At 69.7% G+C, this 52,629-nt stretch carries 50 protein-coding genes and 1 tRNA gene (1 of these 51 only partly in view); 33 read left to right on the top strand and 18 right to left on the bottom strand.

What is annotated here, in order from left to right:
* Positions 1 to 186: 186 nt before the first annotated feature.
* Genes rpmH through mnmE form a run of 5 tightly spaced genes read left to right on the top strand, consistent with a single transcriptional unit; the run spans position 187 to position 4,010 of the window.
* The gene (gene rpmH / locus Strain318_RS14935) at positions 187 to 351 is read left to right on the top strand and encodes a 50S ribosomal protein L34 (RefSeq protein WP_367886483.1); all 165 of its coding nucleotides are present in this window, start codon (positions 187 to 189) and stop codon (positions 349 to 351) included.
* 13 nt (positions 352 to 364) lie between these two features.
* Positions 365 to 727 (top strand): ribonuclease P protein component, encoded by a 363-nt coding sequence (locus tag Strain318_RS14930; protein ID WP_367886482.1) that lies wholly within the window; start codon positions 365 to 367, stop codon positions 725 to 727.
* Positions 724 to 969, top strand: a complete 246-nt coding sequence (gene yidD, locus Strain318_RS14925; protein WP_367886481.1) for a membrane protein insertion efficiency factor YidD — start codon at positions 724 to 726, stop codon at positions 967 to 969. The genes Strain318_RS14930 and yidD overlap by 4 nt, the downstream gene beginning before the upstream one ends.
* The gene (gene yidC / locus Strain318_RS14920) at positions 962 to 2,668 is read left to right on the top strand and encodes a membrane protein insertase YidC (RefSeq protein ID WP_367886480.1); all 1,707 of its coding nucleotides are present in this window, start codon (positions 962 to 964) and stop codon (positions 2,666 to 2,668) included. Before yidD ends, yidC begins: the two co-directional genes overlap by 8 nt.
* Positions 2,643 to 4,010: a tRNA uridine-5-carboxymethylaminomethyl(34) synthesis GTPase MnmE gene (gene mnmE, locus Strain318_RS14915; RefSeq protein WP_367886479.1), complete on the top strand. Its 1,368-nt coding sequence runs from the start codon at positions 2,643 to 2,645 to the stop codon at positions 4,008 to 4,010. Before yidC ends, mnmE begins: the two co-directional genes overlap by 26 nt.
* A gap of 70 nt (positions 4,011 to 4,080) precedes the next feature.
* Here mnmE and Strain318_RS14910 read toward each other — a convergent pair whose 3' ends face one another.
* Positions 4,081 to 5,019, bottom strand: a complete 939-nt coding sequence (locus tag Strain318_RS14910; protein ID WP_367886478.1) for a DUF2268 domain-containing putative Zn-dependent protease — start codon at positions 5,017 to 5,019, stop codon at positions 4,081 to 4,083.
* 170 nt (positions 5,020 to 5,189) lie between these two features.
* Positions 5,190 to 5,837 carry a uracil phosphoribosyltransferase gene (upp, locus tag Strain318_RS14905; protein ID WP_367886477.1) on the bottom strand — a complete coding sequence of 216 codons (648 nt, stop codon included), beginning with the start codon at positions 5,835 to 5,837 and terminating at the stop codon, positions 5,190 to 5,192.
* A 27-nt stretch (positions 5,838 to 5,864) separates the two neighbouring features.
* Here upp and Strain318_RS14900 point away from each other — a divergent pair, with 27 nt between their 5' ends.
* The 18 genes from Strain318_RS14900 to queF all read left to right on the top strand — a co-directional run bounded on the left by Strain318_RS14900 (position 5,865) and on the right by queF (position 22,702).
* Positions 5,865 to 6,038, top strand: coding sequence for a hypothetical protein (locus tag Strain318_RS14900; RefSeq protein ID WP_367886476.1), 174 nt, complete (start codon positions 5,865 to 5,867; stop codon positions 6,036 to 6,038).
* Positions 6,038 to 7,432 carry an MBL fold metallo-hydrolase RNA specificity domain-containing protein gene (locus tag Strain318_RS14895; protein ID WP_367886475.1) on the top strand — a complete coding sequence of 465 codons (1,395 nt, stop codon included), beginning with the start codon at positions 6,038 to 6,040 and terminating at the stop codon, positions 7,430 to 7,432. Before Strain318_RS14900 ends, Strain318_RS14895 begins: the two co-directional genes overlap by 1 nt.
* Positions 7,419 to 7,961, top strand: a complete 543-nt coding sequence (locus Strain318_RS14890) for a TetR/AcrR family transcriptional regulator (RefSeq protein WP_367886474.1) — start codon at positions 7,419 to 7,421, stop codon at positions 7,959 to 7,961. The genes Strain318_RS14895 and Strain318_RS14890 overlap by 14 nt, the downstream gene beginning before the upstream one ends.
* Positions 7,962 to 8,003: 42 nt before the next feature.
* On the top strand, positions 8,004 to 8,603 hold the full coding sequence (locus tag Strain318_RS14885; RefSeq protein WP_367886473.1) for a YdcF family protein: 600 nt from the start codon (positions 8,004 to 8,006) through the stop codon (positions 8,601 to 8,603).
* A 23-nt stretch (positions 8,604 to 8,626) separates the two neighbouring features.
* The gene (locus Strain318_RS14880) at positions 8,627 to 9,343 is read left to right on the top strand and encodes a class I SAM-dependent methyltransferase (RefSeq protein ID WP_367886472.1); all 717 of its coding nucleotides are present in this window, start codon (positions 8,627 to 8,629) and stop codon (positions 9,341 to 9,343) included.
* A complete protein-coding gene (locus Strain318_RS14875; RefSeq protein ID WP_367886471.1) occupies positions 9,336 to 10,634 on the top strand; it encodes a M16 family metallopeptidase in 1,299 nt (432 codons plus the stop codon). Before Strain318_RS14880 ends, Strain318_RS14875 begins: the two co-directional genes overlap by 8 nt.
* Positions 10,631 to 12,007 carry a M16 family metallopeptidase gene (locus tag Strain318_RS14870; RefSeq protein ID WP_367886470.1) on the top strand — a complete coding sequence of 459 codons (1,377 nt, stop codon included), beginning with the start codon at positions 10,631 to 10,633 and terminating at the stop codon, positions 12,005 to 12,007. The genes Strain318_RS14875 and Strain318_RS14870 overlap by 4 nt, the downstream gene beginning before the upstream one ends.
* Entirely contained in the window at positions 12,004 to 12,564 is a 561-nt protein-coding gene (locus Strain318_RS14865; RefSeq protein ID WP_367886469.1) for an NUDIX hydrolase, read from the top strand. Before Strain318_RS14870 ends, Strain318_RS14865 begins: the two co-directional genes overlap by 4 nt.
* Positions 12,565 to 12,717: 153 nt before the next feature.
* A complete protein-coding gene (locus Strain318_RS14860) occupies positions 12,718 to 13,356 on the top strand; it encodes a sigma-70 family RNA polymerase sigma factor (protein WP_367886468.1) in 639 nt (212 codons plus the stop codon).
* A 35-nt stretch (positions 13,357 to 13,391) separates the two neighbouring features.
* Positions 13,392 to 13,862 (top strand): anti-sigma factor family protein, encoded by a 471-nt coding sequence (locus Strain318_RS14855; RefSeq protein WP_367886467.1) that lies wholly within the window; start codon positions 13,392 to 13,394, stop codon positions 13,860 to 13,862.
* Positions 13,777 to 14,838 carry a DNA polymerase III subunit delta gene (gene holA, locus Strain318_RS14850; protein WP_367886466.1) on the top strand — a complete coding sequence of 354 codons (1,062 nt, stop codon included), beginning with the start codon at positions 13,777 to 13,779 and terminating at the stop codon, positions 14,836 to 14,838. Before Strain318_RS14855 ends, holA begins: the two co-directional genes overlap by 86 nt.
* Before the next feature lie 32 nt (positions 14,839 to 14,870).
* A complete protein-coding gene (locus Strain318_RS14845) occupies positions 14,871 to 15,611 on the top strand; it encodes a tetratricopeptide repeat protein (RefSeq protein WP_367886465.1) in 741 nt (246 codons plus the stop codon).
* Positions 15,608 to 18,298, top strand: a complete 2,691-nt coding sequence (gene mutS, locus Strain318_RS14840; protein WP_367886464.1) for a DNA mismatch repair protein MutS — start codon at positions 15,608 to 15,610, stop codon at positions 18,296 to 18,298. Before Strain318_RS14845 ends, mutS begins: the two co-directional genes overlap by 4 nt.
* Positions 18,299 to 18,359: 61 nt before the next feature.
* Complete coding sequence (locus Strain318_RS14835) at positions 18,360 to 19,760, top strand: cystathionine beta-synthase (protein WP_367886463.1); 1,401 nt, start codon at positions 18,360 to 18,362, stop codon at positions 19,758 to 19,760.
* Position 19,761: 1 nt separating this feature from the next.
* Positions 19,762 to 20,688 carry a D-alanine--D-alanine ligase gene (locus Strain318_RS14830; protein WP_367886462.1) on the top strand — a complete coding sequence of 309 codons (927 nt, stop codon included), beginning with the start codon at positions 19,762 to 19,764 and terminating at the stop codon, positions 20,686 to 20,688.
* Positions 20,689 to 20,700: 12 nt separating this feature from the next.
* Complete coding sequence (locus Strain318_RS14825) at positions 20,701 to 21,360, top strand: hypothetical protein (protein WP_367886461.1); 660 nt, start codon at positions 20,701 to 20,703, stop codon at positions 21,358 to 21,360.
* A gap of 10 nt (positions 21,361 to 21,370) precedes the next feature.
* Positions 21,371 to 22,300 carry a rhomboid family intramembrane serine protease gene (locus Strain318_RS14820; RefSeq protein ID WP_367886460.1) on the top strand — a complete coding sequence of 310 codons (930 nt, stop codon included), beginning with the start codon at positions 21,371 to 21,373 and terminating at the stop codon, positions 22,298 to 22,300.
* 6 nt (positions 22,301 to 22,306) lie between these two features.
* Entirely contained in the window at positions 22,307 to 22,702 is a 396-nt protein-coding gene (queF, locus tag Strain318_RS14815; protein WP_367886459.1) for a preQ(1) synthase, read from the top strand.
* A 19-nt stretch (positions 22,703 to 22,721) separates the two neighbouring features.
* On the opposite strand, the gene Strain318_RS14810 is transcribed toward queF, so the two are convergent.
* Genes Strain318_RS14810 through Strain318_RS14795 form a run of 4 tightly spaced genes read right to left on the bottom strand, consistent with a single transcriptional unit; the run spans position 22,722 to position 27,602 of the window.
* Positions 22,722 to 23,612, bottom strand: coding sequence for a prephenate dehydratase (locus Strain318_RS14810; RefSeq protein ID WP_367886458.1), 891 nt, complete (start codon positions 23,610 to 23,612; stop codon positions 22,722 to 22,724).
* Positions 23,609 to 25,057 (bottom strand): M16 family metallopeptidase, encoded by a 1,449-nt coding sequence (locus Strain318_RS14805; protein WP_367886457.1) that lies wholly within the window; start codon positions 25,055 to 25,057, stop codon positions 23,609 to 23,611. The genes Strain318_RS14810 and Strain318_RS14805 overlap by 4 nt, the downstream gene beginning before the upstream one ends.
* Positions 25,054 to 26,406: a M16 family metallopeptidase gene (locus Strain318_RS14800; RefSeq protein WP_367886456.1), complete on the bottom strand. Its 1,353-nt coding sequence runs from the start codon at positions 26,404 to 26,406 to the stop codon at positions 25,054 to 25,056. The genes Strain318_RS14805 and Strain318_RS14800 overlap by 4 nt, the downstream gene beginning before the upstream one ends.
* A 32-nt stretch (positions 26,407 to 26,438) precedes the next feature.
* Entirely contained in the window at positions 26,439 to 27,602 is a 1,164-nt protein-coding gene (locus Strain318_RS14795) for a M20/M25/M40 family metallo-hydrolase (protein ID WP_367886455.1), read from the bottom strand.
* Between the two features lie 124 nt (positions 27,603 to 27,726).
* Here Strain318_RS14795 and Strain318_RS14790 point away from each other — a divergent pair.
* A tRNA-Phe gene (locus Strain318_RS14790) sits at positions 27,727 to 27,799 on the top strand.
* A 61-nt stretch (positions 27,800 to 27,860) separates the two neighbouring features.
* Here the strand turns inward: Strain318_RS14790 and Strain318_RS14785 are convergent.
* The gene (locus tag Strain318_RS14785) at positions 27,861 to 28,337 is read right to left on the bottom strand and encodes a vitamin K epoxide reductase family protein (RefSeq protein WP_367886454.1); all 477 of its coding nucleotides are present in this window, start codon (positions 28,335 to 28,337) and stop codon (positions 27,861 to 27,863) included.
* A 78-nt stretch (positions 28,338 to 28,415) separates the two neighbouring features.
* Between Strain318_RS14785 and Strain318_RS14780 the strand changes: the two genes are divergently transcribed.
* Together Strain318_RS14780 and Strain318_RS14775 are read left to right on the top strand one after the other, a co-directional pair.
* Entirely contained in the window at positions 28,416 to 29,843 is a 1,428-nt protein-coding gene (locus Strain318_RS14780) for an amidohydrolase family protein (protein ID WP_367886453.1), read from the top strand.
* A 2-nt stretch (positions 29,844 to 29,845) separates the two neighbouring features.
* Positions 29,846 to 30,235, top strand: a complete 390-nt coding sequence (locus tag Strain318_RS14775; RefSeq protein ID WP_367886452.1) for a VOC family protein — start codon at positions 29,846 to 29,848, stop codon at positions 30,233 to 30,235.
* Positions 30,236 to 30,238: 3 nt separating this feature from the next.
* On the opposite strand, the gene Strain318_RS14770 is transcribed toward Strain318_RS14775, so the two are convergent.
* The 8 genes from Strain318_RS14770 to Strain318_RS14735 all read right to left on the bottom strand — a co-directional run bounded on the left by Strain318_RS14770 (position 30,239) and on the right by Strain318_RS14735 (position 41,910).
* Complete coding sequence (locus Strain318_RS14770; protein ID WP_367886451.1) at positions 30,239 to 31,546, bottom strand: hypothetical protein; 1,308 nt, start codon at positions 31,544 to 31,546, stop codon at positions 30,239 to 30,241.
* 87 nt (positions 31,547 to 31,633) lie between these two features.
* Positions 31,634 to 32,647, bottom strand: coding sequence for a D-alanine--D-alanine ligase family protein (locus tag Strain318_RS14765; RefSeq protein WP_367886450.1), 1,014 nt, complete (start codon positions 32,645 to 32,647; stop codon positions 31,634 to 31,636).
* Positions 32,644 to 33,669, bottom strand: a complete 1,026-nt coding sequence (locus Strain318_RS14760) for a putative zinc-binding metallopeptidase (protein ID WP_367886449.1) — start codon at positions 33,667 to 33,669, stop codon at positions 32,644 to 32,646. The genes Strain318_RS14765 and Strain318_RS14760 overlap by 4 nt, the downstream gene beginning before the upstream one ends.
* A gap of 44 nt (positions 33,670 to 33,713) precedes the next feature.
* Positions 33,714 to 35,135, bottom strand: coding sequence for a TldD/PmbA family protein (locus Strain318_RS14755; RefSeq protein ID WP_367886448.1), 1,422 nt, complete (start codon positions 35,133 to 35,135; stop codon positions 33,714 to 33,716).
* Positions 35,132 to 36,757, bottom strand: coding sequence for a TldD/PmbA family protein (locus Strain318_RS14750; RefSeq protein WP_367886447.1), 1,626 nt, complete (start codon positions 36,755 to 36,757; stop codon positions 35,132 to 35,134). The genes Strain318_RS14755 and Strain318_RS14750 overlap by 4 nt, the downstream gene beginning before the upstream one ends.
* A gap of 143 nt (positions 36,758 to 36,900) precedes the next feature.
* Complete coding sequence (locus Strain318_RS14745; RefSeq protein WP_367886446.1) at positions 36,901 to 37,911, bottom strand: YeiH family protein; 1,011 nt, start codon at positions 37,909 to 37,911, stop codon at positions 36,901 to 36,903.
* 33 nt (positions 37,912 to 37,944) lie between these two features.
* The gene (gene tkt, locus Strain318_RS14740) at positions 37,945 to 39,954 is read right to left on the bottom strand and encodes a transketolase (RefSeq protein ID WP_367886445.1); all 2,010 of its coding nucleotides are present in this window, start codon (positions 39,952 to 39,954) and stop codon (positions 37,945 to 37,947) included.
* Positions 39,955 to 39,996: 42 nt separating this feature from the next.
* Positions 39,997 to 41,910 carry a GMC family oxidoreductase N-terminal domain-containing protein gene (locus tag Strain318_RS14735; protein ID WP_367886444.1) on the bottom strand — a complete coding sequence of 638 codons (1,914 nt, stop codon included), beginning with the start codon at positions 41,908 to 41,910 and terminating at the stop codon, positions 39,997 to 39,999.
* A 93-nt stretch (positions 41,911 to 42,003) separates the two neighbouring features.
* Here Strain318_RS14735 and Strain318_RS14730 point away from each other — a divergent pair, with 93 nt between their 5' ends.
* From Strain318_RS14730 to Strain318_RS14705, 6 genes are all read left to right on the top strand, one after another.
* Positions 42,004 to 44,148 (top strand): hypothetical protein, encoded by a 2,145-nt coding sequence (locus Strain318_RS14730; protein WP_367886443.1) that lies wholly within the window; start codon positions 42,004 to 42,006, stop codon positions 44,146 to 44,148.
* Positions 44,145 to 45,293, top strand: coding sequence for an HD-GYP domain-containing protein (locus tag Strain318_RS14725; RefSeq protein ID WP_367886442.1), 1,149 nt, complete (start codon positions 44,145 to 44,147; stop codon positions 45,291 to 45,293). The genes Strain318_RS14730 and Strain318_RS14725 overlap by 4 nt, the downstream gene beginning before the upstream one ends.
* On the top strand, positions 45,290 to 46,174 hold the full coding sequence (locus Strain318_RS14720) for a sensor domain-containing diguanylate cyclase (RefSeq protein ID WP_367887967.1): 885 nt from the start codon (positions 45,290 to 45,292) through the stop codon (positions 46,172 to 46,174). Before Strain318_RS14725 ends, Strain318_RS14720 begins: the two co-directional genes overlap by 4 nt.
* A gap of 207 nt (positions 46,175 to 46,381) precedes the next feature.
* The gene (locus Strain318_RS14715; protein WP_367886440.1) at positions 46,382 to 48,445 is read left to right on the top strand and encodes a VIT domain-containing protein; all 2,064 of its coding nucleotides are present in this window, start codon (positions 46,382 to 46,384) and stop codon (positions 48,443 to 48,445) included.
* A 7-nt stretch (positions 48,446 to 48,452) separates the two neighbouring features.
* Positions 48,453 to 48,968 carry a sigma-70 family RNA polymerase sigma factor gene (locus Strain318_RS14710; protein WP_367886439.1) on the top strand — a complete coding sequence of 172 codons (516 nt, stop codon included), beginning with the start codon at positions 48,453 to 48,455 and terminating at the stop codon, positions 48,966 to 48,968.
* Entirely contained in the window at positions 48,955 to 49,905 is a 951-nt protein-coding gene (locus Strain318_RS14705) for an anti-sigma factor family protein (RefSeq protein ID WP_367886438.1), read from the top strand. Before Strain318_RS14710 ends, Strain318_RS14705 begins: the two co-directional genes overlap by 14 nt.
* A gap of 6 nt (positions 49,906 to 49,911) precedes the next feature.
* On the opposite strand, the gene Strain318_RS14700 is transcribed toward Strain318_RS14705, so the two are convergent.
* Genes Strain318_RS14700 through Strain318_RS14690 form a run of 3 tightly spaced genes read right to left on the bottom strand, consistent with a single transcriptional unit; the run spans position 49,912 to position 52,130 of the window.
* On the bottom strand, positions 49,912 to 50,784 hold the full coding sequence (locus Strain318_RS14700; RefSeq protein WP_367886437.1) for a ribonucleotide-diphosphate reductase subunit beta: 873 nt from the start codon (positions 50,782 to 50,784) through the stop codon (positions 49,912 to 49,914).
* A gap of 3 nt (positions 50,785 to 50,787) precedes the next feature.
* On the bottom strand, positions 50,788 to 51,207 hold the full coding sequence (locus tag Strain318_RS14695) for an SCP2 sterol-binding domain-containing protein (protein WP_367886436.1): 420 nt from the start codon (positions 51,205 to 51,207) through the stop codon (positions 50,788 to 50,790).
* A 5-nt stretch (positions 51,208 to 51,212) separates the two neighbouring features.
* Positions 51,213 to 52,130 carry an SMP-30/gluconolactonase/LRE family protein gene (locus tag Strain318_RS14690; protein ID WP_367886435.1) on the bottom strand — a complete coding sequence of 306 codons (918 nt, stop codon included), beginning with the start codon at positions 52,128 to 52,130 and terminating at the stop codon, positions 51,213 to 51,215.
* A 129-nt stretch (positions 52,131 to 52,259) separates the two neighbouring features.
* Between Strain318_RS14690 and Strain318_RS14685 the strand changes: the two genes are divergently transcribed.
* Positions 52,260 to 52,629 carry the 5' end (the start) of a WD40/YVTN/BNR-like repeat-containing protein gene (locus Strain318_RS14685; protein WP_367886434.1) on the top strand. It continues 2,879 nt past the right edge of the window, so the window shows 370 of its 3,249 coding nt (coding positions 1–370); it begins with the start codon at positions 52,260 to 52,262; its stop codon lies off the right edge, out of view.

The following is a 52,629-nucleotide window of genomic DNA, read 5'->3' as shown; positions in this document are numbered from 1 at the left end:
GCTGTTCGGGGGGTGCGAAATGTGGAAATCCGGGTGGGGTGGCGAACCTACCCCGCGCCTGTGGATAAGTCAACGCTCGTGTGTCCGAACAAGCGCACACACACAGCGCGCCCGTTGACGTAAACCCCAGAGCGGACTACGTTTAGCGGTCTGTCCGCGAAGTGATTTCAGTTACCTGGAGCAACGATGGGAAAGCCGACGTATCGCCCGCGCAACAAGCGTCGAATCAAGACGCATGGCTTCCGCGCGCGCATGGAGACCAAGTGGGGGCGTGAAGTGCTCAGCCGGCGCCGCAAGAAGGGGCGCAAGCGGCTGACGGTGAAGCTCCCGTCGAAGTACGCAGGCGTCTGAGGCGAGCCAGCACGTGGCGTCGCCGGATCGGCTGACGCGCACGGCTGACCTCACCTTGGTCCGCCGCGAAGGGAAGCGAGTCCGAACCGCGCTGCTCGAGGTTCGGGTACTCGCTTCCCTTTTGCACGCCGGTGCCACGCACCGCGTGGGCATCGTGGTGCCGAAGCATCGGCACACGGTCGTCGAGCGCAACCGACTCAAGCGCCGCCTGCGCGAACTCACGCGGGCGCAGTGGCCCGCGCTGTTCGATGCGATGCCGCCGCGCGATGTGGCGCTCTATGCGTTGCCGAGCGCGTATGATGCGCCGTTCGACGCGCTGCGCACGGATGTCGCGCGGCTCGGCGCGAAGGTCGCGGCGCTTCCGGTGGTGGCATGAGATACGTCTTCATCTTCGTGGTGCGTGCGTATCAGGTCGTGCTGTCGCCGCTGTTGCCGGCGGCGTGCCGCTATCATCCGACGTGTTCGCATTACGCCATCGAAGCGCTCGAGAAGCACGGCGCGCTGCGCGGCGGTTGGCTCGCGGTGAAGCGCATTGCGCGCTGCCATCCTTTCCGGCCCGGGGGATTCGATCCCGTGCCGGAGCCCGTTCCCCCCGACTCTTCCCGACGTGATGGATAAGCGTTTCTTCCTTGCGATTCTCCTGACCGGCGGCGTCGTGCTCCTGACGCCAGTGCTGTTCCCGCGTCCGGAGGTGCCGGTGCCTGCCACCGTCGCAGACAGCGGCATGGCCGCCGCCGTCGCGGCGACCGGCAGCACGACGCCGAGCGCGCCGCCGACCACGGGAGGAGTGCCGACCATGGCGGCCACGGCTCCCGCGCCGGTCGCCGCGGCGGTGCCGGCGCCTGCGGCGCCGATCGAGACGCTCACGGTCCGCAATGAGCTGGCGACGTTCGCCTTCTCGACGCAAGGCGCGCAGTTCCTGCGCGCGGAGCTGCCGAAGTTCCGACGCCTCGGGGCGGACTCGGGCGGCGTGGCGCTTGGGCACGGCCGCGACGCGCTGCTCCGCTACACCATCCTCGCCGGTGGCGACACGATTCCGCTGTCGACGCTGACGTTCACGGCCACGCGCGAAGCAACCGCCGCAGGCGAGGCGCTGCGCTTCGACGCGGCGGTGGGCGCGGGGAGCCTGCGCATCGAATACACGCTGGCGGCGGACAACTACGTCGCGAACGTACGTGTCCAGGCGACGGGGCTTCCGCAGCCGGCGTTCCTGCTGACGCAGCTACCGACCGGGTTTGATTCGCAGGAAGCGGATCCGCGCGAGGACGCCAACCACTTGGCGTACGCATTCAAGACCACGGCGGGCGGTGCCGAGCGCATCGACTTCCGGAAGCCCGATCCGGGCGAGCGCCTGCTGGAGTCCGGGCCCTTCACGTGGGCCGTCGCGAAGAACAAGTATTTCCTCGTTGGCTTGCTGACGCCCGAGGGCCAGGCGAGCGCATTCGCGGAACTGCAGGTGACGGGCGCCGTGCGCGAGAACAAGGTCGCGACGCGCGCCCAAGGCGTGGTCGTCTCGCCGCTCGGTGACGCGCCGCTCGCGTTCGAGCTGTACGCCGGTCCGCAGGAGTGGGAGCGCCTGGTGGGCATGGGGCGCGAGTTCGAGAAGACGAATCCGTACGGCGGGTGGATCAGCGGCGTGGTGCAGCCGTTCGCGACGATCGTCATGCGGCTGCTGCTGTGGCTGAAGAAGACGACGGCGCTGGAGTACGGCTGGATCCTCGTCGGCTTCGGCGTGGCGATCCGCCTGCTCATGTGGCCGCTCAACAGCCGGATGATGCGCACGCAGATCGAGATGCAGCGCATCGCGCCGCTGGTCCAGGAGGCGCAGAACAAGCACAAGGGCGATCCCGAGAAGCAGCGGCTGGCCGTGATGAAGGTCTACCAGGACCACAATGTGAGCCCGTTCGCGGCGCTCTCGGGCTGCCTCCCGATGCTGCTGCCGATGCCGATCCTCATCGCGTTGTTCTTCGTGTTCCAGAACACGATCGAGTTCCGCGGCGTGAGCTTCCTGTGGCTGAGCGACATCTCGCTGAAGGATCCGTACTACATCCTGCCGCTGGCGATGGGCGCGTCGATGTACGCGCTGTCGTGGCTGGGCATGCGCAACGTGCCGCCGAACCCGCAGACGAAGATGATGTCGATCCTCATGCCCGTGATGATGACGGTGCTGCTGATCAACTTCGCGTCGGGCCTGAACCTGTACTACACGGTGCAGAACCTGGCCGCGCTGCCGCAGCAGTGGCTGATCTCGAACGAGCGCGCGAAGGCGGCGACGACCACGGTGGCGTCGGGTGGGGGCAGCGCGCGCAAGCGCTGACCGTCGCGACGCCACGATCGTCGCGCTGGCCACGCCGCCCGGTCGGGCGGCGCTGGCCGTCCTCCGGATAAGCGGGCCCGAGGCGGGCGCCATCGGCGCGCGCATCGGCGTTCCCGCGGCGCTCACGCCGCGGCGCGCGACCCGTGTGCGCCTGCACGCGGTGGACGATGCCGCCAGCATGCTCGACGACGCGCTCGCGACATGGTTCGTGGCCGACGCCTCGCCGACGGGCGAGGACCTGCTCGAGCTCTCGCTCCATGGTGGCCACTACGTGAGCACGCAGGTGCTGGCCGCGCTGGTCGCCGCCGGCGCGGTGCCGGCCCTCGCGGGTGAGTTCAGCGAACGCGCCGTGCGCCACGGCAAGATGGACCTGCTGCAAGCCGAGGCGGTGGCGGATCTCATCGACGCGCGGTCGCAGGCGATGCACCGTGCCGCGCTGGTGCAGCTCTCGGGGGCGCTGTCGCAGCGTCTCGAGGCGTTGCGCGATGCGCTGGTGCAGGTCGAGGCCTTGCTCGCGTACGACATCGACTTTCCGGACGAGGACGACGGGCCGCAGCCCCGAGCGCGCGTGACCGCCGCGGCGCAACACGTGCTCTCGGCGCTCGATGCGCTCGGAGCAACGCTGCCGATGGCGGAGCTGGGCCGCGACGGCGTGCCGGTGGTGCTGGCCGGCGCGCCGAACGCCGGGAAGTCGTCGCTGTTCAACGCGCTGCTGGGCGACGCGCGCGCCATCGTGAGCGAGATTCCCGGGACGACGCGCGATGCGCTGGAGGCGTTGGTGGACGAGCGTCCGTATCCGTGGCGCCTGGTGGACACGGCAGGATTGCGCGACACGGACGACCGGCTGGAGCGGCTGGGGGTGGAGGTGAGCGCGCGGTGGTTGGCACGCGCCGGCGTGGTGCTGGTGTGTGCGGACACGGATGCCGCGCTCGACGCGACGGCGAGCGCAGTGGGCACCGCGACGCGTGCGCGCCAGGTGCTGGTGCGCACGAAGGCGGATGCGGCACCCAGCACACGCTCCGACGTGGTGTCGGTGAGCGCGCGCGAGGGCCGTGGACTCGACGCGCTGCGCGCGGCGGTACGCGCGGCGGTGTCGAGTACGCATCCGGCACCTCCGGAAGATCAGCCGATCGTCACCCGCGCACGGCACGCCGCCGCGATCGCGGCAGCCCGCGGAGAGGTCGCGGCGTTCGTGGCGGCGTGGGAGGCCGACGCGTTGCCGGCGCCGGTGGCGGGTACGCATCTGCGCGCCGCCATCACCGCGCTCGAGGACCTGACCGGCGCGATCGACATCGAAGACGTGCTGACGCGCGTGTTCCGCACGTTCTGCGTCGGGAAGTGACGGAAAGAACGACGCGCGGCCGGCCCCGGAGCCGGTCGCGCGCGTTCACCTCAGCGGTTCGCCCGTTCGATTATGCTGTGCGAGCGGCCGCGTCGGCGAAAGAGGTAAGTTCGCGGGCCTCGGCCCGCAGCGCCCAGGCGATGCCGTGTTCGGCGATCGCGGCTTCGACCATCTGGGCGCCGACGAAATAACCGGCGCGCTCCGGCAGCACGTGACGTTGCACCGTGCGTGCTTCGTCGCTCATGCCACCGGAGAGCCAGCGCAAGCGGAGGCCGAGACCCGCCCGGTCGAGGTCGTCGGCCACCGCGCGCGAGAGCACCGCTTCGAGTTCACGCACCCGCGCGAACTGGCGACGCTGGAATCCATAGTACTCCCAGGGCGCGTGCCCCGGGCTGACCATCTTGGAGGCCTGCACGGCGAGTCCCTCGTTGACGAGGTGCTCGCGAAGGGTCGCGACGCGACCGGTCTCCCAATAGCTGTAGAAGCCGCTGGCGCCGGCGACGGCGCGCCGCATCTCGGCGCGGCTCTGCGGCGAGGTGTAGCGCACGCAGTGGGCGATCTCGTGCGCGAGCCACATCGGAATGAGCTCGGGGTCGAGGCCTAGGCCGCGCGTCTGCGGGTTCGCGATGCTCGTGAAATGTTCGAGGCACACGAACGCGATGCCGCGTCCGTTGACGACGAGCTCGCCGGCGTTGGCGGCGCCGACGCCGGCCATGAGGACGACGTCGACGGTGGAATCGATGTTGAAGAGCTCGGTGCAGGCGGCCTCGGCCTGCTTGGCGAGCGCAACGACGTCGGTGCGCTCGAGCATCGCGCGGAGATCGCTGCGGTCGGCGCGGACGGTCTCGCGGACGACGTCCTGGAAGTGCGGTCCTGCGGGCTCGATGACGTAGTTGTGCCAGTACGCCGCGAGGATGGGACGGTTGGCCTCGAAGTACCGATGGTACGCTGCGACGGGATCGACGCTTTGGAGCGCGGCGAAGAAATCCGGCAGCAGATTGATGAGCATTCGGTGGGGGCGAGGCGAGATGCGTGCAACGTGGGGGGACCGAACCCGCGCGAACGATACGACTATTCGTGATTCCAGACAAGAGGACGTGTGTCGAAGCAAACGATGTGCCGACGCCAATCATCGCGCAACGTGCGCGCCGTCACACATCGCGTGGCGGCGCCCGTCGCTCAGCGCGTGCCGAACAAGCGGTCGCCGGCGTCGCCGAGTCCGGGAAGGATGTAGCCATTCGCGTTGAGCTCGCGGTCGAGCGCGGCGGCGAAGATCGGGACGTCGGGGTGCGCCGTGCGCAGCCGCTCGACGCCCTCCGGTGCGGCGACGAGGCAGAGGAACTTGATGCGCGTCGCGCCCGCGCGCTTGAGGGAGCTCACCGCACTCGCCGCGCTGCCGCCGGTGGCGAGCATGGGATCGAGCAGGAAGAAATCGCGCTCGGCCGCATCGCCCGGCACCTTGAAGTAGTAGTCGACCGGCTCGAGGGTGTCGTGGTCGCGGTAGAGGCCGATGTGTCCGACGCGCGCGCTTGGCACGAGCTTGAGGATGCCCTCGACCATGCCGAGGCCGGCGCGCAGGATGGGCACGAGCGTGAGCTTCTTGCCGGCGACGCGCTGGCAGGTTGTCGTTTCGAGGGGCGTGTCTACCTCGACGGGCGCGAGCGCGAGATCGGCCGTGGCTTCGTAGGCCATGAGCATGGCGATCTCGTCGACGAGTTCCTTGAAGATCTTCTTCGGCGTGGCCTGGTCGCGCAGCAGCGACAGCTTGTGCTGCACGAGCGGATGCGAGACGACGGTCAGGCCGGGGAGCGCGGGGGTGGTCGGCATACGCGAGAAGGTAGTAGCTTCGGACGCATGAAAGAATATCAGGCGGTGATCCATCGGCTGACGCGGCACCAGCGCGAGGACGAGGACGCGCTGACGGATCTGCTCAACGAGCGCAGCCGCGGGGGGTGGACGCTCGCGACGATGACCCAAGACGGCCAGCGGCTCACGCTGGTATTCGCGCGCGAAGCGCCGGAGCGCTGATGCGCCTGCACTTCAGCGGGGCCGCGCGCGAGGTCACCGGGTCGTCGCACCTGCTGCAGGTGAAGGGGCACTCGATCCTGCTCGACTGCGGGCTGTACCAGGGCCGCCGCTTCGAGGTGCGGGAGAAGAACCGGGAGCTGCCGCTCGCCGCGACTCGCATCGATGCGGTGGTCCTGTCGCATGCGCACATCGACCACGCCGGTCGGCTGCCGTACCTCGTGAAGCAAGGGTTCCGCGGACCGATCCACAGCACGGTGGCGACACGCGACCTCTGCGAAGTGATGCTCGCCGACTCCGCGCACATCCAGGAGAAGGACGCCGACTTCCTGGCGCGACGGAAGCGGGAGTTCGTGGAGCCGCTGTACGCGCTCGGGGACGTGTCGGACGCGCTCACGCAGTTCCGGCCGCATCGGTATCACGAGACGTTCGAGGTGGTGCCGGGCGTGAAGGCGCGCTTCGTGGACGCCGGACACATCCTCGGGTCCGCGTCCGTGGAACTGGAGTGGGAAGAGGACGGTCGCGTCCGGCGCCTCGGGTTCAGCGGGGACATCGGACGGCACGGGCTGCCGATCATCCGGGACCCGGAGCCGCTCGAGCGGCTCGATTGGGTGATCATGGAGTCCACGTACGGGGACCGCGAGCACGAGAGCATCGCCGGCGCGCGTGACGACCTGGCGCGCATCGTGACGGGCACGGCGCAGCGCGGCGGGCGCGTGCTGATCCCGGCCTTCGCGGTGGGACGCACGCAGGAAATCCTCTACGACCTGCACGCGCTCGCGCGGGCCGGCCGTATCCCGCGGATTCCGATCATCATCGACAGTCCGCTCGCGAACGAAGCGACACAGGTCTTCCGCGAGAACAGCCAGGAGTTCGACACGTCGGAGCCCCTGGTGCGGCACACGAACGGGAACGGCGGCTCGCTCTTCGACTTCGACCTCGTGCAGTTCACGCCGGACGTGGAGGACTCAAAGGCGATGATGCGGCGCAGCGGGCCGATGATCGTGATTGCCGCATCGGGCATGGCGGAGTCCGGCCGCATCCTACATCACCTTGCGTACAGCGCGTCGGATCCGCGGTCGACGGTGCTGATCGTCGGGTTCCAGGCGGAGCATACGCTGGGCCGACGCATCGTCGAGCGACGGCCGATCCTCAAGATCTACGGCGAACCTGTGGAGCTGCACGCCAAGGTCGCCGTCATCAACGGTTACAGCGCGCACGCCGACCGCATGGAGCTGCAGCGCTGGTTGGATACGGTGCGGGAGACGTCCCCGAACCTCGCCGATGTCTTCCTGGTACACGGCGAGCCGCATGCGCAGGACGCCTTCTCGGCGCAGCTCGCGGAGCGGGGTTACCGCGTGCAGGCCCCGTTGCGCGGCGCCGATGTCACGCGCTGACGCGGCGACGCGGATTCTCGAGGCGGCGGCGACGCTAGGTGCGGCGGCGGGCGTGGCGGCCCTCTCGCTGCAGGGTGTGGCCAGTGCCGCGGGGGTGAGCAAGGCACTCGTGCTGTATCACTTCAAGGGCAAGGAACAGTTGTTGGCGGCGCTCGCGGAGCGCTTGGTGGACGAGGACACGGCGTCGCTGGATGCCGCTGCCGGGGCGGCAGACCCGCTCGAGGCCTGGCGTGCCGTGGCGGGCGATGCCACACGCCGCGCGCGCCGCGTACTGCTCAGTGGCCTGCTGCACGACGCTGCGCTGCGTCCGCAGGCCGGGAATCTCGCGGCGCCGCGGGCCGCCGCCGCCAGCCGACTCGCGGCGGCCATGCTCCGCGCGGCGGCGCTGCGGCCGCGGATCGCGCCCGCGCTCGTGGGACGCGTGCTCCTGCATCAATTGGACGGCATGGCGACGGCACCCACGTCGACCGCGGAGTTGACGGCCGACCTGGACGCGTCGGCACTCGCGCTGCTCGGTCTCGGTCGCTGACGCGCCCATGCCTGCGGGCATGGTGACGGGGTATTTTCCGGGATGGCTTTCCGCGCTTGGTCCGTGCGTCGTCGCGTCGCTCTCGCCCTCGGGGTGATTGCGGGCCTCTGGCTGACGTCAGCGGCGACCGTGCTGTACGCGGCCATGCACGATGAAGCGCAGCCTGCGCAGGCGATCGTCGTGCTGGGAGCGGCGCAGTATCGCGGCAAGCCGTCGCCCGTACTGCGCGCGCGACTCGACCATGCAGTCGCGCTGTTCCAGCGTGGCATTGCGCCGCGACTCGTGCTGACCGGAGGCATCGCCGAGGGCGATACCGCATCGGAAGCCGCGGTGAGCCGACTCTACGCGCTCGCGGCCGGTGTGCCGGACTCGGCGATCTTGCTGGAGAACGAGGGCCGGACGACTGGCCAGTCGCTCGCTGGCGTGGCGCGGCTGCTGCGCGCGCGCCGCATGGATACGGTCGTGGTCGTCTCCGATCCCTTTCATGTGATGCGCGCCGAGGTGGTCGCGCGGCGAGAGGGACTGACGGCGTTCAGCTCGCCGACGCGGACCGACGATGCCTGGGCGCGGCTGCTGCGCCAGCCCGGCTACTTCCTCGGCGAGACGGTGAAGGCCCCGCTGGCCCGTGTGGTCCAGTGGTGAATCCCCGCAGGGACGGAGAGCGAGTGCAGACGGAACAACCGAACGCCGCCGCGGACACCGAGGACTTCGAGTTCGCGGCGTTGAATGAGGCGCGCAACTATCGCCAGGCGCTGATCGCGGAATTCACGCCGTTCCTGCGTGGTCGCGTGGCCGAGGTGGGTGCGGGAATCGGGCAACTGACGGCGGAGCTTGCTCGGGTCCCGGGCATCACGCAGCTGACGGCCGTGGAGCCCGAGCAGCGGTTCGCCGAGCGGCTGCGGCGCGAACAGCCGGGGCGCACGGTCATCCATGGGACGGCGGCAGACCTGCCGCTGGACGGCGGGTGGAACGCTATCGTGAGCGTGAACGTGCTGGAGCACATCCGGGAGGATGTCGAGGAGCTGCGCCGCTGGCGTGCGTTGCTCGCGCCGACGCGCGGGCACCTCTGCCTCTTCGTGCCGGCGCGACCGGAGCTGTATGCGCCGATCGACAAGGACTTCGGGCACTTCCGGCGCTACACCAAGCCGGGGCTTCGCCGTGCGCTGACGGACGCGGGCTTCGAGATCGTGCGGCTCGACTACTTCAACGCCGTCGGCTACTTCGCGTGGTGGGCCTCCTTCGTGCTGCTCAAGCAACGGGGGTTCAAGGTGGCGTCGGTGCGGTTGTTCGACCGCGCGATCTTCCCGTGGGTGCATGCCTGGGAGCGCCACGTGCTGCGTCCGCCGTTCGGACAGAGCTTGCTGGCGGTGGCGCGTGGCTGAGCCGACGCTGCACCTGCCGATCGCGACGCACACGCTGGCCAATGGCCTGCGGGTGGTGCTCTCCGAAGACCACGCGACGCCGATCGTAGCCGTGAACCTCTGGTACCACGTGGGGTCGGCGAACGAGCGCGAGGGTCGCACGGGGTTCGCGCACCTGTTCGAGCACATGCTGTTCCAGGGCAGTGCGAACGTGGGGGCCAACGAGCACTTCGAGCTGGTGCAGCGCGCGGGCGGGACGCTCAACGGCTCGACGTGGCTCGACCGCACGAACTACTTCGAGACCGTGCCGGCGCACCAACTCGAACTCGCGCTGTGGCTCGAGGCCGACCGCATGGGACGCCTGCTGCCCGCGATGACGCAGGAGAAGCTCGATACGCAGCGTGACGTGGTGAAGAACGAGCGGCGATGGTCGGTGGACAACCAACCGTACGGCACGTGGTGGGAGCGGCTGCCGGCACTGTGCTTTCCCCCGACGCATCCGTTTCACCACTCGTTGATCGGGTCGATGGACGACCTCTCGGCGGCGAGCCTGGATGACGTCGCGGAGTTCTTCCGCACGTACTACACGCCGGACAACGCCGTGCTGAGCATCGTGGGCGACTTCGAGCCGGCGGCGGCGCTGGCGATGGTCGAGCGGCACTTCGGCGCGATTCCGCGCGGCGCCGGGCGCCCCGCGCTGCCGCCGATGACGCTGCCGCCACGCTTCGGCGAGTGGCGTCGCGCCGTGGTGGAAGACGAGGTGGCGGCGGCCCGCACGTTCCTCGCGTTTCGGATCCCGGCCTGCGGGACAGATGCCTGGTATGCGCTGGCGGTGCTCGCCGCCGTGCTCGGGACGGGCGAGGGCGCGCGCCTGCCGCGGGCGCTGGTGCGCGAGCAGCGTCTGGCGAGCGATGCGGGGGCGTTCACGTTCGACCTGACGAAGGGCGCGGACCTGCTCATCTGCGACGTGACGGCGCGGCCCGGCGTGCCGGTGGCGACGGCGCTCGAGGCGCTGGTCGCGCAGATCGACCGGTTGCGCGCCGAGGGCGTGACCCCGGCGGAGCGCGACCGTGCGTTGGCGCTCCTCGAGGCGAGTTGGCTGCTGCAGTTGCAGTCGGCCGGGCAGCGGGCCGACAAATTGTCGCAGTTCGCTACTTATTATGGCGACGCCGCCCGCCTCAACACCGAACTGGGTCGGTATCGCGCCGTCGACGCGGCGGCGCTCCATGCGGCGGCGCGCGACTGGTTGGGCGAGGATAACCGCGCGAGCCTGAGCTACGTGCCGAAGCCTGCGGCGCAGGAGGCGGCGTGAGCGTGGCGTTGCGACCTGCGCCGGGCCAGGTGCGCTCCTATCGGTTTCCCGACACCGACGAAGCGACGCTCCCCAACGGCCTTCGGGTGATCGTGGCGCGGATGCCGCGTCTGCCGATCGTCACCGTACTGGCGTTGGTCGACGCCGGCGCTGTGGATGATCCCGAGGGGCGCGAAGGCCTGGCGGCGCTCACGGCCCGCGCGCTGGCGGAGGGTAGTGGCGCGCTGGATGGCGCGGCGATCGCGGATCGCTTCGAGGGTTGGGGCACCAGCTTCGATGCGTCGGTGGACTGGGATTCCACCGTGGCCCGGGTGACGGTGACGCCGTCGCGGCTCGAGGCGGCGTTCGGCTTGTTTGCCGAGGTGTTGCGGGCCCCGGCGTTCCCGGCGGCGGACGTGGCGCGCAAGCGTGACGAGCGCCTGGACGATCTCACGCAGCTACTGGCGGAGCCGCGCGGCCTGGCTGACGTGCGCTTCACCGGCACGCTGTTCGCCGGGGCGCGATACGGCCGGCCAATCGGCGGAAGCGCCCGCAGCGTGCCGGGGCTCGACGCCGAGATGCTGCGCGCGTTCCACCGCGCGCACTACGGACCGCGCACGACGACGCTGTTCTTCGTCGGCGACATCACGCTCGATGCCGCGGTCGCGTTAGCGGAGCGCGCGATGGGTGATTGGGCCTCGGACGCGCGCGCGTCGCGGCGTGCGGCGTCTGCGGCGCCACAGGCGCGCGAGACGCGTCGCACGCGGATCATCACGAAGGCGGATGCGCCCCAGTCCGAGCTGCGCGTGGGCCATGTCGGCATTGCCCGCGGGCATCCCGACTATCTCGCGATCGTCGTGATGAACGCGATCCTTGGCGGCCTGTTCTCGTCACGCATCAACCTCAACCTGCGTGAGCGGCACGCGTTCACCTACGGCGCGAGCTCGGGCTTCGACGCGCGCCGCGCCGCCGGACCGTTCGTGGTGAGCACGGCGGTGAAGAGCGAGGTGACGGATCGCGCGGTGCAGGAGATCTTGCGCGAAATCGACGCGCTGCGCGCGGCACCGCCGTCGGCCGCGGAGCTGTCGTTGGCGACGGAGTACTTGGCCGGCGTGTTTCCCATTCGTTTCGAGACGACGGCGGCCGTCGCCGGCGCGCTGGCGGGCGCCACGGTGCACGGGCTCGGGGCGGACTGGTTCCGCACGTATCGCGACCGCGTGCAGGCCGTGACGGACGCCGAGGTGCATCGCGTGGCGCGCGAACAGCTCGACCCGTCGCGCCTCCTGGTACTGGCGGTCGGCGATCCCACGGCGATCGCGGCGCCGCTGCAGGCGCTGGGGCACGGTGATTTCGCCGTGCTGTCGGCGACGGACGATCCATCGGAGCAGCCATGACTGAGCAACCCGGCCGCTTGGGCGGCGAGCGGCAGTGGCAGTATCGCTTCCTCGATGCACACGTCGATCGTGTGCGCTATCCCGATGGCAGCGCCGGCGAGCAGGTGCTCATTCACCATCCGGGGGCGGCGGCCGTCCTGCCGGTGCTCAGCGACTTCGATGGGCCGGATCCCCAGGTGCTCCTGATCAAGCAGTATCGCTACGCGACCGACGGCTATCTGTGGGAGATTCCCGCGGGCCGCCTCGAGCCCAACGAACGTCCCGAAGACTGCGCGCGACGCGAGCTCCTCGAAGAAGTCGGATGTCGGTGCGAACGTCTGGTGCCGCTGACCGCCATCTGGACCGCGCCGGGGTTCACAAACGAGAAGATCCATCTGTTCGCAGCCACCGGGCTGACGCAGGGCGAGTCGGCGCGCGAGGCCGATGAGTTCCTGGAGGTCCACACGCTGCCGATGTCGCGCGTGCTGACCATGATTCGGGACGGCGAGATTACGGACGCCAAGACCATTGCGACCCTTCTATATGTAGCGGGCTTCGACGGTGTCCTTCGTGGGTGACACCGGTGTGCGCGGAAGAGGACGAACCGCCCGCATTAAGCCCGCATTAAGTGTTGTGAAATAACGACTTAGCTAGCGCTTGGGGTTTGGCACGCCCCCTGCACTTCCTATCGGCGGGGAAGCACCCACCGAGATCTCCACCACGAGGAGAGTATGGGAAGCGTCGCGCTGAAGCTGCAGGACATCGGCACCGGCTATACGTCGCTGGTCGAGCTCAAGAAGCTTGATGATGGCGCGTTGGTGTCCGCATACATTCGCGGTCAGAGCCGTGCCTTCGACGTCCTGGTTGATCGCTACCAGAACCGCCTGCTCAACTTCATCTACCGCACGGTGGGGGACCGCGAGCGCTCGGAAGACCTGGTGCAGGAGGCTTTCATCCGCGTGCACCGGCACATCGCGCGCTTCGACGGGGCGAAGAAGTTCTCGACGTGGATCTATACCATCGCGTCGAACCTGGCGAAGAACGAGCTCCGGAACCGCTCGCGGAATCCGCTGGTGCTCTTCCAGACCATGACGCAGGGCTGGGACGACGAGGAGCGTCCGCTGGAGTTCGAGGACACCTCGATGGCGCCGGATGAGCTGTACAAGAAGCGCCACGTGCGCGAGCAGGTGGAGGCGGCGGTGGCCCAGCTGCCGGAGCATCACCGCGAGGTGTTCGTGCTCCGCGAACTGGAGGGCCGCTCGTACGAGGAAATCGCGGAAATCACGCACTGCAACCTCGGCACCGTGAAGTCGCGCCTGAACCGGGCGCGGGCGAGCTTCGCCGAGATCATCGGGCCGGCACTGCAGTAGGCACGGAAGGGGGGTGGGACCTCCGAAGGCCATGCATGTCCGGAACGCGGGGCGCCCTCCAGGGTATCGGAGGGCGTCTCGTCATTTGTACCGGCCTTCACCCGGTGCATCCCCGCCACCGCCCGGTCCTGCCCATGCGCTGCTCCGATTTCCGTCCCCAGCACCTCGCGTGGCTTGCCGGTGAACTCCCGGGGAGCGAGGCGATGGCCATGCGCGTGCACACGGATCGCTGTGCACGGTGCCGCCGCTATGACCGCCTGCTGCGCATCGGGCTCCTGCAGGCGCGCAACGCGACGCCGCTGCAGGTGTCGTCGGACTTCGCCACGCGGCTGCATGCGCGACTGCACGCAGAATCCGCCTCGGCACCGCGAGGGGAAACGCCGCTCGGAGGCATCGCCGAGACGGCTATATTGCCAGCCTATGGCCGCCACCAGCTTCAAGTCGCTTCGGACGGCCCTCGAGACCGGGGGCTTCGACCCGGTGTACGTCTTCCACGGTGCGGATGACCACCTGAAGGACGAATGGGTGCGCCTCGTCATGGCGCACGCCGTCGACGAGAGCACGCGCGACTTCAACTGCGACGTGTTGCGCGGTGCGGAGCTTGAGGTGAGTGGGCTGTCCGCGGCGCTCGAGGCGCTGCCGATGCTGGCGGCGCGGCGGCTGGTCGTGCTCCGCGACCCGGGCGCAATGAAGAAGCCGCTGCGCGAGCGATTGGAGCGCTATCTCGCCAAGCCGGCACCCGAGGTCGTGCTGCTGCTCGTCGTGCCGAGCACGGCGACCAAGTTGGATCCGTGGCTCGCGAAGGCCGGCAGCGTCTACGAGTTCAAGGAACTCGAAGGCGAGGAACTCGCCAAGTGGATCGCGAAGGAAGCCAAGGACCGCTGCGGCGTAGCGATCACGGCGGCTGCGGTGGATCGCCTCGCGGGCTACACGGGGAGCGATCTCCCGATGCTCGCCGGCGAGCTGCGGAAGCTCGCGGCCTACGTGAACGGCGGAACGATCGACGAAGCCGCCGTCGAGGCGATGACGGGCGTGCGGCCCGGCGCCACGCTCGCGGACCTGCTGGACCGCGCGGCGCAGCGCGATACGACAGGCGCGATCGCAATCGTCCGCGATGTGCTGGCGCAGCCGAAGCAATCCGGCGTGACGACGGTGCTCGCGTTGACGGCACAGATGCTGGCCATCGGCTGGGGCTGCGCGGCGCGCGCGCGCGGGATGTCGGCGAGCCGTCTCGAGAGCGAGTTCTTCACGTTGCTCAAGGAAGGTGGCAGCGTGTACACCGGCCGTTCGTGGGGCGACGCCGTGAAGTGCTGGGCGCGGGCCGTGCCGAAGTGGAGCGTCGCGGACGTGGTGCGCGCACTGCCGCACCTCCATGCCGCCGATGCGACGCTCAAGGACACGCGCATCTCGAGCGAAGAGCAGGTGATCGTCTCCCTGCTGCTGGCGATCACGCCGCCGAGCGGCGCAAAGCGCGCGGCGTGATGGCTACGGCTGGTTGGGGAGCGTCGCGGCGGATGTGGCGTGCACTGTGGCCCGGTGTGGTCGGCCTCGTGTTGCATGCGGCGCTCTCGCCGCTGCCGGTACGCGCGCAGGGGACGCCGACCGTCACGCGCGCGGAGATCTATCGCCGCGCGCAGCGCCTGGTGAACGACGGCTACGGCACCGAGGGGCGCGCCCTCGTCGACTCGCTGCTCAACGCCACGGCCCCGCGCTCGGCAGATGAGGCCGAGGTGCTGTTCTGGCGCGCGACGCTGGCGGAGAACTGGGATCAGGCCCAGCGCGACTACATGCGCGTGATGCTCGAGCATGAGCGCTCGGCGTTCGCGCCGCGGGCGATGCTGCGGCTCGCCCAAGGCGAACTGATGCGCGCCGACACGGCGGCCGCGTTGCGGTACCTGGAACGCAGCGTGCTGGAGGCGCCCGAGTTCACCGACGCGAAGACGCTGCGCGATCGCATCGTGGCGGCGCGGCAAGCGGTGCAGGCGCCTGTCGCGGCGCCCCCCGCACCGAGTGCCGCCGCCGGCACGATGGCGTGGTCGGTGCAGATCGCGGCGTTCCCGACGGCGGGCGAGGCGGCGGCGTTCGCCGCAGAGATGCGGGCGCGTGGGTACGAGACGCGCGTCGATGGGACGACCGCGCCGTTCCGGGTGCGCTTCGGCTACTACGCCTCCCGCGGTGCAGCGGCCGCCGCGATGGAAGCCTATAAGGCGAACGCGCGCGCGGATGCCTTCCTCACGCAGGTGCCCCGCCCGTGAAAGCCAGCGGCGAGACGCCGTTGATGGCGCAGTACCGGGAGATCAAGGCGCGGCATCCCGACGCGATCCTGTTCTTCCGGATGGGCGACTTCTACGAGATGTTCTACGACGATGCAGAAGTCGCCGCGCGCGTCCTCGGGCTCACGCTGACGTCCCGCAACAACGGCGGCGCCGCCGAGGTGCCGCTGGCCGGCATCCCCGTGAAGGCGGCGAACGAGTACCTGCGGCGCTTCGTCGCGCAGGGGTTCCGCGTGGCCATCTGCGAGCAGGTGGAGGACCCGAAGCTCGCGAAGGGCATCGTCAAGCGCGAGGTGATCGAGACGATCACGCCCGGCGCGGCATTCAGCGACGACCTGCTCGACAGCGGCCGCAACAACTTCCTCTGCGCCCTCGTGCTGCGCGCGGCGTCGGCGGGTGGCGCTGCGCCGGGCGGACGGGGTGCGCGTGCGGACGCCGTGTACGTCGGCATTGCCGCGGCGGATCTCTCGACCGGTGAGTTCCGGCTCGTCACGACGACACGCGCCGATGCCGATGCCGTGCTGGCACGCCTCGCGCCGCGCGAAGTCGTGGTGCCGTCCGCGGAGGCGCAGGGCGCGGCGGAGCTGGACGCCTTGCTGGCGCCGCTCGGCGCCCTGGTGACGGCGCGTCAGCCGTGGGAGTTCGACCACGAGCGAGCCGCCGACGCGCTGACGCAGCAGTTTGCCGTGGCGTCGTTGGAAGGCTTCGGCGTGCAGCCCGACGACGCGCCTGCGCTCGGCGCCGCGGGCGCACTGTTGCGCTACCTGCGCGAGGTGCAGCCGAGCGGCGTGCCGCATCTCGCGCGTCCGGTGGTGGAGCGGCCGGGCGGCGTCATGCCGCTGGACGAGATGACGCGGCGGAACCTCGAGCTGGTGGAGTCGCTGCGCGGCGGCGAGGACACCGCGGGCACGCTGCTGTCGGTGCTCGACCGCACGCAGACGCCGATGGGCGCCCGATTGCTGCGGCAATGGATCCTCGCACCGCTCACCGATGTGGCGGCGATCGCGGCACGGCTCGATGCGGTGGACTCGCTGCACGCCGATGGCCCGGCGCGCGCGGCACTCCGCGAGACGCTCGATGGGGTGCGTGACGTGGAGCGGTTGGCCGGCAAGGCGGCGGCGCAGCGCGCGACCCCGCGCGAGCTGCGCGCCCTCGGCGATTCGCTCGCGCGCCTGCCAGGCGTGCTCGCCGCGCTGCGGCGCACGCGCTGCGGCGGCGTGCTGGCGACACTCGTCGATGGCTGGGACGACGCGGCGCCGTTGGCGGCGCGCATCCGCGACACGCTCATGGAGCGTCCGCCGCTCTCGTTCGGCGAGGGCGAGACCATCGCGGCGGGCCAGGACGCGGAGCTCGATGACCTGCGCGCCGTGGCGACGGGCGGCAAGGATGCCATCGCCGCGCTCCAGGCGCAGGAGCGGGAGCGCACGGGCATCACGTCGCTCAAGGTCGGCTACAACCGCGTGTTCGGGTACTACATCGAGATCACGAACGCGCATCGCGACAGCGTGCCCGCCGAGTACCAGCGGCGGCAGACACTCACCGGCGCCGAACGCTACGTCACGCCGGCGTTGAAGGACTTCGAGGAGAAGGTGCTGGGCGCGACCGAACGCATCGAGGCCATCGAGCGCCGGGTCTTCGAGGCCCTGCGCCGCGAGGTCGGGCAGGCGATCGCGGGCTTGCAGGCGATTGCGGTGCGGGTGGCCACGCTGGATGTCTTCGCGGCGCTGGCGGAAGTCGCGGCGCGCGAGGGATACGTGCGGCCGGCGGTGGACGACGAGGCCGTGTTGGAGATCGTCGGCGGGCGGCATCCCGTGGTGGAGCGCATGATGCCGCGCGACCAGTTCATCCCGAACGACGTGGCGCTCGCCCCCGATGCGCGGATGATCATCCTCACGGGCCCGAACATGGCGGGCAAGAGCACGATCCTGCGGCAAGTCGGCTTGCTCGTGCTGATGGCGCAGATGGGCGGCTTCGTGGCGGCGGCGTCGGCGCGGGTGGGCGTGTGCGACCGCGTGTTCACGCGCGTGGGCGCGAGCGACAACCTCGTGCGCGGCCAGTCGACGTTCATGGTGGAGATGGCCGAGACGAGCGCGATCCTGCATAGCGCGACGGCGCGGTCGCTGGTGCTGCTCGACGAGATCGGCCGCGGCACGGCGACCTGGGACGGCCTGTCGATTGCGTGGGCGGTGAGCGAGCACCTGCACGAGCGGGTGCGCTGCAAGACGATCTTCGCGACGCACTATCATGAGCTGACGCAGTTGGCCGATGAATTCGTATCGGTGCGCAACTATAACGTGGCGGTGGAGGAGGCGGGGGAGCGCATCCTGTTCCTGCATCGCCTGCGGCCGGGGGGCGCGGACCGCTCGTACGGCATCGAAGTCGGTCGGCTCGCCGGCTTGCCGGCGCCGGTGATCGCGCGGGCGCGGGCGCTGCTGAAGGTGCTCGAGGGCGAGCAGCTGGTGCCGGCGCTGGCGGGTGGCGCGCGGCGCGCCGCCGCAGCGGCGCCGGCCGGCGACCAGCTCGCCCTGTTCAGCGGGCCGGACCCGTTGGTGGAGCGCCTGCGCGAGGTGGATGCGAACGGGCTCACGCCGCTGCAGGCGCTGGCCCTGCTCGCCGAGCTCTCGGCGGCTGCACGCGGTGAGGTCCCGCCGCCGTCGGGGCGGGCGTAGATTCGAGGGATGCGGCGCGCGGCACGTTTCCGCGCACCGCACCCCCCAACATCCGCCTGCCATGTCCGACCAACATCCGCGCCACAAGACGCCGTACGCGCACGTGCTCGACACGATTGCGTGGACGCCGCTCATTCGCCTGAACAAAGTCACCGCCGGCATCCGCACGCCGGTCTACGGCAAGGCGGAGTTCTTCAATCCCGGCGGATCGGTGAAGGACCGCATAGGCCTGCCGATGATCGAGCGCTTCGAGGCCGAGGGCAAGCTGAAGCCCGGCGGCACGATCGTCGAGGGCACCAGCGGCAACACGGGCGTGGGCCTGGCGATCGCCGCGGCGCTGAAGGGCTACAAGTGCATCTTCACGATGCCTGACAAGATGAGCCAGGAGAAAGTGCGGCTCCTCAAGGCCTTCGGGGCGGACGTCATCATCACGCCGACGGCGGTGCCGCCGGAACATCCGGACAGCTACACGTCGATGGCGAAGCGCATCGCGAAGGAAACGCCGGGCGCAGTGCTGGCCGACCAGTTCTACAACCAGGCGAATCCCGAGGCGCACGAGGCGACGACGGGTCCGGAGCTCTGGGAGCAGACGGACGGGAAGATCACGCACTTCGTGGCGGGCGCCGGTACGGGCGGCACGATCACCGGCGTGGCGCGCTACCTCAAGAAGAAGAACCCGAAGATCCAGATCGTGGGCGCGGATCCGGTGGGCTCGATCCTCGCCGAGGTGTGGCGCAGCGGGGGCAAGACGATGCCGCAGGGTGCGCCGTACAAGGTGGAAGGCATCGGGCAGGACAAGGTGCCAGGCACGCTGGATCTCGCACTCGTCGATGACTTCATCACCGTCAGCGACCGCGATGCGTTCACGATGGCGCGGCGGCTCACGCGCGAGGAGGGCCTGTTCGTCGGTGGTAGCGCGGGACTGATCGCGCACGCGGCGCTGAGCGTGGCCCGGCGCGTGAACGACCCCGATGCCTGCGTGGTCACCGTGCTCTGCGACACGGGCGAGCGCTATCTCTCGAAGCTGTTCAACGACGAATGGATGCGCGAGAACCAGTTGCTCGATGCGGAGAAGGTGACGCTCGGCCAGTTGCTCGCCGCGAAGGGTGGACAGATCCCCGCGCTCGTGAGCGCGCAGCCCGGACAGCTCGTGCGGCAGGCGCTCGGCTTGATGCGCCTGCATGATGTGTCGCAGTTGCCGGTGATGGACGGCGCGGCCTGCGTGGGTTCGGTGAGCGAGCAGGTGCTCAGCGTGCGCGGCCTCGAGGATACCAAGGTGCTCGACAAGACGGTGAGCGACGTGATGGAAGCGCCGTTCCCGATGGTGGACGCGACCACGGCGGCCGATGCCGCCGTGAAGATGCTCGGGCGGAACAATCCGGCCGTCCTCGTGCGCGACCACGGCACGGTGCAGGGAATCCTCACGCGCAGCGACCTGCTGCAGTTCCTGATGGCGCGCTGACGTGAAGATCCTGGTCTTGCTCGGCGGGAGTTCGGCGGAACGCGAGGTGTCGCTTTCGAGCGGCACGCGCGTCGCCGCGGCACTGCGGGAGCGCGGGCATCAGGTGACGGAGGCGGATCCGCATCCGGATCCCTTTGCGGTGCTGTCCGCGGCGAAGGCTGCGGACGTGACGTGGCTGGCCCTCCATGGCGGCGCCGGAGAGGACGGGACCATCCAGGCCCTGCTCGACCTCGCCGGGATCCGCTACACGGGAAGCGGCGTGTTGGGCAGCGCGCTCGCGATGGACAAGGACCTCTCGAAGCGACTCTTCCGCGCCGCCGGGGTGCCGACGGCGGAGTGGCGGATGCTCGATGCGGCGACGCAGGTCCGCTGGCGGGAACCTGCATACGCCGCCGAGACGTTCGCCGCGCTGGGGCCGAAGGTGGTGGTGAAGCCGTCGAAGCAGGGCTCGACGGTGGGTCTGTCGATCATCGAGGACCCGTCGGCCCTGCCGGCGGCGATCGCGCTGGCCTTCGAGCACGACGATGAAGTCATGCTGGAAGCCTTCGTGCCGGGCCGGGAGCTGACCGTGGGGGTGCTGGGGGGGACGGCCCTGCCAGTTGGCGAAATCATCCCCAAGCACGACATTTACGACTACGAGTGCAAGTACACGCCGGGGATGGCGGAGGAGCTGTTTCCGGCGCCGATTCCCGATGCGGTTCGCGACGAGGTGCAGCGGTTGGCGCTCCAGGCCTACGCTGCGTTGAAGCTTCGGGGCTGCGCGCGCGTGGATTTTCGCTATGACCCGAGTGGCCGCCTGTTCTGCCTCGAGGCGAACACGTTGCCGGGGATGACGGGCACGAGCTTGGTCCCACAGGCCGCACAGGCGGCGGGGATCGGGTTTCCCGAACTGTGTGAACGCATCGCGCTCGAAGCCGTGCGCGGGTAAGGAGGAGAGGGCATGACTGCAGGAATGCCGATGGCCGCCGCACTCGCCGGAATCCCGGCGGGCGTGCAGGCGTTCGGGCCGTGGGCCGGCCGCCGCCAGCTGTTCGTGCGCTTCGCCGGCGAGGCGGAGACGGCGACGATGTATCTCGCGCCGGCGCTGATCCGCGAGCTGCAGCGGCAACTGCAGCGCTCCGCGTTCCACTCGGTGGCGATCAGCGGGCGCGACCCGCTGGGCAGCGTGGCGTTCCTCAAGGCGGCACTGGACGGCGCCAAGCCGACGGTGCCGGTGATGCTCGACACGGATGGCATGCGACCGACCGAACTGCCGGCGCTGCTGGGGCAACTCGCCTTGGTGCAGGTGACCGTGGAGTTCGGCGGCGGTGAAGCGGCGTTGGATCGCGCGATCGAGACGCTGAAGGTCGCCGCCACCGGCGGCGTGGCGCATGCCCTCGTGCTCATCCCGCGCGAGGACACCTCGGACTCGATGCTGCTGCGGCTCGTCGAGGAGGCGCATGCCGCCAGCGCGGCGACGCAGATCGTGATCCATCCGCCGGTCGGCGAGAACGCGGCGGTGTTGGATCGCCGCTGGGCGTCGTTGCTCGAGCAGGCGATGGCCGTGCATGCCGACACGCGGTTGGCGATGCGCATCGCGCCGCCGTCCGGGCTGCGCTGAGGCGATGCGCGTGGCGGAGCGTCCCACCGAGCGTCCCATGGAGCGCGCACCGCTGGTGCCGCCGGCGACGTTCGCGCTGGTGGCCACCTTGGTGGGCGTGCACTTCCTCCGGTGGACGGTGCTCCGGCCCGAAGTGTTGGTCGAGGCGCTGGCCTTCCACCGCGGCGACCTGGATGCGGGGCGCTGGTGGTCCGCGGCGACCTACTCCCTCGTGCAGCCGAGCGCGACGCTGTTGGCGCTGGCGGTGTACGTGCTGCTCGTGTTCGGTCCGCGCCTCGAGCGCATCTGGGGGCCGCGGCGATTCGTGGGATTCGCAGCGTTCGCCGCGCTGGGCGGATGGATGGTGCACCTGTTCGTCGGCGGCACGGCACCGCTGCTCGGCGCAACAAGCGTCGCCCTCGGCGTGTTGGCGGCGCATGCGCTGCGCTGGGGGGCGGAGGAACGCATCCTCGCGGGCGGGTTCACGGTGCGCGTACGTTGGGCGGCGGCCTTCGTGGCGGCGGTGCTGCTGTTGACGGCACTCCAGGAGCCGATCGGCGGCGGCGGCGCGGCGTTGGCGCATCTGGGCGGCCTGGGCGCCGCGTGGCTCTTCACCCGCGCGACGCACGTGTTGCTCGTGGAGCGGATCCGCGATGGCGTGTCGGCACAGCCGGACGAGCCGCCCGAGGATCAGCCGCCGCGGGCGATCCCGAAGAGTTCGCCGCGCGCGCGCGGCCAGCGCGAGACCATCGACGACGTGGTGGCCCGCAGCAACGCCGCGGCGGCGCGCCGTCGCGCCGACCCCGAGCGCCCGGCGTTGCCGCGCGCGGCGGGGGAGCCCGCCGTGCCGCCGACGGTGGACGCAATCCTCGACAAGATCCTCACGCACGGCCTCGACGGACTCACCGACGAGGAACGTCGCATCCTCGATGACCACTCGCGCCGCCTGCGCGATTCCTGACCTGCCATGCCACAGCCGGAACTGCTTGAGACCTTCCCGAACCCGTACGCGGACCGGGACTACGAGATCTTCATGACGACGCCGGAGTTCACGTCGCTCTGCCCGCTGGGCGGCGTGGAATCCGATGCGGCGGAGCTGGCGCTGCTCAAGGGCGGCGCGCCGGATTTCGCGACGATCAACATCACGTACGTGCCCGACGCCGTCTGCCTCGAGCTGAAGAGCCTCAAGCTCTATCTCTGGAGCTTCCGCAACGACGGCATCTTCTACGAGCGCGTCGTGAATCGCATCCTCGACGACCTCGTGGCGGCGGCGCAGCCGCGCTCGATGAAGGTCGTCGGCGACTTCAACGTGCGCGGCGGACTCAAGAGCATCATCTCGGCGGAGTACCGGAAGCCGCGCTAAGGCTGCGCCGGAGCGCGGCTCACACGGGTGAGATTGCCCCGGAGCTCCAGCCGATGCTGCCGCGCCGGCCCGCGCCCCATCGCGGGAAGGTCCCGAAGAAGCGCGCCGACGCACTCCGTGCGGCGATCTCCTGCATCACCGCCTCGGCGCGCTCGTCACCGACCTGATGGTCGAACTCGATGAAGAAGCGGTAGCTCCAGGGTTCGCCGGTGGGCCGGGACTCGAGGCGGCGGATGCTCACGCCGTGCGTGGCGAGGGGTGTCAGCACGGCGAGCAGCGAGCCTGGGGCGTCGCCGGTGGTGACCATCACCATGGTGCGAGCCGGCGTGCCGTTGGGCAGCGGCTGGGGCGCGCGCGAGAGTGCGAGGAAGCGCGTCTGGTTATCGGCGCGGTCCTCGATGTCGGCGCGAAGCACCTTGAGGTCGTAATGCAGCGCCGCGCGTCGGCTGGCGACCGCCGCAAATGCGGGATCGGCGATCTTCGACACGTCCATCGCCGCACCTGCCGTGTCGTACGACGGATGCACCTCAAGCTGCGGATTCTCGGCGAAGAACTGCTGGCACTGGGCGAGCGCGACGGGGTGACAAAGCACGCTGGTCACCTGCTCGAAGGTCGTCGTCGGTGGGCCGAGGAGGCAGTGGTGCACGGCGACCACCGTTTCGGCGACCACGTGCAGGCCCGGCATCGCGGAGATCGCGTCGTGCGCACCGGCGATGGAGCCGGCCATGGTGTTCTCGATGGGCAGCACGCCGCGGTCGGCCACGCCCGACGCGACCGACGCCGTGACGTCGGCGAAGTCACGGTACGGGAGGCGCTGCACATCGCCGCCATAGAGCTGCTGGATGGCCTCGTCGGAGAACGAGCCCAGCTCGCCCTGGAAGGCGATGCGCAAGCGCGCGCGGTCGCTCACGGGCGCGCGAGCTCCTCGACCGGCACGACCGTGACGGGCCCGAGGTTCAAGGCTTCGATGCCGGCGCGGACCTTCGCGAGGTCGCCGACCACGATGACCGTTGCCGCATCGTCCGGCACGTAGCGACGCGCCACACGCTGCACGTCGGCCGCGGTCACCGCGTTCACGGCGGCGACGTACTCCTGCAGCCAAGCGAGCGGCAAGTTGAACAGCGCGAGCGCCGTGACTTGGCCGGCGATCTGCGCGGTGGACTCGAAGTCACCGGGGATGCCGAGCGCGATGAACGCCTTGGCGCGCGCGAGCTCACCCTCGCTCACGAGCGTGTCGCGCAGCGTGCGGATCTCCCGGAAGAACTCGACGAGCGAACTGTCCGTGACATCCGTGCGCACGTCGGAGCTGGCGACGAAGGCGCCGGGCAGCGGTCGCCACTGGAAGCCGGAGCTTGCGCCATAGGTGTAGCCCTTGGTCTCGCGCAGCGTGGTGTTGAGGCGCGACGAGAAGGACCCGCCGAGGATGGTGTTCATCACCTGGATGGCCGCATAGTCCGGCGTCGTGCGCTCGAGGCCGGGGGCCCCGATCATGATGACGGACTGCGCGGCTCCCGGCTTATCGACGAGGATGACGCGGCGCGCCGGGCTGCGCGTCGCCGCGACGAGGACGGGCGCGGGCCGCCGCTCGGCTCCACGGATGGCCCAGTTGCCGAAGCGCCGGTCCAACTGACTGCGCGCCTCGGTCTCGTCGATGTCCCCGACGACGGTGAACGTCGCGCGGAGCGGGCGGTAGGCGCCGTCATGGAAGGCGCGCACGACGGCGGAATCGAGCGCGGCGGTGGAGGCGGAGTCGCCGCCGAGGGACTGCCGGTACGGGTGGCCGGCCGGGAAGAGCGCGCGATTGAACGTCATCGTCGCGAGCGTGCGCGGCTGATCCCGCTGCTGCAGCAGGGCGGCGAGGCGGAGGTCGCGCTGCCGGCGCACATCGGCGGCGGCGAAGGTCGGGCGCAGCACGACATCGGCCATCAGGTCGAGCGCGGCGTCGAGATTGCGCTTGGCGACGCGCAGCGTGATGCTGGTGTTGTCCCAGTCGGCGTTGGCGGAGAGCGTCGCGCCGAGGTAGGCGAGTTCGCTCTGCAACGCGTTGGCGTCACGCGTGCCGGCGCCTTCGCGCACCATCGTGGCGACGAAGCTCGCGAGGCCGGGCATGTCGTTGTCGAGGCGGCCGCCGCCGGCGAACTGCAGCGTGACGTGGACGAGCGGCAGCTCGCGTTGCTCGACCACCTTGAGCGCGGCTCCACTGGAGAGGCGGCTGGCGCGCACGCTGGGAATGGTCAGCGTGGGCGCGGCGCCGAGCGTGGGCGGGCGCGTGCGGTCGAAGGCCGGCTGCTGCGCGTGGACGGAGACGAACGGCAGCGCGAGCGCGCTGAGGATCAGGAGGCGGGCGCGGGTCACTGCGTCACCCTCGGCGTGGCGGCGAGATTGGTGCGGCCCTGCGGCACGACGGAGAGCGTGACGCGGCCGGTGAGGAGATACTGCCGGACCACGCGCGAGACATCGGCGGCGGTGACGCGGCGATAGCGATCGAGATCCTGCTGGAAGTAGTCGGGCGTGCCGGTCGCGTAGTAGTACGCGTTGAGGCGATCCGCCTTGGCATCGACGAACTCGAGGCCGTTGAGGAATGACGCCTCGATGCTGTTCTTCGCCTGCTCGAGCTCGCGCGCGGTGGGCGGCTCGCTGGCGAGGCGGCGCAGCTCGGCGTCGATGACGCGCGTCAGGGAATCGAGCGCGATGCCGGGGCGCGCCGTGGCGACGACCTGGAAATCACCGTCGAGGCGCTTCGACGAGTTGAAGGCGCTGGCGTTGGTCGCGAGTTCGCGCTGGAAGACCAATGCCTGGGTCAGGCGCGAGTTGCGCGCGCCGGCGAGGATGTACGCGGCGACGTCAAGCGCGGCATCGTCGGCGGAGAACTCCGGCACGGCGTGCCAGGCGAGGTAGACGCGCGGCAGCTGCACGCGGTCTTCGAGGACGATGGTCGTGTCGCGCAGCGTGAAGGGCGCCGGGCGCGGGCGTTCGATGGCCGGTCCGCGCGGGATCTCACCGAACATCTGACGCGCGAGGGCGCGCACGGAGTCCACGTTCACCGCACCGGCCACGACGATGCTGGCGTTGTTCGGCGTGTAATAGGTGCGGAAGAAATCCTTGACGTCCTCGAGCGATGCCGCCGAGAGATCGGCCATGGAGCCGATGGTGCTCCACGAGTACGGATGGCCCTTGGGATAGATGGCCGCAACGAGATGCTCGAAGGCGAGGCCGTAGGGCTGGTTCTCGTAGCTCTGCCGCCGCTCGTTCTTCACCACGTCGCGCTGGAGATCGACCTTGGGCGCGTCCATGGTCTCGAGCATCCAGCCGAGGCGATCCGCCTCGAGCCAGAGCATGAGCGGCAGCGCGGAGGCCGGGCCCGACTCGTAGTAGTTGGTGCGGTCGGGATTCGTCGACCCGTTGTTGTTGGCGCCGGCCGCCTCCAGCAGGCGGTCGAACTGGGGATACGGCGCGTTCTTCGAACCCATGAACATGAGGTGCTCGAAGAGATGGGCGAAGCCTGTGCGGCCCACCTTCTCGTCGCCGGAGCCGACGTGGTACCAGACGTTGGTGGTGACGACCGGTACGCTCGGATCCCGGTGGATGATGAGCGTGAGGCCGTTGGGCAGGGTGTCGACCGTGACGGGCACACGGAGCGGGCCTTGGGCGGCGAGCGAGGAGCTCAGGGCCAAGGCGGCGATGGCGGAAGCGAGGTGGCGCATCAGCGACGGAGGACGGGAAGGCGAAGGCGGCATCATTGGATGCAGGTGCCGCGGGGATTGGGGCGAGGTCTGTCGACTACCAGGCGGGCGGGGCGATCGGCGATGGCCCGCGCGAGGTCGCGCGTGAACGACGTCACCCGGGCCAGCTTCTCGAAATCAATGTACTGCACTTCGTCGGTGACCTGGTGGTAGTCGGCGTGACTGCCGGTGGTCATGAACACCACGGGAATCCCGTGGCGGGCGTACATGTAGTGGTCGGAGCGGCAGTAGAACTGCTCAGGGTGTCCGGGTGCGTCGTACTGGTAGTCGAAGGCCCAGCGATAGCGCCCGCGTCGGTTGACCTCATCGATCACGTCGCCGAGTTGCGACGACAAGCGGCGGGCGCCGATCAACTGCAGGTAGCGCGGCCCAGCGCCGCGTTCCTCGCCGCGCCCCCCGCGGCCGATCATGTCGAGGTTCACCTGCGCGACGATGCTCTCGCGCGGCACCGTCGGATGGTCCGTGAAGTGCTCGGCGCCGAACAGCCCGCCTTCCTCGCCCGTGTGCCAGACGAAGAGGATGGAGCGTCTCGGGCGGGTGCGTTCGGTGGCCATCGCGCGCGCCACCTCGAGCAGGCCCATGGCACCGCTGCCATCGTCGTCGGCGCCGTTGTAGATGGAATCGAGCCGCGGCGTCGGGTGCCGACGACGTATCGAGTCCATGTTGACCCGGACGGAGGCGTACACCTCCGGCGTGACGCGTCCGCCGGCCGCGAGTTGGGCGCGGCGGAGCCCGAGGTGGAAGGCTCGCAGCGAATCACGGTCGACGGGCCGTCCGACGCCGACGTGGTCGCTGTGTGCGCCCAGCGCCACGTATTCGGCGCGCAACACCGGATCGCTGCCGGGCAGGATTGCGACGACATTGAAGGTGGTGGCGGTGTCGAGCGCGGTGCCCAGCAGCGGGACGCGTTGCAGGAAGCTGCCGCTGTCGCCGGCGGGTTCGAGGCCGAGGCGCCGGAGCTCGGCGGCGATGTAGGCGGTCGCGCGGCGGTGGTCCGCGGTGCCTGTCATGCGGCCCCGCATGGAATCGTGCGCGAAGGCCTCGAGTCTCGTGCGGAGCGCCGCAGGGGTCATCGGCGCCGCCCGGCGCGACTGCGCAGCAAGGATGGGCGGGACAAACAGCGCCGCCGTCCACAGGGCGGCGAGGAGTCGGAACATGCGGGGTGGCGGGGCCAAGGTGAGGGGGGCCACGCGGCCCCGTCCGAGTAATAAGACGCGCGGGGGCGCTCAGGAGTTGCGTCCTTGAGTGCGCGCCCCAAGGTGTTTAGCTTTCAGGACTTACGGCCAGATAGCTCAGTTGGTAGAGCAGCGGACTGAAAATCCGCGTGTCGTCGGTTCGATTCCGACTCTGGCCACTGGATCGACCAAGAAACGCGGGGGCCGGCTGCTGCCGGCCCCCGCGTTCGTCTTGGGGTCCTACTGCGGCGTCCGCTGCCGCCGCCACTCCAGGGTGACGATCACGACCAAGATCGTGATGGAGACGGCGCTGATGGCGCACCAGGGGCAGAAGGTACGGAGCTTGTAGAACTCCGCCCACTTGAGCCGCAGGGTGAAGAGGAATGCCGCGTAGACGAGGGCCATCTGCGTCAGCGCGAAGGCCCGCAGGTCCTCGAAGCGCGGAAGGCTGCCGATCGCGGCCACCAGGAACAGCGTGGAGTAGCCTACGGCGCCGATGAGCGCGACGTCGACCCCGAAGAAGTAGCTCCAGGGGCTGTATTGGACGATCTGGCAGCCGCCGCCACCGCCGCAGGCGAGCGCGCCGGCCTTTCCGATCTTCCAGAGATGCAGATAGGTGGCCACGAAGGCGTTCACCAGCGCGAGCAGCGCGACGCACTGGCGCCACGACAGCCCAAGGATGCCGCGGCGCGGCTCGGCGTGAACGGGGGAATCCATCGTCGCGTAAGTTAATGCCGAACGATGCGCGCGCCCCCATCCTCACGCCGCGTGCCGTCCCACGTCTGGAGACCGCCGATGTCTCGTTCCCCGTCCTTCCGCCGCGCGACGCCGATCGCGACCGCGCTCGTCACCTTCGCGGCGGCGCTGATGGCCGCGTCCCCGCTGGCCGCGCAGTCGGCGCCCGTCGCGTTCACAAACGCCACCGTCCTGACGATGGACGGCGATCGCCGACTGACCAACCACACCGTCATCGTACGCGACGGCAAGATCGCGGCGCTCGGGCCGAGTGCGTCGACGCCGGTGCCGGCGGGTGCGCAGCGCATCGACGCGCGCGGCAAGTTCCTGATGCCGGGGCTCGCGGAGATGCACGCGCATGTGCCGCCGGGCAACCCGACCCGCGAGCAGCTGGAGGACATCATGTTCCTCTACGTCGCGAACGGCATCACGACGATCCGCGGGATGCTGGGCGCCCCGTACCAGATCTCCCTGCGCGACGAACTTTCGCGCGGGAGCATGCTCGGGCCGCAGTTCTTCCCGGCGGCGCCGTCGCTGAACGGCAACAGCGCGCCGACGCCCGAGGCGGCCGTGGCGCTGGTGCGGCAGGCGAAGGCGACGGGCTACGACCTCGTGAAGATCCATCCGGGCGTGAGCCGCGCGACCTGGGACGCCGCCGTGGCCGAGATGCGGGCGCAGGGGCTCACGTATGGCGGGCACATCCCGTTCGACGTGGGCATCGTGCACGCCATGCAGGGCGGTATCGCGACGATCGATCACGTCGACGGCTATCTCGAGGCTGCGGTGCGTGACTCCTCCGTCTATGCGCCGGGCAACCAGCTGGGTGACATCATCGATGCCGTCGACCCGGCGAAGTTTCCGCAGCTCGCGCGGATGGCGCGCGAGCGCAGCGTGTGGAACGTGCCGACCATGTACCTGTGGGAGAACTTCTACAACGACGCCACGCCGGAGGAGCTCGCGGCGTTGCCGGAGATGCAGTACGTGTCGGCGCAGCAGGTGACGGCGTGGATGAACCAGAAGCGGGGTCGCGCGCTGGCCGACGAGAACCAGCGCATGACGCCGGCGCGCCGGGCGCGGTACCTGGCGCTGCGTCGCGAGATGCTGAAGGCGCTGGCCGATGCGGGTGCGCCGTTGCTGATGGGGACGGACTCGCCGCAAATGTTCAACGTGCCGGGCTACGCGCTGCATCGCGAGCTGCAGGTGGCGCGCGCGGCGGGGCTTTCGCCGCAGCAGGTGCTGGAGAGCGGCACGCGGAACGTCGGGCGCTACGTGCGCGAGAGCCTCAAGCGCGACGGAAGCTTCGGCACGGTGGCCGTGGGCCAATGGGCCGACCTCGTGCTGCTCGATGCCGACCCGACAGCCGACCTGGCCAATCTCACGCAGCGCCACGGCGTCATGGTGCGTGGGCGCTGGGTCTCGGCGACGGAGATCGCCGAGGGGCTGGAGCGCATCCGGCGCAAGCACGCCGCGGCGCGGCAGGGGAACTGACGATGGCCAACTGGCTGAAGCGCATCACGCCGATCATGCTCGTGGACGAGATCGAACCCTGCCTCGCATTCTGGGATGCCTTGGGGTTCGAGAAGACCGCCGAGGTGCCGCACGAGGGGCGGCTGGGGTTCGCGATCCTCGAGAAGAGCGGCCTGGAGATCATGTACCAGACGCGCGCGAGCGTGGCCTCGGACGTCCCGGCGCTGTCGGACGCGCCGGGCGGCGGGACGTTCCTGTTCCTCGAGGTGATGGATCTCGACGCGACGATCGAGGCGGTCGAAGGCGCCCCGATCGTCTTTCCGCGCCGCAAGACGTTCTACGGCATGGAGGAGATCTGCGTGCGTGAGCCCGGCGGGAACGTCGTGACGTTCGCGATGGCCGTCAGCGACTGAGCGTCAGGTCCCGAGCTCGTCGAGGCGCGGGTTCACGATGGTGTTGTAGATCGAGCCGAAAGTGAAGCTGAGGCCGACCGAGCCGCCGATGCGGAAGTTGGTGGCCAGCGCGCGCTGGCGGGTGAGCACTTCCTCGTCGCTGGCGCCGCCGCGCCGCAGGTAGAGCTGGTCGTTGACCTTCGCGGCTTCCCCGCGCAGCTCGACGGCGAGGCCGCGCGTGAGGCGCACCTGGGCTCGCCCGTTGAAGCTCACGTTGTAGAGCGCGGCGTCGTGCAGGAAGTGCGTGTACCGCAGCGCCGCGTCGAGCGTGCCCCACTGCTGGCGTGACTCGCCCGAGAGGATGGCGCGCGCGATGGGACGCGTCTCGGCCACTTCGTCGAAGATGGTCGTGTCCCGGTAGTCGAAGTGGCGCGCGCCGAGGGCGAGCGCGGCGATCAGCTGGCGCGAGGTCGCTTCCTTCCAGGGATACACGTTGTATTCCGCGGAGACGTCGATGCCGGCGAACGCATCCTGGTTGCGGAAGTCCGAGCGGCCGCCGGTGCCGCGCGTGCCGACCGACCAATGCTCGGTGACGCTGCGGACGACGCGGGCGGACATATCCGACGAGCGGAGGATGTAGGTGGGTTCCGTGCCATCGGACAGCGTGAACGTATTCGCGCGATATTCCTCGTACAGGTTCAGCGAGAGCTTCCAGAGCTCCGTCGTGCGACTGATGTTGACGCTGCCGTTGATGTTGTACGAGGAGTTCAGGGTCTCGGCGTTGCCGCTGCCGTTGGCGCGCAGGCGGTACACCCAGAAATTCCAGGGATCACGAATGACGCTGCCGATGCCGCCGTCGGGCACGGTGGGTGCGTCGTAGCGCACGGAGAACGGGCCCGTGTCGCTGACGCGCACGGCGAAGGGCAGCAAGCCGATGGTGAGCACACGCGCCATCTCACGCCGGCGCATCTCGTCGGTGCTGTTCGGTGCGATCGTGGCGCGCAGGGTGTCGCTGCGGGCGGCGAAGGCGGCGCGGCCGAGCAGCGCAATGGTGTACTCAGTGCCGCCGGCGGCGGTGCCGAGGCCGGTGATCAGCGCATGCACATCGGCGTCGAGCCGATCCTGCGTCCACAGGACGAACGGCAGGTTGGTGACCAAGTAATTGCGGTCACAGCCTCCCGTCGGGCAGTCGAGGAAGACGCGGAGGCGGGGTTCGGAGGCCGGCTCCGGCCGCGGCGCCGCGGCGCTCTGGGCGGCGGCGGGGCTGGCAAACAGAAGCAGAACGCCCAGCACGGCGGGTGCCAGGCGCAGCAGACGGGGAAATGCGGACATTGTACCGTGTCTACGCACTCGCGCCCCGTGGCGTTGGCGGTGTCTCGTCACGGCGACCGGACGTACACCCGGCGGTACGCCGCCGGCTCACTCGGCGTCGCGGAGTCCGAGGCGGATGATGCGCTCGAGCAGCTTAGGGTACGCGACACCGTCGAAGTTCGCCGCCGACGCGAACTCCTCGTGCTCGGCGATGTCGGGATTCGGGTTCGCCTCGAGGAAATACGGGCGGTCCTCGGCGTCGAGGCGGAAGTCGATGCGCGCGTAGCCCGTGAGCTCGAGGATGCGATAGATGCGCTTGCTGTCGTGCAGCAGGCGCTCCTCGACGCCCGGATGCAGCTCCTGCGCGGCCCGGATGACGATGCCCTTCTTGGTCTGGTAATCCAGGTCGTGTTTTGCCTTGGCCGTCGCGATCAGCGGCTCGCTGGGGTCGCCTTTCTCGGCGACGAGCTCCCAGGGCGTGAAGGCGCGCAGGCGATCGTTGCCGAGGACGCTGACGTACAGCTCGCGGCCATCGATGAACTGCTCGGCGATGGCATCCGTGCCGACGCGTTCGTGGATGAAGCGCACGCGCTCCGCCAGCTTCTCGTCGGAATCGACGATTGACGCCTGCGAGATGCCCGTCGAGGAGTGCTCGATGAGCGACTTCACGATGAGCGGGAAGGCGAGGTGCCGTGGGCGCCGCACCTTGCGACCGATCGGGAAGACCGCGAAGTCCGGGGTCCGGATGCGATGGTAGTGCAAGAGCTTCTTGGAGAGCGCCTTGCCGCGCGAGAGCATGAGGCCGCGCGGGTTGCATCCGGTGTAGGGCACCTTCATGAGCTCGAGGAACCCGACGACGTTGTGGTCGTTGGTGGTCTCGCCGTGGAACTCCTCGAGCAGGTTGAAGACGATGTCGGGCTTGAGGACGTCGACGGCCTCGCGGATGGGACGCAGCTCCCACTGCACGCCCAGGACATGGACATCGTGCCCGAGCCGGCGAAGCGTCGAGATGACGTCGATCTCGGTCTTGATCTCGAACGCTTCCTTCGGGGTGAGCGAGCTCAGCACGTCGGGCGGCGCGAGATCCGGGTGCGTGAGCACGAGGATGCGCAGCTTCCTCATACGGCGATCCAGTCCCGCCGGCCCTGTCCGACGAGGAAACTCATGGTACGCGCGGTGAGCAGTACCATGAAGTCGGTGAGCAGTTGCCGTTCGGGGCCGACGACGCGGAGCTTGAGTTCGCGAGCGCGGCCGATCATGTCCGTGAGCACTTGGTCGAGCGAGAACTGGTATTCGCCGGTCCAGCGGGAGACGATGCGGCGGATGTCCGCGCGATGCGTCCGCAGGAAACCGGCGGCGGTGGGCTTGTGGCGGTGACGAGGGTCGCTGGAGAACAGCCGCAGCAAGTCTTCGTCATAGTGCGGGGGATACTCGACCGAATATACCGCGCGGCGGTAGGTGTAATGCTCGAAGAGCGTGGTCTTGATCGAGCGCAGCGGATCGACCACCTCGCGGTTGCGGGCCTTGGGCACCGTCCCGGCGATCTCGGCCATCAAGCGGTCCACATACTCGAGCTTCTGCAACGCGGGCCAGCCGGCATAGCGACGCTTCCAGTCGCTGCGCGGCTTGAGCCACACCGCGAAGGTCTCGGCGAAGTCTTCGTCCGGATGGCTCTGCGCGTACCAGCGGCGCAGGTGCTGGACGTACTTCTTGCTCGCCGGATTCGGGCGATAGGCCTCCGGATACTTGACGCTCGACTTGCCGAACAGGCGCTGCCACTCGCGCCGGCGGTGGAGCTGGTAGCCGTGCTGGATGGCATGCCCGCACTCGTGGCGCATGATCTTCATGCACTCGTGATGCGAGCCGCCCTCGACCTCGATGAGTTGGCTCTTCTCGAGCCGCATCAGGCGCGGATGCAGCAGGTAGAAGGGGACGGCGAAGCCACTCACTCCCCCAGGCGAGAACCACTCGTCGCTGACCCAGACGTGGGGCTTGAGGCGGATGTCGCGCGCGTCCAGCTCGGCGTACAGTTCGTCGACGCAGCTCCCGACCCAGGTGCCATCGATGCGCAGCCCGAGGTCGCGGAGCTTGAGGAGCATCAGTCGCTGGTCGGACCAGCGCGCCCAGGGAAAGCGATGGGGCATCGCTCAGCGCCGTCCGGTGTCGAGGAGCCGAGCGATGCCGCCCATTACACCGCGTCCGAAAGCGAGGTGAACGCGAAGTCCCGCGCCTTGATGGCCGGGAACACGCCGCCATCCGTGCGCACGGTGGGGCCGATGGCGTCCACCTTGTTGAGCATCAGGAGCGGCGAATCGTTGAAGCGGAAGTTCTTGATCGATCGGCTGATGCGACCGTTCTCGATGAGGAAGGTGCCGTCGCGGGTGAGGCCCGTGTAGACCAGCGTGCGCTGATCCACCGCGCGCAGGTACCAGAGGCGGGTCACGAGCACGCCGCGCTCGGTGCCGCGGATCATGGCATCGATGGACGAATCGCCGCCGAGCATCTTGAAGCCGCCGCCGCCACCTCCGAATCCACCGCCGCCGCCGGTGGGACGGACCCCTTGCTTCTGGGCCCAGAAGCGGTCGTAGGAGAGCTGCTTCAGGATGCCGTTCTCGACCCAGGTCTCGCGCTGCAGCGGCAGGCCATCGTTGTCAAACGGCGCATTCAGGATCTGCGCATCCGCGGGGTCACTGACCAGCGAGATACGCGAATCGAGGATGCGCTCGCCGAGCTTGGTGCCGCCACCGGGCTTCGCCATGGCCGAGCGACCTTCGTCGGCGGCACGGGCACCGAGGGTGCCACGGATGGCGCCTAGGAAGTCGGCGGAGGCCTGCGGCTCGAAGATGACCGTGTACCGGCCGGGCTCCACGGCGCGCGGTTCGCGCGAGGCGCGGGCGCGTTCGATGGTGCGGGTGGCCATGGCGCGGAAGTCGATCTTGCTCCAGTCGTTCTCGTCGGCGCCGCTCCACGAGGAGCCGGTGCCGTCAGCGGTGCGCACGGTGAGCGTATAGTTCGCCCGCGTGCCGCGGTGGAAGGCGAACAAGCCGGCACTGTTGCCGATGGCGCGGGCCGAGGCGTTGCACTCGATGAAGCCGGCGACCTGGAGGTCGTTGGCGCGACGCGAGACTTCGAGCGCCGTGAGCGCCGCGCGGGCACGATCGTCGGCGCTGAGCTGCGCGGTGGAGTCGAACCACGCGGGAATCTCCACGTAGCGCTGCGGCCCGAGTTCGGGGAGCGACTCCGGATCCTCCGGTGCCAACCGGGCGAGGGCTTCCGATTGCGCAACCGCGGTCTCGAGCCCGCGCGCGGTGAGGTCGTTCGTGAGGACGGTCGCACTGCGCTTCCCGACGAACGACGTGATGCTCACCGAGGCGTCGTCCGTAATGCCGGACGTCGACATCTGATTGTCGGCGAAGCGGACGTTCGTGTCATAGCTGCTGTTGACCGACACGCGGCAGGCATCGGCCTTCGACGCGCGCAGCGCGCGTTGGATGATGTCCTCGCACTCGGCGCGCGTGAGCACCACGGCCTCGTCGAGTACGCCGTGGCGTGCAGCCTCACGCTGGGCGATGAGCCGCTTGGGCTCACGGGCAAAGGGATGCGCGCTCACAGCGTCACCCCCGTGTTGATCACGTTGATGTCCTTGAAGCGGCAGGGCGGGCATCCGTGCGAGACGGCGTTGGCCTGCCCCGGCTGGCCCTTGCCGTCGTTGAAGGTGCCGCCGAGCTCGTACGACGACTTGCCGCCGATGAGGTCGATGGAGTTCCAGAATTCCGGGGTCCGCATCACGTAGGCGACGTCCTTGAGCTGTCCGACGATCTTGCCGCCGCGCACTTCATAGCAGATCTGCGCGCCGAACTGGGCGTTGTAGCGTTGCTGGTCGATCGAGTACGACGCGCGACCGATCATCGCGATGCCCTTGTCGGTGGCGGCGATGAGGTCGTTCCAGCTGCGATCCACGCGCTGGTCGGGCACGATGCTCACGTTCGGCATGCGCTGGAACGACACGTCGCTCCAGCTCTGCGCATACGCGCAGCCGTGCGAGCGCACGGGCATGTTGTTCTTCTCGTACCAGGGCCGCAGCCATTCGGCCTGCTCGCGCGTGGTCTGGTAATCCCAGAAGATGCCGTTCTTGATGATGTCGAACTCGTCCGGCTGGACGCCGTCGTCGTCGTAGCCGATGGTGGCCAGCGCGCCGGGCTGCGAGCGATCGCCGCGAATGGTGAGGTGCTCGGGTCCGAGCTTGAGCTTGCCGAGCACGGTGTCGGGCGGCGCGATGAAGCTCGTGCCGGCGTAGTTGGCCTCGTACCCCATCGCGCGGTCGAGCTCGGTCGGGTGGCCGATGGACTCGTGGATGGTGAGGAAGAGCTGCGAGGGATGCAGGATGAGGTCCCAGCGGCCGACTTCGACCGAGCGCGCGGTCAGCTTCTCGCGCGCCTGCTCGGCCCACACGGTCGCGTTGTTGACGATGTCGGCTTCGAGCACGTACTCCCAGCCGCGGCCGGCGGGCTGCACGACCTCTGGGCCGCGCGTCGCGACCTGGCGGCGGTCGTCGGAGATGGCGGTGATCGACATCGTCACCCAGGAGCGCACGACGTCCTGGCTGATGACCGAGCCCTCGGAGTTGGCGTAGCTACGCTCTTCCTTCACGAACTGCAGCGAGGAGTTCACGAAGCGCACGTTGCGCACGCGCTGCGCGGCGGCGTTGGCCTGGAGCAGCAGCTGCACCTTCTCTTCGACCGGGATCGACCAGGGGTCGACGGTGTAGCTCGACTTCCAGGTGGCATTCGGGTGCGCAGGCGAAGCGGCAAGCCGCACTTCACGATCGCGCGCCACGCGGTTGGCGCGGGCGAGCGCTACGGCCTGCCGCGCGGCACGAGCGACGCCGTCGGTGGTGAGGGCGCGCGTAGCGGAGAATCCCCAGGTGCCGTCCACGAGCACGCGCACGCCGCAGCCGATCGTATCGGTGTCGAGGACGTTGGTGACTTGCTGCTCGCGGGTGCCGAGGTTCTGGCGGCGCTGCCGTTGCACGCGCACGTCGGCCCAGGAGGCGCCGGCGAGCTTGGCGGCGTTAAGCGCCTCCATGAGCAGCACGCGGACCTGCGGATCCGGCTCGGTGGTGGCGGTGAGAATCGGGGATCCCGATTCAGCGGCCTCCAAGCGTCGGGACGCGAGGGCGAGGGCCCCCGCGGCGAGGCCGGTGGAGGCGAGAAACTCACGGCGTGAGGTCAAGCGAAGATCTCCGGAGAGCGGGATCGGGCGCGGGGGGAGAATGTGGCCCCTGTGCACCCAGATGGCAAACGCTGTCGAAGGTCTACGGCGCAGCGGGCTGGGGTGCTGGGCGCAGGCCCGCCCTACCGCCCCGGAACCGCGCGCTAGACGAGCCGGGCGAGTCCGAGGCCGAGGAGGACCAGCAGGAGCAAGCCGGCCGAGGCGGTCAGCGCCGCGCGCAGCCCGACGCGGCGAACATCGTGCAGGTCCACGCTCAGGCCGAGACCGGCCATCGCCGCCAGCGTGAGGCGATGCGCGCCGTCCGCCGCGAGTTCGGCGTTGGCCACCGAGAGGACTCCCGTTGCCCGGAGCAAGGCGAGGAGCGCGAACCCGACGATGAACCACGGCAGTCCCACGCGCGGCATCTTCAGGCCACTGGCGTCGGCGTGCGTGCGGCGCCACCACGCGGCGATGATCAGCACCATGGGCCCGAGCAGCAGCACGCGCGTGAGCTTGACGAGCGTGGCCATCTCGCCGGCGGCGTCGCTGACGGGATACGCAGCCGCCAGCACCTGCGGCACGGCGTACACGGTCGAACCGGCCAGCACGCCGAACTGCTCGTGGCTCAGGCCCAGGGGTTGCATGAGCAGCGGCAACGCGAGCACGGCGACCATGCCGAGCAAGGCGGTGAACGCCACCGCCGAGGCGGTGTCCTCGCGGCGCGCGCCGATGCTCGGCGCCACGGCGGCGATGGCCGAGTTGCCGCAGATGGCGTTGCCGGCGGCGATGAGCACGCTGAGCGACGGCGTGAGCCCAAACGCGCGGCCGATCACGATGCCGCCGACGAGGGCGAGCGCCACGAAGCCGAGCAATCCGAGCGCGAGCGGTACGCCCGCGCTCCGGAGCATCGCGAGGTTGACGGAGGCGCCGAGCAGGACGACCGCGACTTCGAGGACGTCTTTGGCTGCGAAGCCGATGCCATCCTCGAGGCGATCACGCGCGCCGAGCACGGCGCGCACGAGCATGCCGAGGAGGATGGCGAGCACGAGCGGATCGACGAGCATCCGACCGAGGCTGCGGACCTCCCATGCGCCGAGGGCGTGCGCGGCGACGGCGACGAGAATGACAAGCGCGAGCCCGGGGGCTCGCGCGGTCCATCGGGCGGCGAAGGTCACCGTGGGGAGGCCGCGCGGAGCTGCATGCGCGAACTACGCGCGCGCCGTGACGGCCGCCACGACGGCCTGCGCGGTGATGCCGTACTCCTGGAAGAGCTTGGGGGCCGGCGCCGACGCACCGAAGCCGTCGATGCCGACGATCGCGCCATCAACGCCTACCCAGCGATGCCAGCTCATCGGATGCGCAGCCTCGACAGCCACGCGGCGAACACCCTCGGGCAGCACCGATGCCTGATACTCCTTCGACTGCTGCGCGAAGAGTTCCATCGACGGCATGGACACGACGCGCGTCGCGATGCCCTTCGTGGCGAGCTCGGCCTGCGCCTTGAGCGCGACCTCGACCTCGGAGCCCGTCGCGAGGATCACCGCCTTGAGTGACTGACCCTCTGGTGCATCCTTGAGCACGTACGCGCCCTTGGCGAGCCCGCTTGCCGCGCCGTGCGTGCTGCGATCGATCAACGGGAGCTTCTGACGCGTGAGCACCAGCGCGCTCGGCCCCGTGCGATGCTTGAGGGCCGTGCGCCAGGCCTCCGCCGTCTCCTGCGCGTCGGCGGGACGCAGCACGAGCAGGTTCGGGATGCAGCGGAGCGCCCCGAGATGCTCGATGGGCTGATGCGTGGGGCCGTCCTCGCCGAGTCCGATGGAATCGTGCGTGAAGACGTAGATGACCTGCTGGCGCATCAGCGCGGCAAGGCGGATCGCCGGCCGCATGTAGTCGGCGAACACGAGGAACGTGCCGCCGTACGGGATGATGCCGCCGTGCAGGGCCATGCCGTTCATCACGGCGCCCATGGCATGCTCGCGGATGCCGAAGTGGAAGTTGCGGCCGCTGCGCTGCGTGGCGGAGAAGATGCCGCCGTTCTTGACGTTCGTGAGGTTCGAGCCCGTGAGGTCGGCGGAACCGCCGATGAGTTCGGGCACCGCGGGGCCGATGGCGTTGATGACGCTGCCGCTGGCGGCGCGGCTGGCGACGTTGCCGTTCTCGCTCGTGAACTCGGGCAGCGACTTCTCCCAGCCGGCGGGGAGGTCGCCGTGCCAACGACGGCCCAGTTCCTTCGCTTCGCTGGGAAACGCCTTCGCGTACTCGGCGAAACGGCGCATCCACTCGGCCTGCATGTTGACGCCGCGCTCCTTGGCGAGGCGCCAATGCTCGAGCGCCGCGGTTGGCACGTGGAAGGGTTCGTCGCTGGGCCAACCATAGGCGGCCTTGGTGAGCTTGATCTCGTCCTTGCCGAGCGGTTCGCCGTGGGCCTTGGCGGTGTCCGCACGATTCGGCGAGCCGAAGCCGATGATGGTGCGCGTGATGACGAGCGTGGGACGCTCGGTGTCGCGCTTGGCGTCGGCGATGGCGGCGTCGATCTGCGACTGGTCGTTCACGTCGCTGATGTGCAGCACCTGCCAGCCGTAGCTCTCGAAGCGCTTCTGGACGTCATCGCTGCAGGAGAGATCCGTGCGGCCGTCGATCGTGATGCGATTGTCGTCGAAGAAGCCGATGAGCTTGCCGAGCTTCTGGTGGCCGGCGAAGGACGCAGCCTCGTGCGAGATGCCTTCCTGCAGGCAGCCGTCGCCGGCGATGAACCAGGTGTAGTGGTCGATGACGCTGTGGCGATCGCGATTGAACAGCGCGGCGAGGTGCGCTTCGGCGACGGCGAAGCCGACGGCGTTGCCGACGCCTTGGCCGAGCGGGCCGGTGGTGGTCTCGACGCCGGCGGTGTGGCCGAACTCCGGATGCCCGGGTGTCTTGCTGCCCCACTGCCGGAAGTTCTTGATCTCGTCGAGCGAGAGATCGTAGCCGGAGAGATACAGCGTCGAGTAGAGTAGCATCGACGCATGGCCTGCGGAGAGGATCACGCGATCGCGGTCGGGCCAATGCGGATCGGCGGGATTGTGGCGCACGTGCCGCGTGTAGAGCGCGTAGGCCAGCGGCGCCAAGGCCATCGGGGTGCCGGGATGCCCCGACTCGGCTGCCTGGACCGCATCCATGGAGAGGGTGCGGACGGTGTTGATGGCGAGCGATTGCAGCGAGGCGTCGGGCTGTGACACGGGCGGAATCGAGGCGAGGGAGGCGTGGTGCGAGCTAGAAAGCTATCCGCCCCGGACTCTCGATGCGATGCGTTCCGCGACGATGGTGCTGAGGGCGAAGATCGTCTCCTGCGGGTTCACACCGGGCGCGGTGGGCAGGAGCGAACCGTCCGCGACAAATACGCCCGGCGCGCCAAAGCGTTCACCGTGCGGATCGGTGCCGGCGGACCGGGGGTCGGTGCCGAAGCGGCAGGTGCCGTTCACGTGCGCGGAGAAGAACGGCAGGTCGTTGGGGCCCATGGGACGCTCGCGCAGCCGCGCGATGTCGTCGGGGTGCCGCATGGTGAGGCCGCGCGCGTGGCCGCTGATGACTTCACGCGCCCCCATCGCGAAGTGGAGCTGGGCGGCCGCTTCGAGCCCTGTCAAGGCGTGGGCGCGGTCCGTGCGTCCCATGGCGTAGCGAATCGAGACCGAGCCATCGCGCCGCAGGCGGACGTCGCCGTTGGATTGCTCGCGGTCGGCGCCATCGCGGGTGAGGATGACCAGCGAGCCCGTGTTCCGGAACTGCAGCATCTTGGCGCGGTGCGGCTCGCCGATGCCGGGGCAGGCGGTGGCGGCGAGTGCGGGGTGAAGCGGTGGCGTCTCGATCCACACGCCGTATCCGTTGGCGTCGAGCCGGTGGAACTCGTCGCAGACGGACGTCATGGGGATGCCACCCGCGGCGTAGATCTCGCGGTCGTAGATGCCATTGAGTCCGGTGGTCGGATGCAGGCGCAGGTACTTGCCGACCGCGCCGCCCCCGAGACCCGAGCGTTGGAGCAGCACCGGCGTGCCGACGGCGCCGCCTGCAACCACCACCACCTTCGCCTCGACCCCGACATCGCGGACGCGGCCATCGGGGAGCCGCTGCTGCAGCACGATGCGCTTCTTCGGGAAGGGCCCGCCGCGCTCGACGAACTCGATGCGCTGCGCCTCGGCGTTCACGATGAGGCGCGCACCGGCGGCCAAGGCGCGCGGGAGAAAGGTCTCCAGCGTGCCCTGCTTGGCGCCGCTGCGACAGCCGTAGCCGCAGAAGCCCGTGCGAATGCAGTTGCGCGCGTTGATCACCGCGTGCTGTGCGGACCAGCCGAGCTTGGCGGCGCCGTCGAGCACCCAGTCGGGTGTCCGCAGCATGATCATCCAGTTCACGGTCGTGCTGCCGCCGACCGTGACGCCTTGGACCATGGCGACGCCGAGGTCGTCGGTGGTGCGGAGTCCGCCATCGGCGTAGAGTCGCTCGAAGAGCGGACCTTCGCGCTCATCGAACTCACTCGGCTGCACGAGTTCGCCGCCCTCGGCGACGAGGACATCGAGCCCCGACTCGGCGAGACGCGCTGCCGCGGTCGCGCCTCCCGCTCCCGTGCCGATCACCACGGCGTCACAGCGCAGGACGCTGCCGTCGAGGGTAAGGGGCGTCAGGCGCGTGGAAGAGACGGGTTGGCGATGCGCAGCCTCGGGGATCGGCGCGCGCGCCACCGGTTCATCGTCCGATGGCGTGCCGGCGAGCGCGCCTTCCCACGGCACGGCAGGACCGCGCGTGTGGTACGCGCCGCGGTAACCGACCTCGCGCTGCGCGTCTTCAGTGCCGTACTCGACGAGCAACACGAGACGGCGCACGGACTGCAGGACCGTGCGCATGAGCGGGATGCGACTTTGCGCCCATGCCTCGAGGATGCGCGTCCGGTTCTGGACGGACTGGCGTTCAAAGCGGCTCGGCGGGAGGCCCGCAACAACGGCCGCAGGCCGCGCCCCGAGCAGCGAGATGGCGAGTCCGAGGTCGCGTCGTTTGCGGGGATGCAATCGGGCGATGCGCGCGAGGACGGCGTCGACGAGCGCCCGGCCGCGATCGGCATCGGCGAAGGCGTGCGGAACGACGGCTTCGGCGATGGCCCGGAGGACCTCGCGCTGCGTGGCGGAAAGCGGGGCGGGGCTGCGCACGGCAGATATATAGACGGGCCTGGGGTGGGAGGCCAGCGATCGCATCCTATTAGATATTGGCGCGTTACATGGCGCCCGCACATATTCCGGCCAATGTCCCGTTTGGCGACGGCTGGCGAGTCCGCGACGCTCTCGAAGGAGCTGACCGACTTCCTGATCGAGTTTTCGATCGGGCTGCACAAGAACGCGATCTACCCGGCCGGGCATCCGTTGCTGGAGAACACGACGACGGATCTGAGTGCGCGGCTCGCCGCGTTGCTGCGCGAGCGCGCGGCGCTCTCGCTGGGCGTGGCGCGGCACCAGCTGATCATCGAGGGCGTGGCGACGGACGAGGGCAACCCGGTGCTGCGCGAGCTCGCGAACCGGCTGCACAAGCATCATCTGGGCGCCGTGAAGTTCAGCGTGGGCGTGACGGAGGATGAGCTCACGGACATGCTGTCCACCGTGTCGGTGGACGCGGGACGCTTGCCGCGGCCGCTGGGGCTCGAGGGTCCCGAGGTGCTCACGCAGTGGCCGCACATCCGGCTGTTTCCGCTGACGTTCGCGCAGTTGCAGCTGTTGGAGGAGGATCCCAACGCGGGCGACGAGGACGACGACGGGCAGAAGGCGAGCGGCAGCCGCGCGGCCGCGCTGTGGGTGGGCCTTGCACGGGCGGCGTTGGTGGCGCAGGCCGACAAGCTCGACACCGACGATCCCGCGGGCGTCGATCCGGCGGTCGTGGCGCAGGCGATCGAGGAGCACAAGCGCGACGCCGCGTACGACCAGGTCGTCGTCGGCTACCTGCTGCAGATCGCCGAGGAACTCAAGCACAAGTCGGGTCGCGAGGCGGCGGCCCTGCAGCGACGCATCTCGCAGCTCATCGCGCAGCTCTCGCCGGCGACGCTCGAGCGCTTGGTCCGCATGGGCGGCAACCGCAAGCAGCAGCAGAAGTTCGTACTCGATGCGGCGCAGGGCATGGCCCTGGACGCGGTGATCGAACTGGTGCGGGCCGCGTCGGAGAGCTCGGGACAGAACGTCTCGCACTCGATGGTCCGCATGCTCTCGAAGCTGGCGACGCATGCCGAATCGGGACCGTCGACGACGCGCACACAGGCCGACGGCGCGTTGCGTGATCAGGTCAAGAAGCTGATGGAAGGCTGGGCGCTCGACGATCCGAATCCGGACGGGTACCGCGAGGCGCTGGAGAAGATGGCGCGCGCCGAGCCGCAGCAGCGAACGGTGGAACACAGCTTCCCCATCGAACCCGAGCGCCTGTTGGCGATGGGGCTCGAGATCGAGACGCTCGGGGACCAGGTCTGGCGTTCGGCGGATGTGATGGCGCAGCGCAGCGATGTGGCACCGCTGCTCAACCTCGTGGACAACGCGCCGTCGCTGTGGATGCGCGATGCGCTGTGGCGCCATGTGGCGACGCCGCAGCAATTGCGGCTCCAGCTCGCGCTCGAGCCGCTGCCAGTCGCCACCCTCGAGCGCATCGTGCGGCGCATGGGCGTCGCCGCGGCGGACGCGCTGCTGGACGCCTTCGAGGAGGCGACGGACGAGCGGCGCCAGCAGTCGCTCGCGCAGCTGCTCGAACGCATCGGGCCGGCGGCGGGTCCGGAGATCCTCGCGCGATTGCCGGGTATGCGCTGGACGCTGCTGCGTCCGCTGCTCGCCTTGCTCGGCCGGCATCCGGAGTGGGCCTGCGGCTTCGACGCGGCGCAGTGGATGGACCATCCGGATGCGGCGGTGCGCCGCGAGACGCTCCGGCAGCTGCTGCGCGCGCCGCAGACGCGCGATGCGGCCATCGTGCGCGCGCTGGCCGACGCCGACGAAGGCAACGTGCGCCTGGGCCTCGGTGCGGCGATGACGAACTGCCCGCACGACGCGGCGCTGGTGCTGCGCACGCGCGCGGACGAAGCGCTGCTCTCGCCGGACCTGCGCGCCCTCGGCATTCGCGCGCTGAGTTCCGACCGCGCCACGGACACGCCGACCTGGCTGGCGAACCGCGTGGTGAAGGTCGGCAAGCTCATCAAGCGCGAGGCGTTGGTGGGGAAGTCGCCGGAGATGCTGGCGGCACTCGAGGGCCTGGCGATCCACTGGCGCACGCATCCGGCGGCGAAGCAGCCGTTGGCGCTGGCGGCCGCGAGCGGTGACGTCGAGATCGTCGCGGCCGCCGCGATGACGGCGCGGCCGCGCAGCGAGACGCCGTCCGCCGGCGAGCCGCTCATCGCCGTCGACACCGACGCGGAGATGGCGTGACCGAAGCCGTGAAGTTCCTCACGACGTTCGCGCAGGCCTTGGCGACGATGTCCCTCTACTCGGAGGGGCATCCGGCGCGCGCGCGCGGCATCGAGCAGGCCTTCGAGCGGCTGCAGGTCCTGCAGGAGACCGACCCGAAGCCACGCTTCTCGTTTCTCGGGCAGGACGTCGTGTACGGCGAGATGTCGCTGCGCGAACTCGGGGACTGGGACTGGGGCACCCGTCTCGCCAACGCGGGCGTGCAGCGCGTGGAGTTCCAGAAGGGCACGACACGCGAGGAGTTCGAGCTGTTCCTCGATGAGGTACTGGCGCGCATCACGCTGCAGGCCATCGACTCCACGACGCGCAGTCCCGAGAAGCGTTCGACGATCAAGTTCGGCGCGATCGGCGTGAAGGGCGGCGAGGATCCCAAGCTGGTCCTGCCGGTACCGACGACCAACTTCACGTACACGCTCGGCGAGGAAGCCGATACGGTGGAGTGGATGCACCGCGAAGTGCAGGAGACGGGCGAACTGCCGCTGTTCGAGGCCGAGTCCGTGGTGCGGTCGCTCTCGCTGGCGATGCACGGCGACCGCAACATCGTGATGCCGCTGCTGCAGCTCAAGGAATTCGACCAGTACACGACGACGCACTCGCTGAACGTCTCCGTGCTGACGATGGCGCTGGCGGAGTGGATGGGCATGGGCCCGAGCGACGTGCGTGCGTTCGGCGTCGCCGGCCTGCTGCACGACCTTGGCAAGGTCCGCATCCCCAAGGAAGTGCTGACCAAGCCGGGCAAGCTGACGGACGAGGAGTGGGTGATCATGCGCAAGCACCCGATCGACGGGGCGAAGATCATCTACGAGAGCGACCACAACCTCGATCTCGCGGCGGCGGTGGCCTACGAGCACCACATCATGATCAACGGGCAGGGCTATCCGCGGCGGCACTTCGAGCGCGGCGTGCACTCGGCGAGCAAGCTGGTGCACGTCTGCGACGTGTACGACGCATTGCGCACCAACCGCCCGTACCGCGAGGCCTGGGAGCCGGAGCGCGTGCTGAAGCAGATCGAACAGGGCGCGGGGCCGGACTTCGACCTCGAGGCCGCGACCGCGTTCATCGGCATGATGAAGCAGTGGGAAGCGCGCGAGGCGGTGGTCGCATGAGCCCGCGCCGCTTCCGCTCGCTGCAGGACCCCGACGCGCTGCGTTCGCTGGTCGCGAACCTGCGCGAGGCGATCTACATCACCGACATGCGCGGCAACGTCCTCGATGCGAACCCGGCGTTCTTCCAGCTCCTCGGCGTCCGCGGGCTCGACGACCTGAAGGCGTACGGCGCGAACGAGATGGTGGTGGATCCGTCGAGGCGCCTGGCGGAGATGGACATGGTGGAGCGCGATGGCTTCGTGCGGGACTTCGAACTGCAACTGCTGCGCCCGGACGGCATGATGCTGACCGTGCTCGACACCATGTACGCCGTGCAGGAAGCGGAATCGGGCGAGACGATCTACCACGGCATCCTCGTCGACATCACGCAGCGCAAGCAACTGGAAGAGGAGCTCCGCCAGCAGAGCGTGCGCGACCCGCTCACCGGCTGCTACAACCGGCGGCACTTGGCCGATCTCGACGCTGTGCTCAGCCCCGGCGACGAGAGCTGGGGCTGCCTGTTCATCGACATCGACCACTTCAAGCAGTACAACGACGAGTACGGGCACCAGATGGGCGACAACACGCTCATCCGCATGAGCCGCTTCCTGATGCGGCAGGTGCGCGCGGAGGAGCCGGTGGTGCGCGTCGGCGGCGACGAGTTCGTGATCGTGCTGCGCGGGGCGCGCCAGGCCCAGGTGGGAATGGTGGCCGAGCGCATGCGCATCGCCGCGCTTCGGACGGCGCCGGTGCCGTTCAGCCTCGGCTGGGCCGTGCGCGAGCCGGGGGAGAGCCTCACGTCGACGGTGAACCGCGCCGACCAGAACCTGCTGGCGGTGCGTGTGATCGAGCGCACACCCACCCGCGTGCCAGGCAAGGGAGAGGACCCCGCCGCCAGCTAGGTGTGCAAGTTTCCCGGCCGCCGGCGTCTCCTTGGCAACTCCAGCCGGGAGACTCCCGTGATCGGCCGAATGACTGGCGCAGTCCGCGCCGCCTTGATGGTGTTACCGCTGATGTTGACCGCCCGCGCGACGAGCGCGCAGGCGCGGCCTGTGCCCTGCGAGACACGTACCTGTGTCGCGGCACCCTGCCCGCAGCCTCCATGTCCCGTGGACGGACGCGTCGTGCGTACGGGGCGCGACGTGCGCGTAGTGCTCGAGGGGCGCGTGCTCGCCTACGAGGTGACCGAGCGCTGGACCAACCGCGGGCGCACGATCGGCGAGGCCGACTACGTGCTACCGCTGCCGCGAGGCGCGGCCTTCGAAGATCTCGCGTTGATGATCGACGGCGAGATGGTGACAGGCGAGATCCGCGGCGCCGGCGAGGCGCGGCGCATCTACGAAGAGATCGTGCGCCGGCAGCGCGATCCCGCACTGGTCGAGTGGATGGATCACGGCGTGCTGCGCACGCGCATCTTCCCGATCCAGCCCGGAGAGACGCGCACGGTGACCGTACGGTTCCGCGCCGTTGCCGAGCGTGAAGGCGACGCGCTGCGGATCGACGTGCCGGCCCCGCGTGGCCAAGGCACGCAGGGAGGCGGTACGACGCTCGCCTTCGAGTGGCCGCAGGGCGACGGTTTCGGCGATGCCTGGTCGCCCACGCACGACGTGCGGGCTGCGTCGGCGGTGGAGCGCCGGCGTGTGGCCCGCGTGGAGGATGCCGTCGGCACCGTCACGCTGTTGCTGCCGGTGCGCGGCAGCGGTGCGGCGATGACCGTACTCACGCATGCGCCGCGCCGCGATGACGGCTACGTGCTCATCACCTTGGCGCCGCCCGCACAGACGGGCCCCGCCACGCCCCGCGACATCACCTTCGTGATCGATGTGTCGGGTTCGATGAGCGGCGAGAAGCTGCGCCAGGCCAAGGCGGCGGGTCGGCAGTTGCTCAACAGCCTCGGCCGCAGCGATCGGTTCCGGCTCGTGGCCTTCTCGAGTGACGTGACGGACTTCGCCGATGCGTGGAGCGCCGCGACGCCCGCGAACCTGCGGGCAGCTGAGGAATGGCTCGACGGTCTCGCCGCCGTGGGCGGCACGAACATCGGTGCGGCGCTCGCGCGCGGGCTCGAAGCGGACACACCCGCCGGCCGCCTCGGCCTGCTCCTCTTCCTCACGGATGGCGAGCCGACGGTCGGTGAGCAGAACGCCGATCGCCTCGCGGCCTATGCGTCGCGGGAGCGCGGCGAGCGTCGCGTGTTCACCTTCGGGCTCGGCGCAGACGTGAACGCGTCATTGCTCGAGCGGCTCGCGCTCGATGGCGCCGGCACGGCGCACTTCGTGCGGCCGCAGGAGGACGTGGAGCGGATCGTCGGGGTCGTCGCGCAGCGCATCACGCGGCCCGTCGCCACGGACCTGCGCGTGCGCGCCGAGGGCGTGACGCTGACGCAGGTGATGCCGGCGGGTCGGATCGACCTCTTTGCCGGGCAGGAGCTGACGATTCTCGCGAAGTATCGCGGCGATGCCGATGCGGTGCGCCTGACGGTTGCGGGGCGGGGCGCCCAGGGGCCGGTGCAGTGGTCGACCGTGGCGCGATTTCCCGCGCAGCGCACGCAGGACGCGTTCGTCGGACGCCTCTGGGCGACGCAACGCGTGGGCTGGTTGAGCGCCGAGCGGCGCAAGAGCGGGCCATCGGCCGAGGTGGATGAGGAACTCAAGACGCTCGGCGAGCGCTGGGGCATTCCGACGGTCCTCACGTCGTACCTCGTGCTGGAACCCGGCATGGTCGTGGATAACGCGCCGCGGCCTGGGCGTGGGCAACCACGTGCGATGCCGATGGCGACCATGGGCGCGGGCGCAGCGCCGGCCGCACCGCCGGCGCCGACGGCCTTCGAGGAAGCGCGTGCCGCCGCCGCGCAGCGCAGCGCGCGCTCGATGGCCGAGGCGGATCGGTCGATGGATGGCGCGCGGACGCGGCGCGCGGCGAATCGCCTGTTCGTGCTCCGCGACAGCACCTGGGTGGATGCGCGCGCCGAGGCCGCGCAGGCCCGCACGCTGCGCGTGCGTCCCTATTCGGATGCATACTTCGCCCTCATGGACCGCACGCCTGACCTGCGAGAGGCCTTTGCGCTCGGCGACAACGTCGAGGTGCGCGGGCGCGCCGTGACCGTCGTGTTGGCGGCGGATGGCGCGGAACGGCTGAGCGCCGCGGAGCTCGCCGCGGTGGCGCGGGACTGGTAGGGCGCCGATGGACACGGCCGAACGGCTCTTCGTCACCTACCACGCAACGCTGGTGCGGTATCTCACGCGCCGGCTTGGCGACCGCGATTGGGCGGAAGAGGTGGCGCAGGAGACGTTCGTCCGTGCCCTGCGGCAGGAGACGATCGTGAACGAACGCGCATGGGTCTTCGCGGTGGCGCACAACCTGGTGCGTGACGGAGCGCGGCGCGATGCGCGCAACCGCCGGCACCTCGAACTGATGGCTGCCGAGCAGCGCGAGGCGCAAGAGCCAGAGGCGGAGCAGACCGCGGATCGCGCGGAGCAGCTGCGGATGGCGCGCCAAGCGTTGGCATCACTGACCGAGCGGGACCGCCAGGCGTTGCTGCTCAAGGAAGAAGGGTTGGACTACCAAGAGATTGCCGACGTGCTCGGCATCGAGAAGAGCTCCGTCGGCACGACGCTCTCGCGTGCGCGGCGTCGTCTGGCAGAGTCATACGAAGACTTGGCGGCCGGTGGCCGGGGAGGCGCGGATGTCGCGTCCTGACGAAGGGTTGATCCACCAGTGGCTGGACGGTGAGTGCACGCCGGAAGAGTCGGCGCGCCTCGAGCGGCTGGTGGCGACGGACGCGGAGTGGGCGGCGGCGGTGGCCGAGGCACGCGGCCTGATTGCGGCGAGCTCGCGGATTCTCGGCGCGCTGGATGCCGTGCCCCACGCGAAGCCGGCGGGTGGGAAGGCAGCGCCTGCCGTGGCGCGCCGTGGCTTCCGTGTTGCGTCCTGGATGGGCGTGGCGGCGGGACTTGTGTTGGTCGCGGGTACCGCGTACGTGCTGCGCGAGCAGAGCACGGCGCCGTTCGGTGTGGTCTCGTCACCGTCGCCGTCACCGACGATCACGGACACCGCACCGGGCGTGCAAGTCGGTCGGGCTGGCGATCGCGTACAGCCGCCGAGTGAGGTGCCACCGATCGGCGTGGCGCGCCCGGCGGCCGAGGCAGCCGCTCAGTCAATCAATACGCTGCCGTCAGGTGCGGGTGCCGCAGGAGTGGCGTCCGAAGCGGCTCCGCCGGCAGCACCGCCTGCCGCGCCGCCCCCCGTGGCGCAACGAGCCGAAGAGGATGTGGCGGCGCGACGCAGTGCCGAACTCGCCGCAGAGCAGGAGCGCGCCCGCGCGGCGCGCGCGACACGCGCGGCGGCGGTGTCCGATGAGTCGCGGGCGTCCGCACGTCAGGCGCCCGCCCGCGCGGCGGCGCCTATGGCGGCCCCGATGGTGGCCGCGCCGATGGTACTGCCCGTCCTCGACGGATGCTGGCGCGTGTCCGCTCCACCGGAGCTCGTGGGCGTGTTGGCCACGCCGGCGATTCGCCGTGCCGCCGGTGACACGCTCGTGCTGATCACTGCGAGCGGAGACATCACGGTCGTGCGTGCGGGGGACGTGCTGCACGGCGGGCTCGAGGCGAAGCAGGAGCCCTGTCGCACGCCGTGAGGCCGCTCAGTCCTCGGCGCTGAGTGCGTCGAGGTCGGCGGTGCTGCCGTCGAGCCCCGCGGCGGCCGCAAAGCGCTCGTATTGCGCGAGCGCGTACGCCGTGAGCTTGTCGAGATCCACGAGCGGCGTCGGATAATCGAACTCCTGCACCGTGGCGAGCACGTTGGGCAGGTGCCGCTCGAACACGCCTTGGACGACCGGCTTCAGTTCCGGATGGGCCGACGTCAGCTCGGCGATGCAGCGCATGCCGAAACTCACATGGCGGCCCTCGTCGCGCTTGATGAGCCGATAGCCCTCCTGCAGGCCCGGCAGCCAGCCACGGGCGGCGAGCGCATCGTGCGCACCCACGTATCCGGTGCGAGCGAGCATCGCCTCGACGACGCCCATATAGTGCGTGACCGCCTCGGCGAAGGTCGCGCGCAACTGCACGGGATCGTCCTCGCGCCGCAATCGCTCGGTGACCTCCTCGAGATCGGCGACGAGCACCGCCTGCGGGGCCGGCGTCATGTACTGCCGCGTGATGCTGCCGTCTTCCTCGAAGACCTCGCGGAAGTAGCGGGCGAAGAACTCGAAGTGCTTGGCTTCCTCGTAGAGTTGCGTCGTGAGGAAGAGCTCCTTGTCGATGCCGAGTCCGAGGCGCGAGACGGCGGAACAGAAGGGCGCGAGCGTCTTGGTGACGGACTCCTCGCCTTCATAGAACAGCGACGTCAGGCGGAGAATCTGCTCGGGGAACTGCTCGGCGGCGAAGTCGCGGCGGATGTGCTCCCATTGCGCGCGATCGGCCCGGAGGTCGATCGTGGCCGGATCCCAGTGCAGTTGCTTGGCCTTGCGATAGAGCTCGAAGTACGCGCTCTCGGCTTCACGCTGCACCAGGGGCATCGCTCACTCCTCGTCGGGAAACTCCGTCGGCACCGCCTTCGCGCAGGCGACCAGGGCGGTGGCGGCGCGGGCGTGCATCATCAATGTGGCGAGGGATCCGCGGACCGCAATCTTGCCGCGCGTGACGCCGACAATGGGATCGAGTTCGCCGCGCACGACGGACTTCCACACGGCGTACGGCGCCGTGAGTGCGATGGGCGCCGTCACGGCGTCGGCGGGCACGACCTGCGCGCCGCCGCAGCGTCCCCGATCGAGCTGCAGCTCGACGGCGACGGCGTCGGGAAATCCGAGCTCTGGCGCGGGGCTGAGGATCAGCGCGACGGGCCAGGTCCACTTCGCGGCGGCGCTGCGATAGGCGTCATCGGCCTCGATGGCCGACTGGAATGCCTCCGCCCATGCCGCCGTGAAGGGACGATTCGGCACGGGGCTTACTTGAGCTGCCAGAGTTCGACGCGATTCTCGGTGAACAACGGCACGGCCACGATGTGGCGGCGCGGGTCGTAGCCGATGTCGGCGGGGGCGTTGAGGCCGCCACGGAGCTTGGTCGAGGTGCCGTTCTCGAAGACATACAGCGACGAATCCGCCCAGCTCGAGTACAGCGCGCGGCCGTCCTTGAGGATGACGATGCCGTCGCCGCCGCCGGGGCCGCTGCCGAGCACGGTGACGCTGTCGGTGCCGGCGGTCCAGCCAAAGACGCTCGGCGAGTTGAAGCCGACGATGAGCCAGCGGTTGTTGCCGGCGTCGAACGCGATGCCGTTGGCCGCCGACTGCGCGGGGAGGACGACGGCCTCGCGGGCGTTGCGCCCGACGAGCGCGAACACCCGGCTCTTGCCCGGGTGCGAGACGGAGCCATCGGCGTTGAAGCTGATGCCGGAATCCGTGATGTAGATCGTGCCGTCGCCCGCGACGGCGACGTCGTTGAGGAAGGTCGCGTTCTGCGCGCCGAGCTCGAGCGAGGTGACGGCGTTCCCCGTGTTGACGTCGAACGCACGCACGGCGTCGATGTCGGCCACCCAGAGCGTGTCGCCGACGAGGGCCATGCCCTTGGGGGCGTTCAGCGTGATGTCGGCATCTGCGCCGTTGATGAACGGCACACTGTCGAGCTTGGCGCCATCCGCCGAGAGGCGGACGATGTAGCCGTTGTCGTCCTTGCCCAGCGGCGAGCCATTGATGTTGCTCACATACCACACGTTGCGCGTGGCGTCCCAGAGGACGGACTCAGGGGTGCTGAGCCCTTCGGAGACGACCGCCAGCGGGGCGTTGGCGTCGGCGGCTTGGGAGGCGTTCTCGCCGCCACAGGCGACGAGCGCGAACGGAGCGAGGAGGGCGAGCGTAGTGATGCGCATAGGGACAGAAGGCAGATGGCGGAGGCGGTGTCGACGCTGCGAGCGGAATCTACTCGTCGCCGGCGGCTTGCACTGCTACAATCATGCTGCTGGGTCCCGAGGTTCCCCACCCTGTCGGAGGTCTCGCACGTGTCAGTCCGGAAGTGGTTGCCCCGTTCGCTCGCGCTGCTTGGCGCGGTCGCCCTCGCCCTCCCGGATGCGCTGGCCGCGCAGTCCGCGGACTCCACCGCCTTCCGCGCCCTGCGCTGGCGCGAACTCGGCCCCGCCCGCGGCGGTCGATCCGTCGCCGTGGCCGGCTCTTCGTCTCGGCCCCTCGAGTACTGGATGGGCACCACGGGCGGCGGCGTGTGGAAGACCACCGACGGCGGCATGAACTGGCAGCCGTCGACCGACAACGCCTTCGGCGGGACGATCGGCGCCATCGCCGTGGCGGAGTCGAATCCGGACATCGTGTACGTAGGCGGCGGCGAGACGCACATCCGCGGCAACACCTCGCACG

The sequence above is a fragment of the Pseudogemmatithrix spongiicola genome, assembly GCF_030623445.1.
In the GTDB taxonomy this organism is placed as follows: domain Bacteria; phylum Gemmatimonadota; class Gemmatimonadetes; order Gemmatimonadales; family Gemmatimonadaceae; genus Pseudogemmatithrix; species Pseudogemmatithrix spongiicola.
Note: the sequence above shows the minus strand (reverse complement) of the source record. Positions and strands in the feature narration are given on the sequence as shown.

What these genes read in the sequence shown, in the direction of transcription:
- rpmH (WP_367886483.1), top strand. Translation starts at nt 187, where the DNA reads ATGGGAAAGCCGACGTATCGCCCGCGCAACAAGCGTCGAATCAAGACG.
- Strain318_RS14765 (WP_367886450.1), bottom strand. Translation starts at nt 32,647, where the DNA reads ATGAGGAAGCTGCGCATCCTCGTGCTCACGCACCCGGATCTCGCGCCG.
- Strain318_RS14800 (WP_367886456.1), bottom strand. Translation starts at nt 26,406, where the DNA reads ATGCGCCACCTCGCTTCCGCCATCGCCGCCTTGGCCCTGAGCTCCTCG.
- holA (WP_367886466.1), top strand. Translation starts at nt 13,777, where the DNA reads ATGGCCGCCACCAGCTTCAAGTCGCTTCGGACGGCCCTCGAGACCGGG.
- Strain318_RS14775 (WP_367886452.1), top strand. Translation starts at nt 29,846, where the DNA reads ATGGCCAACTGGCTGAAGCGCATCACGCCGATCATGCTCGTGGACGAG.
- Strain318_RS14900 (WP_367886476.1), top strand. Translation starts at nt 5,865, where the DNA reads ATGAAAGAATATCAGGCGGTGATCCATCGGCTGACGCGGCACCAGCGC.
- Strain318_RS14785 (WP_367886454.1), bottom strand. Translation starts at nt 28,337, where the DNA reads ATGGATTCCCCCGTTCACGCCGAGCCGCGCCGCGGCATCCTTGGGCTG.
- Strain318_RS14865 (WP_367886469.1), top strand. Translation starts at nt 12,004, where the DNA reads ATGACTGAGCAACCCGGCCGCTTGGGCGGCGAGCGGCAGTGGCAGTAT.
- upp (WP_367886477.1), bottom strand. Translation starts at nt 5,837, where the DNA reads ATGCCGACCACCCCCGCGCTCCCCGGCCTGACCGTCGTCTCGCATCCG.
- Strain318_RS14795 (WP_367886455.1), bottom strand. Translation starts at nt 27,602, where the DNA reads ATGTTCCGACTCCTCGCCGCCCTGTGGACGGCGGCGCTGTTTGTCCCG.
- Strain318_RS14835 (WP_367886463.1), top strand. Translation starts at nt 18,360, where the DNA reads ATGTCCGACCAACATCCGCGCCACAAGACGCCGTACGCGCACGTGCTC.
- Strain318_RS14855 (WP_367886467.1), top strand. Translation starts at nt 13,392, where the DNA reads ATGTCCGGAACGCGGGGCGCCCTCCAGGGTATCGGAGGGCGTCTCGTC.
- Strain318_RS14860 (WP_367886468.1), top strand. Translation starts at nt 12,718, where the DNA reads ATGGGAAGCGTCGCGCTGAAGCTGCAGGACATCGGCACCGGCTATACG.
- queF (WP_367886459.1), top strand. Translation starts at nt 22,307, where the DNA reads ATGCCACAGCCGGAACTGCTTGAGACCTTCCCGAACCCGTACGCGGAC.
- Strain318_RS14825 (WP_367886461.1), top strand. Translation starts at nt 20,701, where the DNA reads ATGACTGCAGGAATGCCGATGGCCGCCGCACTCGCCGGAATCCCGGCG.
- Strain318_RS14690 (WP_367886435.1), bottom strand. Translation starts at nt 52,130, where the DNA reads ATGCGCATCACTACGCTCGCCCTCCTCGCTCCGTTCGCGCTCGTCGCC.
- Strain318_RS14845 (WP_367886465.1), top strand. Translation starts at nt 14,871, where the DNA reads ATGTGGCGTGCACTGTGGCCCGGTGTGGTCGGCCTCGTGTTGCATGCG.
- Strain318_RS14910 (WP_367886478.1), bottom strand. Translation starts at nt 5,019, where the DNA reads ATGCTCATCAATCTGCTGCCGGATTTCTTCGCCGCGCTCCAAAGCGTC.
- Strain318_RS14895 (WP_367886475.1), top strand. Translation starts at nt 6,038, where the DNA reads ATGCGCCTGCACTTCAGCGGGGCCGCGCGCGAGGTCACCGGGTCGTCG.
- Strain318_RS14720 (WP_367887967.1), top strand. Translation starts at nt 45,290, where the DNA reads ATGAGCCCGCGCCGCTTCCGCTCGCTGCAGGACCCCGACGCGCTGCGT.
- Strain318_RS14700 (WP_367886437.1), bottom strand. Translation starts at nt 50,784, where the DNA reads ATGCCCCTGGTGCAGCGTGAAGCCGAGAGCGCGTACTTCGAGCTCTAT.
- Strain318_RS14710 (WP_367886439.1), top strand. Translation starts at nt 48,453, where the DNA reads ATGGACACGGCCGAACGGCTCTTCGTCACCTACCACGCAACGCTGGTG.
- Strain318_RS14890 (WP_367886474.1), top strand. Translation starts at nt 7,419, where the DNA reads ATGTCACGCGCTGACGCGGCGACGCGGATTCTCGAGGCGGCGGCGACG.
- Strain318_RS14705 (WP_367886438.1), top strand. Translation starts at nt 48,955, where the DNA reads ATGTCGCGTCCTGACGAAGGGTTGATCCACCAGTGGCTGGACGGTGAG.
- Strain318_RS14760 (WP_367886449.1), bottom strand. Translation starts at nt 33,669, where the DNA reads ATGCCCCATCGCTTTCCCTGGGCGCGCTGGTCCGACCAGCGACTGATG.
- Strain318_RS14730 (WP_367886443.1), top strand. Translation starts at nt 42,004, where the DNA reads ATGTCCCGTTTGGCGACGGCTGGCGAGTCCGCGACGCTCTCGAAGGAG.
- Strain318_RS14885 (WP_367886473.1), top strand. Translation starts at nt 8,004, where the DNA reads ATGGCTTTCCGCGCTTGGTCCGTGCGTCGTCGCGTCGCTCTCGCCCTC.
- Strain318_RS14770 (WP_367886451.1), bottom strand. Translation starts at nt 31,546, where the DNA reads ATGTCCGCATTTCCCCGTCTGCTGCGCCTGGCACCCGCCGTGCTGGGC.
- yidD (WP_367886481.1), top strand. Translation starts at nt 724, where the DNA reads ATGAGATACGTCTTCATCTTCGTGGTGCGTGCGTATCAGGTCGTGCTG.
- Strain318_RS14780 (WP_367886453.1), top strand. Translation starts at nt 28,416, where the DNA reads ATGTCTCGTTCCCCGTCCTTCCGCCGCGCGACGCCGATCGCGACCGCG.
- yidC (WP_367886480.1), top strand. Translation starts at nt 962, where the DNA reads ATGGATAAGCGTTTCTTCCTTGCGATTCTCCTGACCGGCGGCGTCGTG.